The sequence below is a fragment of the Arthrobacter sp. CAN_A214 genome (assembly GCF_015751955.1).
Taxonomy (GTDB): Bacteria; Actinomycetota; Actinomycetes; order Actinomycetales; family Micrococcaceae; genus Arthrobacter_D.
The window spans coordinates 1-43,439 of the sequence record NZ_JADOUU010000021.1; the positions used below are offsets into that span (position 1 = coordinate 1).

Genomic DNA, 43,439 nt, shown 5'->3' on the forward strand with positions numbered 1-43,439 from the left:
ATGTCCCCCCTTTTTACCGGCCTCGATTTGGGAATCACGCTGATCGGGTCCGCAGTATTCCTCCCAGGCGACATCCTCAAGGCAGTGCTAGCCGCCTTAGTGGCCGCCGGAGTTCACCGCGCCTACCCGGTTCCGCCGGCCGGCATCCGGCGTGGCGAGAATGGGGCCTGAATGCCCCCGGCACCTGCCACCCTGGCTGACGGGTTCCCAGAACCGTGATTTCACTACGGAACGTCTCCCATGATTTCAATGGATTAGAGGTACTCCGCAATGTCAGCCTGGACCTGGCAGAGACGCGGATCGCCTTCATCGGCGCCAACGGCAGCGGCAAGTCCACCCTGGCCCGGACTTTCAACGGGCTACTCATTCCGCGCTGCGGAACGGTCCTCGTCGACGGTGTGGATACCCGAAAGGATGCCGTCCGGGTGCGCCGCCGGGTTGGATTCATCTTCTCTGACGCCAACCACCAAATCATCATGCCCACGGTTGCCGAGGATGTCGCGTTGGGGTTGCGTGGACAAAAACTCACCAAACCGCAGACATCCGAGCTGGTCGGCGAAGTTCTGGCCCGGTACGGGCTGGCCGGACATTCCGGCCACCCGGCTCACCTCCTATCAGGGGGGCAGAAGCAGATGCTTGCCCTGGCCTCCGTGCTGGTCACCAAACCGGACATCCTGATCTGTGATGAACCGACCACACTGCTGGACCTGCACAATATCGAGATTTTCCTCGATTCCATCCAGAACCTGCCTCAACAGGTCATCCTGTTGACGCACCACCTGGACATCATCGAAGATTTCGACCGGGTCATCGTCATGGACCAGGGCCGAATCCACTTCGACGGGCGCCCCCACCAGGCCGTATCCGCGTACCGGTACCTGATCGGCTGCCGGAACACGGACAGCACCCGCCAGTGATCGGCTTGTACATTGAAGGGTCTTCGGTGCTCCATCGGGCCCCTGCCGGCTTGAAATTCCTGCTGCTGTTCCTGACTCTTACGGGGGTTTTCCTCGTGGAAAACCTGTACGTGCTCGGAGCGTTCCTGCTAATCAGCATGCTGCTTTACCCCGCTGCCGAAATCCGGTCCTCTTTAGCCTGGACAGCGGTTAGGCCCGTCGTCCCGTTCATGGTGCTTACGGTCGCAGCCCAAATGATCTTCAATAGCCTGGAGCGCGGAGCAATGTTCGGCCTGCGCATGGTCATCGCCGTTTTGTTGGCGAGCCTGCTGACCTATACAACCCGCACCAGCGACATGCTCGACTTCTTCGGCAGAATGCTCGCTCCTCTGCGTCACGTAGGCATCAGTCCCTGGCGGGCCAGCCTGGTGCTGTCCCTGACAGTGCGGGCCGTTCCCCTTCTATCGGCCTCAATCACAACGGCACGCGAGGCTTTCCTAGCCCGCGGGCAAAAGTTCGCCAGCTATGAAATCGTCATACCGGTCATCGTGGGGCTGATCCGCTCCTCCGAAGCAATCGGAGATGCTATCTCCGCCCGGGGCCTGGAAACCGATGAAACCGACAACTAATCTTGGGCCGGAACCACGAAATACAAGTGCGCATGGTTCCTGCAGCCTTCATTGAAGCCGGCCAAGCACGAGGGGCACCGATCAGCAGCCCGGTAATCCCGAATGGTTAGCTCTGTTCTGCAAACTCCACACAAAACCGCCCGTTCCTGCCATCGGTCCTCAGGCCACACCACAACGGGATGATCCGCGCACTCTTCATGGCACCGGAAGCAGGGATAATAGAGTCCGCAGCAGTTGAACTTTATGGCGATGACGTCCTTGCTCGTCCGGTAATGGACACAGCGCGTCTGCGTATCAACGGTTTTTCCGTATACCTCCACAAACGTCCTTCCGGTCCTCATACGGCGCGTCCTGCTTCCCAACCCAAACTACAATCAGTCAGCCCGTGATCCCAAGGAACCGTTCGGCGAACCCAACGACCAGTAATCCTACTGGTGACTCAGCGCGGGCAGCCCCTATCCTCATCACCAGGTCCGGCCGCCGTCTCTCGCAACCCTTCGCTTGCAACACACTCCGACGAGGCACTTCCCCTCCCCCGCTACGTTGCGGGTTGGGCTGTCTTGCTACCAGGTGTTTCAACTGATCACTCGATTTCGTGATGCAGACGACAGTTGCGAGACGCCGTGTAGGAAGACAAATGCCATAACGACTCGACCAAATACTCCTGGATGTCGACTTTCAGTCAAGACACTGACCGGCGAATCAGGAAGTCTTTCGCCGTGGGCGTCTGAGGCAACACCCGAAGTTCAGTTTTCCATGAAGCTGCATCAGTCTTGCCACGAACGAACCCCAACACTTACTGTTGGGGGATGGGTGAGACAGTGAGTGACTTCAACGGAACGGTCCGTGTCGGCGGATTTGAACTCCACATCAAGGACGGGCACGGGCTGCTGCCCAAAGGTACGGTGCTTTCGAAGGCTGGAGCACCTCGGAAGGGACTCAGATCATCAGGCCGAAACATTCACGTCAAGGAAATACGTAACGCGGGCGCATACGGACCCGGCGCCGTTGCAGGCCGAGTTGTGGAAGCCCTTGGAAACAATGTAGCGGCTGGTCTGCTGGGTGTAGCCCAGGACCGGCCCGGCCGCTGGGTCAAAGGGACTGATCGGCCTTCCGAGGAAAACCGAGCGAAGCTTGCCGATCTCGACTCCCTCGTAGGCCAGCTTCTTGCAGTCTTTACACCGGCGCAGGCAGCGCTGTGGTTGGAAGGCCAGGACCCGTTCCTACAAGCGCGGCCAATCGATGTATTCCGATTCGAGGGACCGGCCCGCCTCATCGAAGCCATGAAGGCCTACGAACAGGGCGCATTCGCATAGATGGAGTTCTACCGTGTTCTTAACTGGAATCCGGCTGCCCGGACCCCGTCCGAGAACGGCCACCCCCTTTTCGTTTGGCCGGCGCAGGGTCACGGTCGGGTTGACGACCCGGCCGATGACTACCTTGTGCTTTATGTGGGCTCAGATCAGGACGGAGCTGTAGCCGAGGCTTTCGGACGCTTCCCCGTGTGGAGCCCTGCAATCCTGGAGGTTCCAGCCGCCGCTCCGACAGGAACAAAAAAAGCTCTCGTCAAATACACCGGAACACCGCATATCCTCGACATGGACGACCCGCGTGTACTAGCCGATCTTGGATTGCGACCAAGTCAAGTAATCAACCGCGACTACAAAACAACCCAGCAATGGGCGCGCAGCGTATTCGACACAGGAAAACACGACGGGCTGTCATGGTGGTCTTTCTACGGCGCCCAATGGTCATCGATCGGCCTCTGGAACTGGAGAAGTCTCTCAGTTGAAGGTGACCCGGAAGTCCTTACCCTTAGTCACCCGGCCGTCGAATTAGCCGCCGCAGAGATAGCCAGGACCATCACACCAAAATAGACGGCGACCCCCTCAAGGTGCTCAACCGCGCGGAGAGCCCCTCAACCGGCGCCTTCGCTACCTTGGCTGGCACGTCGCAAATACCACCGTCGACGGGATTACATAGGCGCTGTAATCGGTTCTTCCTGCACACTGGTGCCCCGCTGTTCATGACCGGTTCCTGCTTTTACCATTCGGCTTTAAGCAGGAACCGGGGATGAGGCTGATGCTGTCTTGCTGGTGGATTAGGCGGCGGCCCTGTCCCTTGAGCTGTACCCAGAGCACGTTGCGATCATCGGTTATAGCGTCAATATGTCCGGATATCCAGCTACCTCTGACAAACTCCACGATGACAGGATCACCTTTTTTCAATTCGTGCCAGTGCGGGTTGTGGGAGCTCAGCGGTACATCATCACTCTCACCGGCTGACCCGTCGTCCCGGTTTTCCGATTTGCGTAACATGACCTGCTCCTGCCTTGCCTCTCAGAACCACTAAACCAATCAAGATTGAGGGCCGCACCCATCAAAGGTGCGGCCCTCAAACTGCGTTCCGGTTCAGGAGCGTCGGCTGACACTCAAAATGTTTGTTCTCCGACGTTCTCAGGCATGCCTCAGACAATTCGATGGCATGCTGCGAAGCTTTCCCTTCAGGCCTGTGGGTTTAGCGCCCACCCGCGACAACGCGACAGTCCCCGGTAGTTGCAGGCGTTAATTTCAGATACCGAACCGTTCGAGGATCGTCTTGTCCATGATTCCGGCAAGCTGGTCCTGCTGACCGCTGGCACGATCCTTCAGACGTTGCAGATCCTTCGGATCAAGCCGTTTGAAGGAACGAGACAACGCGAGCAGCGACGTCCACAGGCCCTCTTTGCCACGCACAGCAGCCTGCAGGGCCTCGAGCTCGATCTGACCAGCCATACCACCGCTTGTGTGGAACGGATTCAGCGGACCAGCTTTACTGAGCTGCGCACCAACCCATGTCAAACCCATTTTGGCTTTGCCCGGAGTATAGCCAAGGCGTCGTATCAACGCGACGAGGTCGTCCCGGTCCGCTGCAATGTCACGGCGCAATTCATCGAACACCGACTGGTAGGAAGTGTCCTTCCAGGTACGTTCCACTGATTCGAAAAGTCGAACCCCCGATTCAGCGGCCAGCAGGTGATCGCCAAGATAAGCGGAGAGCTTCTCGTCGTCAATGGGCATATCTGCCTTTCCGTAGGCGCACTGCCGGTTCCGTCAGGACATGTTCGGCATAGCAGCGGGAGGGGTTGCGCCGCGTCGTCAACCTATCCCGCTGTCACTAACCTCGCGGGCCTCTACATCGACAGGGCCGAAAAGGATCGCTGCGTCGGCGAGGCTTTGTATCTGACCTCCTGTCGAATCCCGGTTCATGTCGGAACGAACGATCCAGACTTCGGGGATGTTTTTTCCCATCCGATGCTCAACGGTCAAATCCGGAAGAGCATCCTCCAGACGGGCATAGCAGTCCCGTGCTTCGCTCTCGTTGTCAAAAGTGAAAGCTACCCGGTGCGACAAATCAATCAGAGGCATATCCATAGCCTCCCATGGGACTTCACCTGGGCAACAGAACAAACTCCTCAACGAGGGTGGAGCTTTTCCATGCTCACTACCAGAACGTGGACAGTGCGCCCGCATCTTTCGTGGTGCCCACCGCTTGTAGTTCCAACGTCGGTGTCAGCTGCCAACGCCGGAAAAAGCACATGACTCCGGCAAGCTGGTTCTACTCTGCTTGGCCGCGGCCCCTGAGGCGTTGCAGATCTTCCGGGTTAAGGTGCTCAATCGAGCTGGATAGCTCGGTCAGTGATGTCCGCAAATCCTCCTTGCCGTGCACGGCAGGTTGCAGGGCTTCGAGTTCGAGCGGGCCGCCGTGGCCTCCTCCTTGATGGAAGAGATTCAGCGGACGGGCTTTACTCACTTGCACCCCGAGACCTGCGAGGCCAACTTGGCTTCATCCAAGGGCGTTACGCAACGTCATACTAGCGAAGCGTAATCGTTCCGGTCGGCTGCACTGTCCTATTCAGTCCAGCGAGCAGTCTGATGAACTAGGAGCTGTGAAGTGTGCTTTTTGCGTTTATTCCACCCATTCGAAGAGCTGCACTCCCCGGTTCTACGGCCAGCAAGCGATCACCCCGAATAAGCTGGACTGCCTACCGTCGTCGATGGTCATGGCTGTATCTTTTCGTAGCTCAAGCACCGCCGTTGCCGTCCTTGTCCGGGTTATCCTCTTCCGGCTCAAAGTTCGATAGCTCCTCTGTCGAACTGACGGCAATACCATCTTCGCTGTCGGGAATTGTGCCCTCGGGTCCAACCCCTTCTGCCTGTTCATCGTCCTTATGGTCGTCCTGCTTGCTCATCATTCGATCCTCCGAAATGGCTGATTACGGGCTTACACCTGATTTTAGGCTCCCTGCATGAACTCAGCTCTAAAAACTGAGAAACCCCGGTGGCCGTGGCTCCAGGGTCTCAGCTCAGATGGCCTCCAGTTTTTGGGTGCCCGGCCGATCCCAGCGACACAGTCTGGTGGCTCACGGCTCGCTACCACGGATTTTGCTAGTTGTTAACGCGTTCGGTGGATCAGCGGTAGGTCCTTTCCCGGCACTGCATATGCTGGCCTGGAACCGAAGCGAACAGGCGCTTGGCGATCGAAAGGCATTCACTTGGCACTAACTGATGTCACCGCAGATTTTCATTTCACCTTCGACGACGGCGCTACTGCTGAAGCTATGGCCGATAAAATCCCGACAGCGTTCACGTCCACGCTTACTCGCAAGACGATTGACGGAAGAAAAATTTGGACGGTTTCGGCCCACGTTACTCGCGACGGCAGTAGCGAGCAGCTCCAAGCGATCTCAGAGCTACTCGCGGTGTATGAGCCCCTTGACCGCAGCAAGGAAGACTAACGGAACCACCAAAAAAGGTCAGGAACTCGAAATCCGGAAGCGGCTCAGAACGAAGACTCCGAGCCGAGTAAGGAACGACAACCTCAGGGACATGACGCAGGCGTTATTCCCCGATCTGTGCCTTCGACCACATGTAAACACGGGATCGTGACTGCGGATCGTGACCCGTAAAGGAAGCAGTGTCAGCCCGGCACTAACGGACTCAGCTCAGGAAATTACCTGGATACGACACGTACCTGCTACAACACTGAAGGCAAAGCACGGATGTGAAATTCCGATCCCCTACACCGTGTGGACAGACCGGGCAGCCGGGAAGTCGATGCTCAAAAGCCTGACTCCGGGGCCAACGTTGAATATTCAGGAGGTCCCGGCAGCCGAGTACCAAGACGAATAACCAAGCGGCCGGGACCTCCTTGGAACTTACTGAAATCTAGTCTCCGACAATAGCTACCCGGACCAACGCTCAATCCCGCAACGCTGGCCAGGTCCGGCAGTTCCCTCCGGCAAACCCGCCTCAAACTCTTTCTCGCCACGCTTCAGCCCCGGTGGGCGATCTTGCCCCAACTGTCGGGTTCATAGCTAGTCGGATAGGCGGATTGCGGTTGCATCGATACCGTCGCCCATCCCCTGGCCGGGGCTGCAGTCTCCGGCACGGGCCACACGCATAGTCCGAAGCAGCTTCAACGGCAGGTAAATGGACCGGAAAATGATGGCCGGAACCTTCAAAGCCCACCCGTTGACGTGGTGAGCCCGGTAGGTACGCTCAAAGCGGTCAACATAGTATCGATAGCATCCGGGAGAATCCTCCAGACGGCGGGCAGAGACACCGGCCACCATGGTTGGTAGGTACGCGATTCTCAACCCGTTGTCACTCAGGTGCAGGGATAGGTCAATGTCCTCATGCATCTCATCGGATTCATCCCGGCATGTCTGGAATCTAATGTGTTCCCATGCGGACCTGCGGACCGCCATATTGGAGCCAAACAGGAACGGATACCGGCCCGAGGCCAGCTTCATCACCAGTTTCCGTGCGGCATCATCTGCCTTTAGCCCCAACCGGTGCAACGGCATATCGTAATAAATGACAGGACCGGTAACAGCGGCAATATCCGGATCCATGAAAGCCTGTTGGACCTGTTCCACCCAGTCTGGTTCCACCCGGGAATCCGCATCAATACGACCCAGCACCTCACCCACGGCCGCGCTGAAACCGAAGTCCCGTGTAGGCGTTATCCCCTGCTCCGCATCCTGCCTAAGCAGGACGATGCCGCTATGGGGGTGTTCTTGCTGCATCCGGCCCACCACGGCGCTGGTGCCGTCCGTGGAACCGTTATCCACCACGATGATCTGCTCCGCCGCGACCGTCTGATAAATTGCTGCCAGCAAGCAACGCTTGATCACGGTTTCTTCATTGAACGCCGGGATCACCAACGAAACACTCAGTAGACTAGCCTGGCCGTGGACGGACACTCCGCCCACGGTAACAGTCCTTCCGGCTGTCACCACCGGCACTCACCACCAACTTTTACGACCGGCTTACACCACAGCCTGGCTTGCACCACACCTACTCGATCTCAACTTCAGCCTCGATGCCGGCCTGGATCATCAAGGCCAACGTTGACACCCCTGGGGAAAGACTCAGTCCACGGACTCGGACTGAGTTCGGATGAACTGCCAGTCCTCATCACCGAGAAACGGCTCCTCCGAGGGCCCACCGGCCTTTGCAATACCGGCCCGGACCTCTTCCGGGATATCAGCCGAACCCTGATGTTCTCTCAGCCACTGCTTTGCCCCGGTATCAACGTCCGGCCACCACTGCTCAATCTGGTGTGCTTTCACACGTACTCTCCTCTTGATTGTTGATCAACGGCGGCCCTGTGCTGCCGTGACATGCATCCGTAAACCAATCCGCACCACACACTTTCCGTACCAAAAACTCCCGGAGTCTTCAGGTCACGGGCATAGCGGCCGAGGTGACCACGTTAGTCCGGCCAGTTTCCCGCGAGCGAGTTAGCTGTTTTTGGTTTTCACTGGGCTGTCCTCGATCTCATCAAGAGGCGATGAATCGTCGTCGCTTACCGATGTCTGTGGATCCGATGTGTCAGGTGCTGGCGCTTTCGGTGCAGCGCTTCCCTCTTCCGGAAGGTCGCTGTGGCCCTCAAGGGAGGACGTCACTTCCTCATCGGCTGATTCGTCGTGCCTTGGTCGTTCAACAGGCATATTCAAGGTGTTTCCCTTCGATTGCGGCTCAAATGCTCCCCCGGCTGATGGTCACGCCTCGGCTTTGTGCTAGGTCAGGCCAAGCCAACCCGGCGTGTCATCAGCTGCTGAGCAGGCCCGGGATGTTAGCCCAGATTGAAGACGCCGACGATGTAGCCGACGATGAAAAGCAGGAACAGCAGCACAACGACACCGATAACTCCGATCCAGAGGCCCGTTACACCCTTGGATGGGCCGTCGTTCTTCGCGTGTCCCTGCTGCCACGTGGTGCTTGCTTCGCCCGGCGGTGTTTCGCCCGGCGGAACTCCTCCACCTGGTTCCAGACCGGTGATGTTGTCTTCGGTCGGGTCAGGGTTTCCTGCGCTCAAGCTGTCCTCCACCAGTTAGTCAGACGTCACGAGGTAGTCCGGGGGCGTCATGCCACCCTACGCCGAAAAAGGTCAGCACACTGATGATTCGGGTTTTGTCGAGGGAAAACGATCTGGCTTGCGGGATCGGGCTATCGGGGTGATCGCGTAGCAGCCTGACGTAGCGTTGACGACATGAGCGGATCCTTCAACATCGACCAGGTCAACGACCACGACTACCGCATGCGGACGGATACTGAGGGACAGACGTTCGAATCGCTGTTCCGGATGAGCCCTGATCTCGTCGAAAAACTCGGGCTCCCCGACGCCGAGGAGAAAACCATTGTCGAAGCGACCGCACAGTTCCTGTCGCAGCATCAATCGGTCCGAGAGTTCCCACCGTTGATCGACCTCGAAAACATCCTGGCCACATATGACCAGTACCCACAGCAGCTCCGCGAGCTACTAGCGGCAGAACACTGATCGCGCCCGTGGAATCCGCCCACAGCTAGCAGCCGATATTCGGCTTGGATCAACGCCGGTACAGGCACTGGGTATCGACGCCGGGACGACCTGTTGCCTTGTCCAAGAGAAAGAGCACCCCATGACCTCGAAAAACCCTGACTCAACGGACGCATCCCCAACAGGTTCATCGCCCTTGGGCGCTCTTTCGGATGCGGGGGTGTCGGTATGGCTTGATGATCTTTCCCGTGAGTTGATGGGTGGCGGGCAGTTACAGGACCTTATCGACAATCATCACGTCGTGGGAATCACTTCCAACCCGACCATTTTCGCCAGTGCGCTTTCACGAGGAGACCTCTACCAGGAGCAGTTGCGCCGCCTCGCAAATGAGCACAGCAGTGTTGATGACGCCGTCTTCACGATCACAACCGATGATGTGCGCCAAGCCTGCACCATCCTGCAGCCCATCTACGAGCGATCCGCCGGACAGGACGGCCGGGTCTCTATCGAGATTCAACCCCGCCATGCCCGAGACACCACCGAAACGGTCGCCGAAGCCCGCCAGTTATGGGACACCGTCGGCCAGCCCAACGCCATGATCAAGATTCCCGCGACCAGGGAAGGCCTGGAGGCTATTACCACGACGATCGGTGCCGGCATCAGCGTCAACATCACCCTCATCTTCTCCGTCGAACGGTACGAAGAAGTCCTCGATGCGTACATGTCAGGACTCGAGCAGGCACGCGAGCAAGGACGAGACCTGTCCCAGATCCGCTCAGTAGCCTCGTTCTTCATCTCCCGCATCGACTCAGCTGTCGACGCGCGGCTCGATGACATCGGCACTGCTGCCGCGAAAGCACTCCAAGGCACCGCGGCCGTCGCCAACGCCCACCGAGCGTACGCAGCCTACGAAAAAGTGGTGGCCTCCACAAGGTGGCAGGAACTCGCAGGGGCCGGTGCACACCCCCAGCGACCCCTCTGGGCATCAACCGGCGTTAAAAGCAAAGCACTCGCTGACACCTTCTACGTCGAGCAACTCGTCGCCCCCGGAACCATCAACACAATGCCCGGCACGACACTCACCGCATTCGAGGACCACGGCACGATCCGCTCCGACACCATGCCCGATACCTACACCGAAGCCACACACACCCTCGAAAAACTCGAGGACCTCGGCGTTGACCTCGCAATAATCTCCATCGACCTCGAACGCGAAGGCCTCGAAAAATTCAGTGCCAGCTGGGACGAGCTCGGGACGACCGTACACGCAGAACTCGAAAAAGAAGCCTAACCCAACCCCAGCACCCACCAGCACCTCCCGATTCCATTTTCGCCCGCGCCCTGGAATTCTGAACAAGGCACCGGGACTACGGTGACACCCTGATCCAAGGTAAGGCCGCGGCCTAAAACCCCGAGTCAACAAAAGCCGGGACAGCCCCCGATACGGAACATCGACCTACAACTCGCATGTGATCGATAAGACGGCAACCGAATCACATGCCTCGCGAACGGTCGTCTACCGCACGTCGTCACCCTAGCGTTCGAGCCTGCCGCGGACGTCAGCGCAAGGAAGCGCCAGAGAGCGGATCGGCAAGAGCGAGGGTATTGGGTGCTTTTGCCTTGGTCAATCAGGGTGTTCGTACGGCTCTTGCGGCGCTGGAGCTGGGGCGAGCATTGTTGCCTGAGGTTAGGATGGGGATCTTTCAAGGTCCAGCTAGTCTCAGAGTAGATGTTGGGGTTCTGAAGCAGGGAGAAGAACGACTCCATCGCGGCATTGTCACCGCACGCGCCGTTCCTTCGGCACCCCCGAGCGAGCGGTTGGAATCAGTGCGGTTGGTCTCTTGTCAATGTAGATTGTGAGGTCTACCGTAATAGAACAGTGATTCGCCAGAGGTGCAGTTGGGGAATCAACGTAGGTCTCGCGTGTAGTTGGTACTGCGGTGGTGATACATCGGGTGTACTGGTTCATGGCAGGCCGTCACTGCCCTGTGGGATTTCCCCGCCTTCGGCCTCGACAGCGCATATCCTCTGTTGAGGTGGATTGTCGGTCCAGGGATCGCCAATGACGGCCCGCGAAACGAGAACTCTCCTGCAAAGAACTGCGCTCTCTAAGCACCAATGCGCCCCGCGAGGAAAACACCGTGATGCATTTAAGTGCGTCGTTTTGGGACCGCTATCTCACCGTCATAATCGTGTCTTCATCGCCTGTTCCGCCATATTGACTAGGCCAACTTGACCCCGTAACGAGGTGGGTGAGGAAGGGCCAAGCGCGGACCGGCCCGCTTTTTGTTCCGACACTTTGATTTGTGAAGACTTCCGTTCCTTGATGCCAGGCAGACCACCCTTTCCGAGAAGTTTTCCGGGTTGAGGTCCAACTGGCTTCAAACTGATCAGTCCCTTCTTAACTGGTCCAGGTTCGATGGCACCGGCAACTCACCGCGGCTCGGGGCGAGCAAGGCACAGGCGGTGATTATCTGACTTAAAGAGGGACGCAATGTCCGATATCTTCGAAACCCTGGAATCCCAGGTTCGCAGCTACTGCCGGGGCTGGGACACTGTCTTCGAACGTGCCACTGCCAGCACTCTGTACAGCGAGGACGGTAGGGAGTACTTAGACTTTTTCTCAGGTGCAGGCGCGCTGAACTACGGACACAATAATCCGGTCCTGCTTACTCCACTGATCGCGTATCTGCAGTCCGGGGCCATCGTCCATTCCCTTGACATGAAGACTCCGGCAAAGCGGCGATTTCTCGAGACCTTTCACAACCTCATTCTTCGACCCCGGCGGCTCAACTACAAAGTTATGTTCCCGGGCCCTACCGGAACGAACTCTGTAGAGGCGGCCCTGAAGTTGGCCCGCAAAACCACTGGTCGGCACCATATCCTCAGCTTCACTAATGCGTTTCATGGGATGACTCTCGGCTCTTTGTCGGTGACCGGTAACTCCATGAAACGCCAGGGAGCGGGAATCCCGCTGACCAACACCTCGAGCATGCCCTATGACGGTTACTTCAACGGCCGGACGGCGGACTTCTTGTGGCTTCGACAGGTGCTGGAGGACAGCGGATCCGGCGTAGACAAGCCAGCGGCGGTTATCGTGGAAACCGTTCAGGGCGAGGGCGGGCTCAAAGCGGCCCGTGATTCTTGGCTAAAAGGCCTTGCAGACCTCTGTCAGCAGCATGGCGTTTTGCTCATCGTCGACGATGTACAGACCGGGTGCGGGCGCACAGGGTCTTTCTTCAGTTTTGAAAACGCCGGCATTACGCCGGACATCGTTTGCCTGTCCAAGTCAATTTCTGGTTTCGGGTTGCCGCTGGCTTTGACGCTATTCAAGCCCGAACTGGATATTTGGAAACCCGGGGAACACAATGGCACCTTCCGCGGCCACAACCCCGCCTTCGTTACGGGAGCTGCCGCTCTGGAACATTACTGGCAGGACCGGGAGTTTGAGCAGCAGATCAGTCTGCGGACCACCCAACTGCGTGAAGGGCTCGGCCAGATAGCAGCCCATACCGAAGGGGCTCGGGTCAGAGGCCGCGGTCTCCTCGCTGGTATCTATTACCCCGACATTGAACTGGCGAAAAAAATCTCCTCTGAATCGTTCGTCCGGGGGCTACTGGTAGAGACTTCGGGCCCCGAGGGTGAAGTTATCAAAACCATGCCCGCGCTTACCATCAGTGCCGAGGATCTAGACAGGGGCCTCGAGCTGCTCGCTGAGGCCGTCAGCGCCGTCACCGGGGAATCGATTGCACACACGTCGACGGAGGACACATGGAGCCGGTGGCAGACGCAATAGTCGGTGGCGTCTCCTTGAGAGCTACCCGCTTGTCCGACGTCGACCTTCGGCTGGTCGGCCTACTGGACGAGGCCGAGCGACGTATGGCTGCCGGTTTTTCATCAGTTCAACGTGACCGATTCCTCAGCAGCCGGATACTGCTGCGGCTTCATGCTGCCAGGCTGGCAGGGGTCACCCGAGGTTCCCTGCGGGCAGATTACTATTGTCCCACCTGCACGACGCAAGGTAACAAGGTTCATGGAATTCCCCGCTATAAAGTGCCTCGGCAGGGATCAGGCATTCGGCTGAGCTTGAGTCGGGCAGAAGATTGGTGCCTCCTCGCAGGTAGTGCGGAATCTAATATCATCCGCCTGGGGATAGACGTTCAGGAAATGTCGTCGACCGATTTCGATGGGTTTGGGACCGTGGCGTTGACATCAGTTGAGCGGGATCTCGCTTGGCGTATGGCTCCGTCTATGAGGCTTGCGTTCATGGCTCAGCTCTGGGTGCGTAAGGAGGCAGTCCTCAAAGCGCTGGGCTGCGGGCTGATGATGGAGCCTTCGACTGTAGATGTGTCCGGCAGGGCTCCGGTAATCCGTGGGCAGGCGATGACCCCGGAAGACTGGCTTATTACAGATGTGCACCCCGCAGCAGTGGGGCTGCCGGGTAAGTACGTTGCAGCATTGGCATTGCTGCGGGCACCCACATCGAACGGCGTGATCAAGCGAGGCTCGAAGCCCCAAGATTCTCCCAAGGTCCACATCACACAATCATCAACAGGACCGAACGGACCACATACCGGCCGTCCGCCCTGTACGAATTGAGGCCGGCATGAATTCTATCCAAGGTGTCGACGAGATCTATCCGCGGACAGGTATGCGCGCCTCCGAATTGCCAGTCGGGGTTACTTCGTTCCTCGGAGTGTCACCATCCGATTTCGCGGTGATGAAGATACCCAGGGCAGCCCCACCCCGAAATCTCATTGTGCAGAAGTATGGCGGGTCATCGTTAGCAGACGCAGCGGGTATCCGGCGGTCGGCCCAGCGGATCGCTGAGACACAAGCGTCCGGATATCAGGTTTTAGCGGTGGTCTCCGCGATGGGGGATACCACCGATGAATTGTTGGATCTGGCTACCAGTGTTTCTCCAAGGCCGCGGGCTTGTGATCTTGACGCATTGCTGACGACGGGGGAACTCGTGTCCATGGCGTTGTTGGTTATCGCGCTGGCAGATTTAGGGGCAAATGCTCGAACCTTCACCGGTAGCCAGGCAGGTCTGATTACCGACAGTCTCCACGGCAAAGCGCGGATCACCGACGTTAAGCCGGACCGTATCCACGCCTGTCTGAAGCGGGGCGACATTGCCATCGTGGCTGGATTCCAGGGAAGAACACGGAAGAAAAAGGCGCTCACCACCCTGGGAAGGGGTGGTTCGGACCTTACTGCCGTCGCTCTAGCCGCCGCCTTACACGCAAGCGTCTGCGAGATTTATACCGATGTAGATGGGATCTACACCGCGGATCCGCGGGTTGTCCCAACTGCCCGCAAAATTGAGGTGCTCTCCAGTGAGGAGATGCTTGAATTCGCCGCCTCGGGAGCGAAGATACTGCATCTCCGCTGCGTTGAGTACGCCCGACGGTTCAACGTTCCCATTCATGTGCGCTCATCATTCATCCAGGCACCAGGCACTCTCGTTTTACCCTGCCTGGACGGACACCGCGCAACGTCGGCAAGAGAACGCGTCGTTGTTTCGGCGGTGACAAGCAACAATTCGGCAGCGACCATCACAGTCACCGATGTGCCCCTCAGCACCGAAGCTACGGCCCGGATCTTTGGGAGCCTCGCAAACTCCGGGTTCACCATCCGCATGATCACCCGATACACCCATCAGGCACACCACAGCACTTCGGACCTCGTATTCGCGCTTCCAGCAACCGATGCCCCCGCTGCTCTTGCGACGCTCACCGCAATACAGGAAGCGACCGGCTTCAGGGGAGTGAAGGTTCAGGACCACATGGGCCAGATCACGGTTTCCGGGCTCGGCATGCGCTCCTCCTCGGAGGTGCTTTGCGCCTTCTTCAGAGTGCTTTCCGATGCCGATATTCCGGTCCAGTTGATCGAGACGTCGGAACTGTCCATTTCGGCCGTCATTCCAGCCGATCGGCTCGAAGACGCAGTCCGAGGCCTCGAAGTGGGGTTCGGTCTCAACAAGACGCAGATACCACCATCTGGGGGACAAAAACGGAGCACGATCAGTGAGACGGGAGCGGCACATGGGCCCGCACACGCTTGAATCGGCAACGCGGGCAGGGGCCATCATCCGCCCTTCCCGGTCGGTGAAAAACCGATGGCGGGCAGGTTCGAAGCAACGCAATATCCTTCCCCCGTTTCTCACGCCGGAGCCTCGAGACTGCCACCTCCCTTCTGGTCGGGCTCGTGAGGAAGAGGGGAACTATGAACAGCACATCCAAAACTGATCCCGGGATGAACCGTCCCGTCCGGCTGCACGGCGCCGCGTCCTTCGGAGCGACCGGAGCCGGGCCCGTCTTGGCGGCGGAGGGCGTGGACCACGCTCTCCGCTGGCGGGCGGGCGAGCGGCTCAATCACCTGTTCGAGGGCCGCTGTGACAGCCTGCGGAGCCAGGGGCGGGGAACTCAGTCGGCCGTTGACGCGGGGGAAGTCACCCTCAGTTATGACGAGCTCGACGGGCGGGCGAACCAGCTCGCCCGACACCTGCTGACGTGCGGTGCCCGTCCCGGGGACCGGATTGCACTCCTGTTCGATCAGCCCTGGCAGGCCTATATCGGAATGCTGGCCGTGCTGAAGATTCACGCAGCATACGTCCCCCTCGACCCCGGTTTTCCGGGGGCCCGGCTGAAGTACATAGTGGAAGATGCTGACGCTGCCCTGGTCCTGTCCCTCACGCATCTGAAGGATCTGCTCCCTGAAGTCGCTGCTCCCGTAGTGTGCCTTGACCATGTGCGCGCACACATTGCGGCCGAGGACTCGTCCCGCCTTGCTGCCCTGCCCGAGGGCGGCATGCAGGACGAGCTGGCGTACATCATCTACACCTCCGGCACGACCGGGCGCCCCAAAGGGGTCGGAATTGAGCATGCCAGTATCTGTAACTTCGTCCGTGTTGCCGCGGAGGTTTACGGCTACAAACCGGAGGACCGCGTCTACCAAGGTATGACCATCGCCTTCGACTTCTCTGTAGAGGAAATATGGGTACCTTGGATGATTGGGGCCACCCTAGTTCCTAAGCCTGGTGGTTGCAGCCTCCTGGGAGCCGAGCTAACCGAATATCTGCAGGAACGGCGCATTACCGCCCTGTGCTGCGTTCCGACCCTGCTGGCCACCATCGATGAGGACCTGCCCGGTCTCCGGTTCCTGCTGGTTTCCGGGGAGGCCTGCCCCCGCGACCTAATCACCCGCTGGCACCGGCCTGGCCGCCGATTCCTTAACGTTTACGGTCCCACCGAAGCGACCGTCACCGCGACCGTGGCCATCGCCGACCCGGACCGGCCGGTAACGCTGGGGGTGCCCCTGCCTACCTATTCGGCCGTGATTCTTGACCCTGACGAAAACCGGGCTCTGGCGATCGGGGAAACTGGGGAGGTCGGGTTGGGCGGCGTCGGGCTGGCCCGCGGGTACATCAATCGGCAGGACCTAACTGAGCGGGCGTTTATCGCGGATTTCCTGCAGCTCGATAACAACCCGTCCGGCCGGATCTACCGCACCGGCGACTTGGGAAAAATCAATTACGACGGTGAAATCGAATACTTCGGCCGCATTGACACCCAGGTAAAGATCCGCGGCTATCGCATTGAGCTGACAGAAATTGAATCCGTTTTTTTGCAGGTGCCGGGCGTCGCTCAGGCGGTCGTGTCGACCTACGAACCCGAGCCCGGATTCGTAGAGTTGGCCGCCTATTACACGCTGCGCCATGATACCGCGGACCTCGATCCGCATGACATCTACAAAATGCTGAGGGTCCGACTCCCGGGCTACATGGTCCCGGCCTACTTCGAACAGCTCACATCTATTCCGATGATGGCCAGTGACAAGGCCGACCGGAAACGCCTGCCGCGGCCGGTGAACAGGCTCAGTCTGGCCAGTACCGGCACCTATACGGCTCCAGTGACGCCGGTGGAGGAATTGCTGGCAGCGGAACTGGGTGCGGTCCTTCGCCTGGAACGCGTTTCCACCGACGCACACTTCTTCAATGATCTTGGTGCGAACTCCCTGCTGATGGCGCACTTCTGCGCCCGGGTTCGGGGGCATACAGACCTCGTTCCGCCCGGGATGAAGGACATTTATTTGAATCCGTCGATTCAGCAACTCGCACTGCTGCTGACCGCGAATCAGCCAGAGATCGACGACGGAGCAGCACCGGCCGGGGAGGCCGTTCCGGCGGTGCGGAGGCCTGCCAGCACGGCACAGTACGTCATCTGCGGGGCGCTACAGCTGTTGATCTTTCTGGGCTACCTCACGTGGGTCTCGCTGCTGCTGGTCCTGGGCTATGAGTGGATCTCCGCGGGCAGCGACCTGGTGCAAATGTGGACCCGCTCCATAGGTTTCGGAGCCGCAACGTTCGTGGTGCTGTCGCTAGTGCCGGTCCTGTTGAAATGGATCCTGATCGGACGGTGGAAAGCCGGGCAGATCCAGATTTGGAGCATGGCCTATGTCCGGTTCTGGGCGGTTAGAACACTCATCCAGGCCAATCCTCTTGTGCTGTTTGCCGGTTCACCTCTTTACCTGCTGTATTTGCGGATGCTCGGTGCGAAAATCGGAAAGGGCGCAGCCATTTTCTCCCGCATGGTCCCGGTGTGCACCGACCTGCTCACTGTGGGAGATGGCACCGTCATCCACAAAAATTCCTTTTTTCTGTGCTGCCGCGCCCGCTCGGGAATAATCGAAACAGGTCCCGTGACCTTGGGCCGGAATGTGCTCATCTCCGAGAAAACAACATTGGATATCGGAACCTCGATGGGCGACGATGCCCAGCTCGGGCACGCCTCGTCCCTACAGACTTCGCAGTCAGTACCCGACGGACAGATATGGCACGGTTCTCCTGCAGCCCCCACTAGCACGAACTACCGGCGCGTGGATCCCACCAACTGCAGTACCCGCAGACGGGTTATATACAGCCTCCTCCAACTGGCAAACCGCCTCCTGCTGGTCTTTCCGGTCGGGCTGCTCGGCTTGTCCACCTTGCTGCCTGACTACCTGGAACTGGGCCATCTGAGGCCGGACAACCTGGGATTCTTCCTGGACACCATGCTGGTGACCTTGGTGCTGTTCATCGGCGGTTTCATCACCGGTTTAGTTATTATCCTGACCGTTCCGCGGCTGCTGAACATCATCCTGAAACCCGATACCGTCTATCCGCTTTACGGCGTGCACTATTCGTTCCAGCGCACGATGGCGAGGATTTCGAACATAAAGCTGTACAAGGACGTGTTCGGGGACAGTTCCTACATCGTGCACTATCTCTCGGCGCTCGGGTACGATCTGGGCAAGGTGGAACAGACCGGTTCGAACTTCGGCCCAGAGGTGGCCCACGAATCGCCCTATCTGTCCTCCGTCGGAACCGGGACCATGGTTTCCGACGGCCTGAACCTCATGAACGCCGACTTTTCCAGCACGTCTTTCCGACTGACGCGGGTCAGGATCGCTCCACGGAACTTCCTCGGCAACGACCTCACCTTCCCCATCGGGGCCCATGTGGGCGAAAACTGTCTACTAGCGACGAAAGTGATGATCCCCATCGACGGGCCCGTCCGGACCGGGGTGGGGCTGCTGGGCTCACCGCCCTTCGAAATTCCTCGGGCCGTCATGCGCGACACCCAGTTTGACGAGCTGAAAATCGAGGAAGCCAAAAACAGGCTCCTGCCCGCCAAGAACCGGCACAACATCGTCAGCATGGTCCTCTTCCTGTCCGTGCGCTGGTTCCTGCTGTTCGTCGGCACTCTGCTCGCCACTGTTGCGGCCGCCCTCCACGGCGTCCTCGGCGCCCTCGCAGTCGCCCTGGCGATGCTGTCGTTCCTGGTGTTCCGCGTCCTACTCTCCGTGCTGGTCGAACGCGCAGTAATGGGCTTCCGACACCTCACGCCACAGTACTGCTCCATCTACGACCCGTACTTCTGGCGCCATGAGCGGCTGTGGAAGCTGCTCGCAACGCCGCCGTTCAACGGCACCCCGTTCAAAGCCCCCATCTGGAGGATGCTCGGCGTAAAAGTGGGAAGGAGGCTTTACGACGCCGGGGTCAACATTTCAGAAAAGACCCTGGTGACCATCGGGGACGACTGTGCCTTTAATGAAGGCACCGCCATTCAGGGCCACTCCCTCGAGGACGGAACTTTCAAGTCGGACCACATCGTGCTGGGCAACCGTTGCTCCCTGAGTGTTGAGTCCTTTGTTAACTACGGGGTCACCATGGGCACCGGCGTTGTCCTCGAGGCTGATTCCCTCCTAATGAAGGGTGAGAACGTGCCGAATAACTCTGTCTACGGCGGCAACCCGGCAAGCGAAACGAGAAAGGCTGCCAGGACGGCACCGGTCCCGGCCGGCCCTCGGCACCGGGCAGCGAACAGACGGATCCCCGCCAGCTGGCGGCCCCATGGCGCCCACCAAATTCCCGCCCACGAGGCGCACCGGAAGCACGCCCACACGGCGCGCAGGAACTAATCAAATCAACGAACAGGACGACGTCAATGATACGCAGAGCGAGGCAATCGAAGTTCACGGAAACTTGCCCGGAATCTCCAAAGTGCTGCCGACATGGCTATGCAGTAGCTTTGTCGACCTGTTACTGGCGTTTTTGCGTAGCGGCGGTTATTGCCACGACGGTTTCTGCCTGTTTCCCGCAGGGCGATGCAGCATTGAGCCCCCCAGAAACTTCGCCGACGGCCGCTGAATCATCGCCGACGGCTTCGGGTGCTGCGGGTGACATCCTCCCTGACCTGGTGATGCTGCCGTTGCAGTCAATCCATGTCGGTTATGACCGAGGGGAGAAGGTGCTCCGCTTCACGGCCGATGTCCTGAATGACGGCGACGGACCGATGCAGGTGACCGGTACCCGGTCCAGTACAGAGGAACCGGATCTGCTGGTTTCTCAAGACATCCTGCAAGCAAATGGTAATTGGAGGTCGGTGGAAACCGACGCCATCATGCGGTACGAGACCGTCGACGGGCACGACCACTTCCACCTGCAGGAGTTCCAGCGCTATCAGATGCGACCGGAGGACAGTGACGAGTGGCGAGGCTCGCGCAAGGAAGGATGGTGCCTGCGTGATGACGGCAGCCTACGCGACAAGCCCTCCAGATACAGCGACGAGGACTACTACTGTGGCGAAGATGAGGACACCGAGCTCACTGAACTAATCCAAGGAATGACCGAAGGATGGGTGGACTCCTACGACTGGTACCTCGAGGGTCAATATATCGAGCTCAAGGACCTGATACTGCCCGGGAACTTCTGCCTCGAGGCAGAGGCTGATCCCAACCGTTCCCTTACCGAGAAAAACGACGATAACAACGTGACTTCAACCTTGGTGCACATCACCGAAACAGAGGCCTCCGTCGTCAGACAGGGCTGTTAGCGTTGGAACTGTCGGCAGCTCCGAATTACGCCTTCCTCTTATGCGCTAGATCCTGCGCGAGACGGTTACGCACCTTTTCCTGCGTCTGAGTGCCGGAGGCGCTCTGCAGCCCGAATCTGCTCATCAGCGCTTGAGGGGTGAATACTAAATAGATTCAGGTACCGCTGGGGCAACTTCACGTGCAACCGGTCCTCCGTTCCGAGAATCCGGAACACCGTCATTACTCGCACAACATCCGCAGGATGCATCGCCGTCCAGCCCGATGAGGGAATCGGCGTGATGGCATAGCCGGCCACGACGGCAACCAGATCATCAAGCGCCCACCACCCGTCCTTCTTCTGTCGTGAACCACTATCAATAGACAGGTACCCACGTACATCCTGTTCCGGCGTCGCTGTTGCCCTCCACCGTGCCGACACCGGTCCGCCCGTGGTACCCGCACCATCAAGCGTGTCGAGAGTCCGCAATCCGTACTGCACGTCCATGGCGGGGCCTTTCGTTGCGATGAGATCAAGAAAAATCCGAGCTGCCACAGGATCCTAGCCGCGGCTGCGGACAATTCCGCTGACCTTCTCACCGCCAAAGGGCCCTGCGACCTGGGTGGTACCCGGTTTCATCACAGCACCCCTTCCGCGCATGGTCGGTGACGTGGACTTGCCGGCGCCGTGGATGTTGGCATCGATCGCTCTGCACCAGTCCCCTCCCGAAGCTCAAGACCTGCCGCCGGCACCAAACATCTTCTGGACCAAGCTGACATAGTTGACCGTTATCGGCGTTAACTTGTGCGGGTTAGGAGTCAACCGAACCTTCAGCAGTCCCCACACCCCAACAGCCGCTTCACGACGTCTCTCACAAATGTCCCGACCGTCGCCTCCGACGCCGAACACCCCACAAAGGTGCCAATCGACGCGATCATCTTCGGCGGTCGCACCCGGGATCGGGAGCCCCTGATCCGCGTGATCACCGACCTCGCCGAAGCGGTATACGACGGCCTCACCCTGGGTGTGGAGGCGACGTTCGCTGCCGAAGGGCTCGACGGCCAACTGCGCTACGACCCCATGTCTATGCGCCCGTTCTTGTCCTACCCTGAAGGCAAATACGCGCAACACTGGCTCAATATCCTCGGCCAGCTCGCCCACCCGCCCGTCTTCGCGCACGTCAACTGGTTCCAACGCGACCCCGACGACGGCCACTACCTCTGGCCGGGATACCGCGAGAACCTCCGCGCACTCCTGTGGCTCATCGACTACCAGTCAGGAGTCGTCGCGGGGAACGCCACCCCGGTCGGTGCGATCCCCGCAACCAGTGAACTCAACCTCGCAGGGCTCAATCTCCCCGCGGGTGACCTTCAGCGGATCTTGAGTATCGACACCACCAGATGGCGAGACGAGATGCGTCACCGCGGTGAACACCTCGCTCAGTTCCCGGACCTTCCCGAAGCGATCCGCAGGGCCCACGAGCGAATCACGCAGAAACTCGCCCAGTAGTACTTCGCTAGGTCTGTTAATCCGCTGAAAGTGGAAAAGCCGGTATGTCCTGGCCGGTCTCTACAACCTCATATAGCGAGCTTTGCCTACCCGCCTACGGGTGTACTACGTTGCGTCAAAGTTATGTATTGGGGTGCTGGGACGCTAGAGTTAAGGGTATGCGAAGCATCAGGATTTCTCTGCCCTCGTTCTTCCGTCGCGGACGGGTCGTCGGCGTCGTCAGCGCGACGGCTCTGCTCGCGACGGCGTGCTCTGGCACAGTCGGAGCCGCCGATGGGGCGGGAGCGGATGAGAGGCCGGTCGTGCTGACCACGTTCACGGTGCTGGAGGACATCGCCGAGAACGTCGCCGGTGACCATCTCGCCGTGGAGTCGATCACGAAGGCCGGGGCGGAGATCCACGGCTACGAGCCCACGCCGGGCGACATCCGGAAGGCCTCCGAGGCTGACCTGGTCCTGGACAACGGACTGAATCTCGAGGCCTGGTTCGGCCAGTTCGTCGAGGAGGTCGACGCCCCGCACGTCGTCGTCAGCGAAGGCGTGGAGGTGGTCGACATCGCCGAGGACGCATACTCCGGCCTGCCCAACCCCCACGCGTGGATGTCCCCGCTCAACGTCCAGGTGTACGTGGATAACATGGCCGAGGCGTTCAGCGACCTCGATCCGGACCACGCTGCCGAGTACGAGGCCAACGCTGCGGCTTACAAGCAGGAGCTGCAGCAGGTGCAGGACCAGCTGGTGTCCGAACTGAGCGCGCTGCCCGAGAACGAACGCGCGCTCGTCACGTGCGAGGGAGCGTTCTCCTACCTCACCCGCGATGCCGGACTGAACGAGAAGTACATATGGGCGGTCAACGCCGAACAGCAGGCCACCCCTCAGCAGATCACCTCGGTCATCGAGTTCGTCAAGGACAACGAGGTCCCGGCGGTGTTCTGCGAATCCACCGTTTCGGACGCCCCGATGCAGCGCGTCGTGGAGGCCACCGACGCCGAGTTCGGTGGCACCCTCTACGTCGACTCCCTCTCCGAGGCCGACGGGCCGGTGCCGACCTACTTGGAGCTCATCCGCCACGACGCGGACACGATCGTCACCGCACTCACCGGGGCCGGGAAATGACGACCCCGGCGATCCATGTGGAGGACGTCACCGTCCACTATGGTCAGGTGCTGGCCCTGGACGGGGCGACCGTCGCCGTCGGGGCGGGCCGGGTGTGCGGGCTGATCGGGATGAATGGGTCGGGAAAGTCCACCTTGTTCAAGACCATCATGGGAGCAGTGACACCGGACAAGGGCACCGTGCGCGTCAACGGGAAACCGCCGACCACGGCCCGGAAGGCCGGGATTCTTGGCTACGTCCCCCAGAGCGAGGACGTGGACTGGTCCTTCCCGCTGTCGGTGCGCGACGTCGTGCTGACCGGCCGTTACGGGCACATGGGCTTCACCCGCCGGCCGCGCCCGGCCGACCACGACGCCGTGGAGCACGCCCTGGAGAAGGTGGAGCTCACCGAGTACGCCGACCGGCAGATCGGCCAGCTCTCGGGCGGCCAGAAGAAACGGGCGTTCGTCGCCCGCGGCATCGCCCAGGAAGCCACGATCCTGTTGCTCGACGAACCGTTCGCCGGCGTCGACAAGCGCTCCGAAGCCACGATCATCCGCCTGCTGCGCGAACTGGCCGCCGAGGGCGCCACGATCCTCGTGTCCACCCACGACCTGCAGACCCTGCCCGACCTGGCCGACGAGGCGATCCTATTCCTGCGCAAGGTCCTCCTCCACGGCCCGCCCGCTGACGTGCTGCAGCCCGAGAACCTCGCCATGGCCTTCGGGCTGAACGTCCTCGAGAGGAAATAGACGGACCATGGACTTCGCCCAACTCTTCCTGGAACCCCTCGGCTACGAGTTCATGACCCGGGCCCTGGCCGTCACCGTGATCGCCGCCCTGGTCTGCGCCCTGCTCTCCTGCTGGCTCGTGCTGATCGGCTGGTCCCTGATGGGCGACGCCGTCTCCCACGCCGTGCTCCCCGGCGTGGTCCTGGCCTACATCGTCGGCGCCCCCTTCGCCGTGGGCGCTGTCATCTTCGGGCTTCTGGCCGTCGCGCTCATCGGCATCGTCCGAAACACCAGCCGGGTCAAGGAGGACGCGGCGATGGGCATCGTGTTCACCACCCTCTTCGCCCTGGGACTGGTCCTGATCTCCGTCACCCCGAGCCAGACCGACCTCAACCACATCATCTTCGGCAACCTCCTGGGCGTCAGCCGCTCCGACCTCGTCCAGATCGTCATCCTCGCCGGAATCGTCCTGACAGCCCTCGTGCTCAAGCGACGCGACTTCACCCTCTACGCCTTCGACCCCACCCACGCCCATGCCATCGGACTGAACCCGAAATTCCTAGGAGGGGCGCTGCTGGGCCTGCTGGCCCTGACCGCCGTTGCCGCCCTGCAGATGGTGGGCGTCATCCTCGTGGTGGCGATGCTCATCATCCCCGGAGCCACCGCCTATCTGCTCACCAACCGGTTCTCGACCATGCTCGTGCTCGCCCCCACCATCTCGATCACCTGCTCCGTGGCGGGCCTGTACCTCAGCTACTACCTCGACACCGCCTCCGGCGGCATGATCGTCCTGGCTCAAGGAGCCGTCTTCGCCATGGTCTACCTCTTCAGCCCCCAGCACGGACTGGTCGGCACCCGGATCGCGACAGCACGACGGCGCCGCCAACTCACCCGAGTCTGATGCCGGGATCGTTGGCTTGAGGACAACCCCCGCAGACGCCGTGAGGTGGACGCCACCTCACGGGTAGACCGCAAGCGGAGTCGACGCCGGGCGTGGCTCTGGGTGAAAATCACCTGCCCAAGTGGCGGGACGCAGCTGCATTGCTGGGCGCGGAACGGATGATCCATTCCATCACCATCGCCACCGCGATCCGGCGCCTCCGGAGGCAGCACCGGCCAAGGTGGGCGCCTCCCGCGCACTGCCGCAACGCTCAGGAGGACACCCACACGGAGTTGGCCGCCGCTGCCCCGAGAGTGACCCGCTCGGTGGTGTCGACCACCCGCACGGCAACAGCCTCCGAATAGGGCTCTGCCGGCAGAACCTCCAGTTCCGTGTCGACCCCGACCCCCTGTTCGGCGAAGTACTGCAGCATCGCCGCATCCGAGTCGGAAATACGCCTCACCCTCACCCGGGTCCCCGCGGATGCCTTGGTCAGCACAACCGCATCGGGGTGCTGGATCACGCCCTCGGCCGAGGGGATCGGGTCGCCATGCGGATCCCGGACCGGAAAACCCAAGAGCGCGTCGATGCGCTCGATCATGAAATCGGACACCGAGTGCTCCAGATGCTCGGCCTCGTCGTGGACCTCGTCCCAGCCGTAGCCGAGCACCTGCACCAGGAACGACTCGATCAACCGGTGACGACGGACCATCGCCAGCGCCAGCGCGCGACCGGACGTCGTCAGTCCCACACTGCCGTAGCGCAGGTGCTCCGCCAGGCCCTGATCGGTGAGCTTACGCACCGCATCCGAAGCCGTGGAGAGCTTGACCCCCACCCCGTGGGCGATCATCGTCGTAGACACCGGGTCTTCACTCCACTCCTGGAGACCCCAGATCACCTTCAGATAGTTCTGCATGCTGGGCGAAAGATCCGTCAAGAACACCATGGAACCATGGTAGCGAACACAATAGTTGGGCACCCGCGAACATCTGCGTTCCCATCGCGCCCCTCCGTCTCACCACCAGCGGACGTCTCTACCTCGGGGAAGAAGAACCGCCCACAGGTTGTGGCGATCCACACAGCCGCGGCCCCGCCTCTTTCAGGAGCGCGGGGCCGCCGTGCCGGTGCTTTCCAGGGTGAGCGGGTCAGTCGCTCCACCAGGAGGTCCATCTGGTGATGGGGCGACGCTCGACAGCGATGGCCGCTCTGGTGGAGCGACAGACCCGATTCCTGAAAATAGCCTCCCTACCGCGCGGGTCCACTGCCCAAGACAGGTTCATGCCGATCCAGCGCGGCCTGAGAAACACGCAAGCGGAACCCTCCCCACAACACCGGCTCCGTGGAACATGGGCGCCCCGTTTCACGGTGCCATTCACGCGGGAAAAGCCGATCGGCACGGACCCCCGGTACCGGCCGTGTCGACGTCGGTAGGGTCAGTGGGGGCAGCAGAGGCATCCGGTGCCGCACCCGTCGTTGACACCCTCGTCGCCCTCGCCCACGAGCACCGCCACCGGCGAGCAACAGGCGTCCCCGCGCCAGGCCTCCAAACCCTCCTTGACAGCCACGGCAGCGATGACCAGGGCAGCCAGCGGGTCGGCCCAGGACCAACCCAGGATGCTGTTCAGGAGCAGGCCCGCCAGCAGCACCGCCGACATATAAGTGCACAGCAGTGTCTGCTTGGAATCAGCCACCGCAGACGCCGAGCCCAACTCCCGCCCGGTGCGACGTTCGAACCAAGACAACAACGGCATGATCACCAGGCTCACCGCCGCCAGCACGATGCCGACCAGGGAGTGCTCAGGCTCGGCGGCACCGAGCAGGGTCCGCAAAGCATCGACCGTGACAAAGGCGGCCAGGCCGAAGAAGGACAACGCGATCACCCGCATGGCGACCTTCTCCCGGCGATGCGGGTCAGCCGCGGTGAACTGCCAGGCCACCGCGGCAGCGGAGATCACCTCGACGATGGAGTCCAAGCCGAAACCGATCAGCGCGGCCGAGGAGGCGATGGTGCCCGCTGTCAGGGCGATGATCGCCTCGATCACGTTGTAAGTGATGGTTCCAGCCACGATCCAGCGCACCCGCCGGTGCAAGGTGACCTTGCGGGCGGCCGTGATCGGCTTGGGGTCGATGGAGATCGAGCTCATGTGCAGGTGCATCCTTCCGGGGAGCAGCAGTCCGGCTCCACGACCATCATCAGCTCCAGCAGGTCCCCCAGGGCCTCCCCCAGGCGGGGACCGGTCAACCGGTACCAGGTGCTGCGCCCCTGTCGGGTCGCCTCAACCAGCCCGCACCCGCGCAGACAGGCCAGCTGGTTGGACTTCACCTGCTTGGATACCCCCAACGTCTGGGCCAACTCCGAGGGCCGAGCCGGGGCGCTGCGCAGGGCCAACAGGATCTGGGTCCGGATGCCTTCGGAAAGGGCGTTACCCAAACGGGTCAGTGCCGCGGCATGAGCGAGGGTCACCGTGGTCATACCCCCAACGGTACACGAAAACATGTACCCTCCGAGCCTGCGAGCCGGCGAAGACTTTTGAGTGGCGTACGAGCTCGACGATTCTTCAGGTGGGATTAGGTCGTGAGCGCGGAGACGGGGCGTTTGATGACCTCCTCGGAGTCAGTGCCTGCAGTCGGATACTGGGTCTGGAGCTCCGGCCGCGGGCCCAGGCCGGAGCACCACCGCGGCCGAGCAAGACGGAGAGGAGGGCGCCGGCTCCGGCTTGACCCTCGGCACCTGACCACCCGAGCACCACGCGGGCGTCGACGACCCCCTGGACATCGGCGGGAGAAAGGCCGAACGGACGGTGCCAGCATAAACAACGGCTGATTCGACCTACCCGTCTTGACAGTTTGATGTACCGAACTTCATAGTTGGAGATATCTAAGTATTCGGGTTCGGTCTCTTACTGGCGTTGAAGATGCCGTCGGTGACAACGAGGCCCCGGCCCCGCCGATTATTGGAGTGAATAGATGGTTTCCTCTGCCCCTGGAGCGACGTCCGGCCGGAGCCCGGCCCGGAATGGTCGCGGTTCCCTTGCTGCCTCGCCTGCCGCAGGTCTGAGCAGGCAGGCTCAAGCGGCCCTGGCGGTGCTGCGGGTCCTGCTGGGCTCAGTGTTCCTCTGGGCTTTTTTGGACAAGACTTTCGGGTTCGGGCTGGCGACCCCGGCGGACAAGGCGTGAATCGCTGGTGGACAGCCGACCGCCGGCTACCTGGCCAATGTTGAAGGAGTCTTTGCGGAGGCGTTCGGATCCCTGGCCGGGCAGGTGTGGGTCGACTGGGCTTTCATGGCAGGTCTGATGCTCGTCGGCACCGCCCTGGTACTGGGTGTCGGACTGCGTGTCGCAGCGGCGGGCGGGACAGTACTGATGGGCCTGATCTGGGTTTCTGCGCTACCACTGAAACAACACCCTGTTGTCGACGAGCACGTGATCTACATCGCCGCACTGTGGGTACTGGCATTGACGGGGGCCGGACGGTTCTGGGGTCTGGGCAGACGGAATTGACCCCCCCCCCCGTTACCTTTTTCGTAGCCCGTTCCTGTTGCAGGATATGGGTGTGCTGGCCTGCTGGCCCCGGCGTGATTTCCGCCCCCAGTTACTCATGATCCGGGGGGTGTTGTCACCGGGGTTGGTAGGTGCCAGAGAGACCGCTGATAGAGGCAGGACGGACCGAAGGTCGTGCGTAACGTGGATGCCGGGCTCTGACACCGTGGACAGTCCAGCACTGGAATTTCAGGTGCTGCGACCAGGAGGAAAAAGGTGATTGGGAACCACGAAAACATTGATGTGTTCATCGGTCTGGACGTCGGCAAAGGCGAACATCACGCGGTTGCTCCGGACCGGTCCGGGAAGAAGCTCTTCGATAAAGCTCTGCCCAATGATGAGGCCCGCTTACGCGAAATTCTCGACGCTCTGAAACGACACGGCAGCCTGCTGCTGGTAGTTGACCAGCCGGCCACGATCGGGGCGCTCCCCGTCGCGGTGGCCCAATCCGCCGACGTCACAGTCGGCTACCTGCCCGGGTTGGCGATGCGTCGGATCGCTGACCTGCATCCGGGTGAGGCGAAGACCGATGCCCGGGACGCGTTCATCATCGCCGAAGCGGCCCGGACCATGCCCCACACGCTGCGATCGATCCAGGTCGCGGACGAACAGCTCGCTGAACTAACGATGCTTTGTGGCTTTGACGACGACCTGGCTAAACAAGCCACCGCCACGTCCAACCGGATCCGGGGGTTGTTGACGCAGATTCATCCTGCCCTGGAACGAGTCCTTGGCCCCCGCCTGGATCACCCTGCCGTGCTGGATTTGCTTCGTACTTGGCCTACCCCCGAAGCGTTACGCCACGCCGGTCTACGCCGGATCGGGAACCGACTGACAAAGCAAGCACCCAGAATGGGTGAACGCCTCGCAGCGGACATCATCAGCGCCCTGAATCAGCAAACAGTCACCGTCGTGGGGACGAACGCGGCAACCATCGTGTTACCTCAGTTGGCCAGGATGCTCGCTGACATCCACGAATCCCGGGACCTTGTCTTCGCCCGGGTCGAAGCCCTCGTGGAGACCCACCCTCTTCACCCGGTCCTGACATCGCTCCCGGCGGTCGGCGTCAGGACTGCGGCACGAATCCTCACCGAAATCGTCGGGAAAGACTTCGCATCCGCCGGACATCTGGCTTCCTACGCCGGCCTCGCCCCAGTGACCTGGCGGTCCGGAACATCCATCCGCGGGGACCACCCGTCACGCAAAGGAAACAAGATCCTCAAACGAGCCTTGTTCCTTTCCGCTTTCGCGGCCTTGAAAGACCCACCGTCCAGGGCCTACTACGACCGGAAACGGGCCGAAGGCAAACGCCATAACCAAGCGCTGATTGCACTGGCTCGCCACCGCTGCGACACCCTCTACGCCATGCTCAGAGATGGAACCTTATACGAACCGCGCCTAGCCACAGCCGCTTGACGAAAACCATAGAGGCACCCCCCCGGAACTGGATCTCGTCGTCCAGCAACTCAACAACCGGCCCAGGAAAACTCTGGACTGGGCCACCCCCGCCGGCCTCCTCAACACGCTCACACCCGCAGCCATCACCGGTAGCATTCGAACCCAAATCGAAGTCGTGTTGCGACGATGACTGGAATCCGCCAAGCTATTACGTGGTCATTCCCAGTAGGTCAGGAAGGACCTTCGGGCGAATCGGGCTACTGCACCGTGGCGTCCTTCTGGGTTGCGCCGTCTCGTCGGCCAGCGACTTGGCGCTGGAACTTATGTGATCGGCATGGGCCAGATTTTTGCGTAGTCACTGGTCGGTGTAGCCACTGGTGAGCGCACCTCACCGCACGCGTTGCCTGACGAGCTGCTGCTATCCCGCGTAGTGGGTGGTGGCAGGGATGCTGGTGATGGCTGCCACCATGGTCTCTGCGAGGATGCGCACTTTGATGTTGCGGGAGTTCGATGCGCTTTGCAGGAAGGTGAACGCCTCGTCCTGTGAGCACCGGTTCTGACTCATGATGATGCCCACGGCGAGATCTATGACTGTGCGCGAATCCATGGCGGAGCGCAGGTTTCCTGCCGTATTTTCCTGACGGGATCCGCGCATCTTCATTTGCAGTGCCACCGATGCCTGCACTGCAAACACTGTTGCGGCGCGTCGAGCGAACCCTCCGAGCAGGGCAGCGTCTCGGCTGTAGAAGAAGATGCAGCCTGTGCCTTCCTCGCCCACATCAAGTGGAACCCTCATGATCGCCGAGAACCCAAGGTCCGCTACTGCGCGATCGTACTCGGGTGATTCGGCATCAGCGGTGATGGCGAAAACCTTGACGCCCTGCGCATCGTTATCGAGGCGGGCGGAGAAGAACTCGGTCTTCCCGAGAAGCTCGACCAGTGCATCAAGGGCGGGGGTGCTGCTGACGCGGACGCGTGCCTGTCTGGCTCTTTCGATCACGACGCACGCCGGCACATTGTCCTGATCCCCTAACAGCGTGCCGGACAATGTGGCTAAACCCTGAAGGAACTGCTCGATACCCGCATCCTCGAGCATCAGCCGTTGAAGATCACGGCTATCACGGAACTCACTGTCGGTCGGGGGCACCTTAGAAGCCTACAGACAAGGAACGCGGTGCTCGTTCAGCTGGAGTCGCGAACACCAGGGCTCCTAACGGTTGCTTGTTCGTTGCGGTGAGCTGCGTGATGGGGGCTGTGAGGAAGAAGTTTAGTTTCCCTTCGGTGGCCGACTGCTTGACCGCCGAAGGGAATCCCACTCCCGTGCACGAGGCTCGTCGGTGTATCCGGCTGAGTCCGCGGCACGAGGCCGGGACATCAATGGGTTCTTCCAGTATGCGCGCCGCTGATCAGCATCACCGGCAAGAAGGTCGCGATAGACCCACACCTGCCAGTAAGAGACATCGGTCCTATACGAAGTTTTGGTGGAACTACCGCTTTGGGGTTGGATCTGACCCATGGCCCGGTTTCGCGGCTCTTTCCCCGCCACCTTCTTCGTTGGCGGCCAAGGCTGGGGCTGTGTCGCCTCCCGCCTCTTCCACTGCATCGATGTCGTCTGTGTCTGTGTCTGTGTCTGTGTCTGTGTCTGTGTCTGTGTCTGTGTCTGTGTCTGGAAGTATTCGCGGCCCGTTGATTTCGTCTTCAACCTGGCGGGCGAGCATCCGAAGTTTCCTTCCATCACGCATGGAGTATTCCCGCGGTTCCTGGTCGATCACACAGAGGGTGCCGATCGTCCAGCCCCCTGGCCCTCGCAGGGGATAGCCGGCGTAGAAGCGGATGTAGGGCTCCCCCACCACAAGCGGGTTGTTCTTGAACCGTTCATCCTCGAGCGCGTCGCGCACGATGAGCGGCCCGGCGTTGCGGATGGTCGCATTGCAGAACGTGATCTCCCTTGGCATGTTCTGCTGGACCGGCCCGATCACGAATTTGAGGAACTGTCGCCGGTCATCAATCAGCGCGACGATCGCCGAGCTGACCTGGAAGTAGTTCTTCGCTTCCTGGGCGATCCGGTCGAAGCGTTCCTCCTGGGCGGTATCCATCAGCTGGGACCGGGACACCGCTCCCAGACGTTCCTGCTCCTGCTCCTCCTCGGTGAACAGAAAAGCACCAGCGGCCCCGAGTGCCCGCCGAGAGTCGATCGACGAGGCGGCGGCCCTGTCGGCGTAGCAGTTCTCAATCCGAGCCTCGGCGCCGATTCCGGACAGGAGTTCGTTGGTGGCAGTGACCAGCACATTGCACTGCTCATCGTCCAGCACCAGCAACCCGCCCAGGTGCGCCTCGAGCTCGAATCGGGAGACCGCTCCACCCATGCCGTAGTAACTGACCCAAATGTCTTCGAGAGTCAGTCCTGTCGATGACAGGACCTCTCTCATCTGCTGGATGCGTGCTTGCGGATCCATTGCCAAACCTCCGTGTCGACAGCCCTCCCCCGCAGCCGTTGGAATGTCGCTGTATAGCCTGCCTCTATCGTCGCACCATTCATCAGCAGACTTACTAACACCACGTCGGCGGCCAAACCGGTTGACGACGCCCGAAACCGGATCCTGGGAACACCCTGCTGACAGGGGCACCAGCACTTCAAGCAGAGGGGGCAACCAAAGAAATTAAGAAGACATTAGGCCCGGTCGCTTACACGAAGCCTTTGCGGAGGTACGCGTACACGGGGTTTCACGACTGATCCCGAACTGTCGCGCGAGTGCTGCCTTCGGGACGCCAGCAGCGGCCTTCTCGCGCAACTCGCCTGCGCGAGCCGCGTCCAGGGACGGAGTGCGACCACGGTACACGCCACGTTTCTTGGCAAGGGCAATGCCCTCGCGCTGCCGCTCCCGAATCAAAGACCACTCAAACTCAGCAAACACACCCATGACGTTCAAAAGGAGGGTGGCCATGGCGTTGTCGTCGCCGGTGAAGCTCAGCTGTTCCTTGACGAACTCCACGCGGACCTTTTTGCCTGTCAGGCGACGCACGATGTGGCGGAGATCTTCGAGGTTCCGGGCGAGACGATCCATTGAATGCACGAGCACCGTGTCCCCGTCGCGGACGAATCCGATCATCGCTTCGAGCTCCGGCCGGTTCTGATCCTTGCCCGAGGCCTTATCGACGTAGACCTTATCGACCTGGACGCCGTCGAGCTGGCGCACCGTGTTCTGATCAAGGGTGCTGACTCGGATATACCCGACTCGCTGGCCCGTCATCGTCCTCTTTCCACCGATCTGTCAGGTTGAAGTCGAAGAGTAATGCCATGAGGCGTCCAACAAGTATGAATGTGAACCTATCTAGGCACTCTGCTGCTTAAACTCCTGACGTCAGTTATGGGTGTACCCCAACGCCACACCTTTCCTACCCCGTGTACGCAAACTCGGTGCCCTGCAAGGTCCAGTCGGGCGTGCTCGACGATCCCTACACGGCGTCCACGATTTCGCTCCTGCGCGGGCAAACGACGAGCACTAAGGCGCAGATCGACCATGTCGTCGCCCTCTCCAACGCCTGGCAGAAGGGCGCCCAGCAGCTCACCCCCGACCAGCGCGTCGCATTCGCGAGCGATCCGCTCAACCTGCAGTCCACCGACGGACCCACGAACCAGCAGAAGGGTGCCGGCGACGCCGCCACCGGGCTCCCGCCGAATACTTCCCAGTGCTGCGAGTACGTAGCGCGGCAGGTCTCGGTCGAGGCGACCTACACCCTGTGGGTCGAGCGCCGGTACATCGGGCGGGTGCAGCTCAGCGAGATCACGAATGGTTTGGGTAGACCCTCAGGTTTTTGTTCTGGTTTGCCCGGCTGCCTCGGTTATGCCTTTCGAAGCAGCGCCTTCGGGCTCATCTCCAGACGCCGCGACGTCAGGAATGAGCCCTAAGCCATTATGTAGTCCGTGACAGCGGCGTCGACCGCGTCGGGAGCGAAAACCGTACGCATTACCAAGGTCGCAAGGCCCTGAACGGCGGACTGGTCCCCTGGATGGCCAGCCTCGATGATCAAGCCGTCGGCAATGCGCTCCACGACATCCTCCATCACCCTCGCTCTCACTACACGAATGAAGCCTGGAAGGGAACCGATTTTCCCTCCGATGACGATCCTGTTCGGGTTGATCGTGGTGATCGTCGCGGCAAGGGCACGGCCCAGCACTCCTCCAGCGTCTGCAAGAATCCGTGACAGTCCAGGATCGTCTGCACCAGCAGCCTCGCGAACGTCGTCCAAGTCATCGAATGCCTCATGCGCGAGCCGATCGAGGATCGCCCTACCTGAACTGTGGGCGGCCAGGCATCCGCGTCGTCCGCAGCGGCAGAGAGGGCCGTCATCAGTCATACGGATGTGTCCGATATCACCGGCAGCCCCGTGGGCGCCGCGCAAAATGGATCCTTCGACCACGATGCCACAGCCGATACCCGTTGCTACCTTGACGTAGACGATCGTTTCAGTGTCACTGCGTCGTTCTCCGAGGGCTGCCGCCCGCGCATCGTTTTCGATGACCAACGGCTCCGTCCACACGTCAGATATGGCTTTGACCACCGCGTCCGGTGACCAACCGGGGAGGGTGGTGGCATGACTGACGTGCCCGGTGATGGCTTCCACGGGCGCCGGCAAGCTGACACCGATCCCAATTAGGACCTCTCCGTCAACCTGCGCGACGAGGGCCTTTCCTGCTTGGATTAAGGGCGTGAGCACGGCACTCGAAGGTCCGCTGATGTCGTGGCTTAAAGCGAGTGACCGCAGTGGGGATCCGTGCGTGTCGGTGACGGTCACCGTTGCGTGCGTCTGGCCGAGAGCCAGCGCGAGAATCACGCGGCCCTGGTCGTCGAAGCGGATCTTGCGGGAGCGGCGTCCTCCTGTTGCCTCGAGCGGCTCGGCTTCGTAGATGAAGCCGCACCTGAGGAGTGTGTCGAGGCGTTCATAGAGGGTCGCGCGGGACATCCCTGTAGCGGAAAGGAGCTGCTGGCGAGAGAGGCCACCTCTGGCGCGGATGAGTTCCAGGAGATGCCCGTGAGAAGTCGCTCCACCCGCGCTGGCGGGCATCCGTTCAACTGTCATGTCGTCCTCCCGCTCCGCTCGATTACGCTAGTTCCTTTCGCAGGTTACTTCAGGAGAACGGATCGAGTCGCCTGCCCTATGAGATACAGAACGCCGAATACCGGCTCCCTAGGGAGGATAGAGACTTCGGTAATTCCATGGAGTGCAAGGTTCGCTGTGAAGGCTTCCTGCAGCGTCGGCCGGTTCACGCCGAGTCCTCCGCCCAACACCACGGGTCCTGGGAGATGGAGGCGGGTGGCCACTTGGAGAGTCTGCTCCGCAAGGTCTTCTCCGGCCTGTTTGATTAGTCTCTGGCTCGCCGCGTGCCCCGAATCCGCACAGTCAAAGACAGCCCATGCTTTGTCTGCCCAGTAGGTCCTGTCGGTGTCACCGTGGAAGAGCCTGATCAGTTCCTCGGGCGAACCGAGGTCGCATCTGGCCAGCAGTGCCGTAGTAAGGCCATCAGAAGGTAGACCAAGGTTTGCGCGACGCAAACTGTGCCTGACCGCCTCACGACCCAACCAGTATCCGCTTCCCTCGTCGCCAAGAAGGTAACCCCAGCCTCCAGCCCGGGCTTCTGTGCCGTCTGCTGTGATACCCCATGCTGCTGAACCGGTACCTGCAATGACCGCAATTCCGGTTTCCATGCCGCCACCCGCAAGAATCAGACGCGTGTCATGCACGATCGTTACTGTAGCGTCCGGGGCATAGGGAGCGATGAGTCGTCGGAGTTCTTCCTGGTCCTTGTCCGTGTCTGCACCACCGGCACCGACGTAAATGTGTCCGGCTTTATCCGCTCCGAGTGCGGTGAGCAGGCCGGCCAAATTCGAGGCCGCTACGTGAACGCTGACATTCTGGATGTTCGCGCTAGCCGCGACCCTGTCGTCGGTGACGGTGCTGTTGACGATTCTGATGCCGCGAGTTTTTGACCCGCCGATGTCCAGGCCGATGACAATGTGACCGGGGCCAGAAGAGGGTGATGAGTTGTTCATGCCCTGCACCTTTCCTGCACAAGCTCAATCGGCAACGGGAGTTCCTTCACCGCCGAGCCACTCCAGCGCGGCGGCTGCTGTCCACGCCTGTGCCAGGCTGCCCAGTGGTTCACCCGTAAAGGGCTCGTAGTATTCGCCGAAGGTCAGGTCGGACAGCTGGCGCAAGGATTCCGAGCGCAATGTCCGGTATAGCCCTAATTGGCCGTCGCGGGCGCAAGCCCATCCCAGGAGCAAATTTAGGAACGGCCAGACAGGGCCACGCCAGTAGGTGCGAGGCCGGAAGGCCGGGCTGGACGGCGAAGTCGAGGGCGGCAGGGCGAAGAGCAGTTGCGGGTGACCCAACCATTCCGGGCCCTGCAAGATGCTCCGCTGTCGAGCGAGGACGTCGGGGCGCCCACCGGCAATCAGGGGCGCAAAACCGGAAACGGTGTCCGTGGCGATCCATCGTCCAGCCAGCACGTCATAGTCCCGTGCCAATCCGCTTACCGGGTCCACGGTGGAATCGACGCCGTTTCGGAACCGATCCGACATGTGCCGGAGTTCGGTGGCATCACCGGACCGTCCCAACTCATCGGCGAGACCTGCGAGGACATCGCTGGCCGCGGACATGATGCCGGAGAAGAAGACGTCACGGACGCGGAAATCCACGACCTCCTGCACCGCGTCGTCGTCGTATCCCACCGAGGCCATCTGTTGCACGAGCCAGAGGTACTTCGTGTATTCGGCGTCGTCCGGGCGTTCGCTGACGTCCGCAACGTGCAGCGTGTCCCTGCGGGTGAAGGGTTCGACGCGCCCGGGGCGGATACCCGCGTAGGGGCCGTCCCACCGGGGCGAGTTATCGAATCCCGATTCCCACCCGTGGTGAATTTCGATGAGTCCTACTCCGTCGGGGTCTCGCACTGCGGCGAGCCACCGATGCCAGGCGAACCACCCGTCGAAGGACTCCGCCAAGAATGCTTCCGCGGCTTCCTGATCTGCACCGCCGTTTTCGCGGGCTCGATCGAGGATGTGCCGCACGGCAATCGCGTGGACCGGGGGCTGACAAATTCCGCTGCTCTTGGTTCCGTCCGGCAGTGCCGCTGCGCCCGCGGTTCCCCAGCGGTCGAAGCCGGGGAAGTAGCCGGTGTCATCATCGGTGAAGACGATGTGCGGAATCATCCCGGTGGTCCACTGGGCTGCCAGTAGGGTCCTCAGTTCGGTGATAGCCCGTGGAACGTCGAACCTCGCCAGACCGATGGCGACGAACGCGGCATCCCAGCTCCACATATGAGGGTAGAGATTTGGTGCAGCGGTCGTCATGGTGCCGAGGTCGTTGAGGCGGAGGACCTCGATCGCCGAGGTGCGTAGCTGCTCGGTGCTGATTGTGTCGGAGCTCATCGGGCAACCAGAGCCATTGCGGTTTCGCGGTCGTAGAAGCGCATGCTGGCAGAAGTGAAGGTGAGCCAGATGGTCTGGTGCGGGGCAGTGCGGAAGGTGGGCGGCGCCTGGACCTTGATGGTCTGGCCCTCCACCTCAACTGTTAGCAGGATCGAGGAACCCATCGGCTCGACCACCAGCACCGTCCCCGGGACATCGCCGGAGGAACGCCGGGTGTCCACCGCAACGTTTTCCGCCCGCACTCCGAGGACGACCTCGGTGCTCGAGAAGGACCGCAGGAGGGAAGGCGCGCGGAGCCGCTGATCACCCACCACCAGCACATCGCCTTCGTCGGAGACCTTCGCGTTGATGAAGTTCATCGGCGGGGAACCGATGAAACCACCCACGAAACGGTCAGCCGGTGCGTCATAGACATCGAGGGGATCGCCGAGCTGCGCGATCCTTCCCTTCTTCATAACGGCCACGCGGTCGCCCAGGGAGAGGGCCTCACTCTGATCGTGGGTGACGTACACCGTCGTCGTCCCGAGGTCCTTGACGATTTTCTTCAATTCTGACCGGAAGTTGAGGCGCAGTAGGGCATCGAGGTTCGACAGGGGTTCATCCATCAGCAGGACGTCGGCGTCCATCACGATGGCACGGGCGACGGCGACACGCTGGCGCTGGCCGCCGGAGAGCTGGGCGGGAAGCCGGTCGAGGTAGGGGCCGAGCTGTAACAGGTCGGCGGCCCACATGACCTTGCGGTCGATCTCCTCCTTGGTCTTCTTGGCCATCGCGAGTCCGAATCCGATGTTGTACCGGACCTTGCGGTGCGGGAAGACGGCGTACGACTGGAAAACCATGGACATGTTCCGCTTGTTGGGGGGTAGATACGTTACATCTCTGCCGCCCACGGCAACAGATCCGGCGTCGGGCAGTTCGAGACCGGCGAGCATGCGCAGGAGAGTTGTCTTGCCGCAGCCCGAGGGGCCAAGCAGGACGGTGAAGTCGCCGTCCTTAATGTCGAGCGACACGTCATCGGTTGCCCGTTCGGTACCGCCGGGATAGGTCTTGACGAGGTGGGAAATGGCAATGTCCGCCATAATCGGCTCCTTCGAAAGGGGTGGAGAAAGATGGGAGGGGTGCTGCCGGGCCTAGCGAATCGTCGAGCCCCACATGTTGGTCAGGTAGCGGCGCATGAACGCGATGAAAATGATCGACGGAATGACCAGTGCGAAACCACCGGCAAACCGGTACGCCAAGGGTGAGTCCGAGAGGGACGTGAGGACCTGCGCCGGCAAGGTGCGGTGGTCGAGGGTGAGGATCGACGCGCCGAGCACCTCGTTCCAGGACATGACGAAGGTGAAGATGGAGGCCGCCGCAAGACCGGGCAGAGCCATCGGCAGTACCACCTTGAGAAAGGCGCCCGCTGGTGTGCAACCGAAAACACGGGCAGCCTCCTCCACGTCGATGGGGACGCTGAGGAAGACGCTTGCTGAGATGAGGACCGTCGTGGGCAGCGCCAGTGCCGTATGCAGCAGGATCACGGCATACGTCGTGTCGTACAGGTCGACTGTCAAAAAAAGCCTGGCCAGAGGAACCGACAGAACCACGATGGGCAGTGCCCGGGTGAACAGCAGGAACAACTGGTACGGCTCCTTGCCCTTGAAAGCGAACCGGGCCAGGGCATAGCCCGCCGGAATCCCAATCAGAGCTGAAATGAAGAGCGTCCCGAGGCCGACAATCATGGAGTTGCCGAAGGCTCCGATGATCCCGGTTGAACCGAGGAACGCCCTCAGCGTCTCCAAGGAAAGACTCGTGGGCAGCAGGCTCAGCGGAAATTCGTTGAGTGATTCCCGTGTGGAGAGTGCGGCCAAGGAGATCAGGTAGATGGGGATCAGCATGAAGAGGGAGATCAGGATGCAGGCCGCCTGAAGCAGCGCCCGGTTCCGCTGTTGCCGTTTGAGCGGCGCCTGGTCGACCACAGGTTGCGCGGGGGTCGTGTCGACAATGCGTGTCGTCGTCATCGGGTGCCTTCCTGCCCTTTGTCGCGGAGAGCCCGCAGGTAAAAAATGGAAATCAGCATCGACGCCACGAGGATCACCAGGGCGAGGGCTGCGGCCACGTTGGGGTTCTGCAGAGCCGTGTACCAGCGGTAGGTTTCCCCGACAACCAGTGGGAAGTTCTGTCCCGTCAGAGCTTGCGCCACGGCGAAGGTCTGGAACGCGAGGATCGTCCGCAGGATCAGGGCTACCTGGAGGCTCGGTTTGAGCAAGGGGAGAGTGACGTGGCGTAAACGCTGCCAGAACCCTGCCCCGAAGACCTGAGCGGCTTCGTCATAGTCCTTGGGAATTCCCTGGAGTCCGGACACGACGATCACGAGCACTAGCGATGTCGACCGCCACACCTCGGCGACGAGGACGCAGAAGAACAGGGTGGACGGGTTGTCATAAGCAAGCCAGGGAATGGTATCGAGGCCGAGGGAGGCCAGCACGGAGTTGAAGTAGCCGCGGTCGTTGAAGATCGACAGCCACACAAGGCCCGCAGCAAGGTCACTGAGTGCCAGGGGTATGGCCCAAATGAAGAAATGAACCTTATCCAGGCGTGGATTGGACCGAAGGAGCAGTGCCATGGTGATGGCGAAGGCGAACTGGAGCGGAATCATCACCGCAATCAGCAGGAGTGTGTTCCGGACAGCGGGCCAGAAGTAGGGATCCTCGACCATCCGGGTGACGAATTCGAGGGTGAATCCGCCGTCGCTGCGGAAAGCTTGGAGCACTCCCTGGATCACGGGCCAGCCGAGGAGAAGAGCCATGAAGACGATCGACGGTGCGATCAGCAGCACCGCGGGCGGGATGCGGCGGGGACGGGCGGGTATGTCCAGCTGAGCCGGAGCCGGGGGTAGATCGACGGTCATTACGCTACCTCGCACTTGTCGCCGGATGAGACGGGGTCGGGGGCCCAGCACGGGACGCTGAGTTCTTTCAGGATGGTGTTCAACTGTGTGGCCTGGTCATCCAGCGTGGATTGAACGGCGGAACCGTTAAGGCAGATCTCCTGGAAGCAGTTCTTGAAGATTTGGGACACCTCGCCCTCCTTGGGGCCGAGGCCTACCGGGGGAAGGGCCAGGAGTGCATCGGCGGACCGTTGCTGGAGCCGCACGGCGGCGGCCTCGAGGGCAATCGCGCCCGCGAGGTCTGTCGGAAGCTCCGTCTGAATCACGGGGAAGAAGGCATTGCTGCGCAGCGTCTCGATCTGGGTCGTAGGTTCGGCCAGCCCACGAATCGCCTGTTCTGCCCGCTCACGCTCCAACCCGTTCTTCGGGAGCGCGAGCCCCGCAACGATCAGCATGTAGCCGCGACCCTTGGGCCCGCGCGGGGAGGGAACCATCAGCCACTCGTCCGGGTTGTCGGCGGGTGCGCCGATGAGGCGGGCGACGTGGTCCCAGGCGACCAGGACCTCTCCGCGGGCCAGGGGTTCCTGCATGGCGTCGAAGTTGGTGGATGCCGGGGCCATGGCGTCCCACAGGTCCTTCATGTATTCCCACGCCGTCGCGGCGTCCTCATTGCGGAAGGTTGTGATCTGGCCACCGGTGAAGCTCGGTAACAGGAACCCCTGGTAGAAGCGGTGGTGGAGCCCCTTCGGCCCGGCAGGCATTCCGAAGACAGGACGTCCTGCGCCCTTCTTGGCGGCCTGCGCCCACTTCAGGAAATCCTCGTAGGTGAGGTCGTTGACATCGACACCGCTGGGAAGCCACTCCAGGGCCTTCTTGTTGATCGCCACGACGTAGGTCGCCTGCATCCAGGGGACGTACTTCGAGGTGGTGCCACCGACCTTCGTCAGTTCGAGAATGTCCTGGCTGAAGCCGCTTCCCGAGAGATCCCTCAGGATCTGATCGACATCCTCGAGGGAATCGGCGAGAGGGGCGAGTTCGCCGTGGAGCCCACCCAGGAGCGCAGTCCGCACGCTGCCGGCGTCGGTCTGGGTCTGCACGGTCGAGGCGAAAACCCCCGGGTCAACCGAGTTGTACGCAACAGGAACACTGAGGCTCTTTTTGAGAACGTCCTCGTAACGCTGCTTTTCCTCGACGGGGGTGAATTGGGTTGAAAGGAATCCGACAGTTCCCTTCCCTGCTGCAGTGCCGCTGGTGTCGAAACCGGCGCACGCCGAGAGAAATGGGACTGACAGCGCCGTCCCGAGGCCGGCGAGGAGCAAACTGCGTCGCGAAGGGCCAGAACCGGCCAGTGGCAGTGTGTTCATGGAGCTACTCCAATCTGCTGTGCGTCTCTGCACAAACTTTCGTCTAATAGTTGGACAGAAGTTGGCATGTGTCAAGAGCGCTTTGCGTCAGTGGGATGAGCGCAGAGACATCTGATTCCAGTTGAGTCCCTGATAATGGTGTAGCGCGGTTGTCAGGTTCGTCGTGGTGATGGACATGGACGCGGCCACCGCGTGATCCTTCGAGTGACCTCTCACAACCAAACTCGAAGAAGGACACCCGATGACCGCTGATCATATTGTTGACCCTGCTGATTTGCTTGGCGGGGCTGATGGGCGTTTCTTCATGCTGCTCTCACTAATCGCAGCTAAGGTCCATGCCATGAGCCTGTTCACCGCCGAGCATTCCTACGCTCCTGAAACTCCACGAGCCCAGACGACAGACCTGCTCCGATTGAGGGACACCTTGATCGCGGTGGTGCTCGAAGCACGCACCGCGTGCGAGGCTGGCCCGAATAGGGTGCATCTGCAGGTGTTCCTCAGTGCGGCCGTAAAGGACGTCGAAGACGTCGACGAGCAGCTTTACTCCCTATGCGGCGTTACCAACTAGCCGTCGGTCGACAGCGCGAAGCGTTGTTCTCGCTTCGAGAACAAGCGGCACTCCCTGTCGGCCCGGGTTCTCGTCAGGGTGCGTCATTGGTGCCGATGCTCAGGTAGCGGTACACGGTCGCGCGGCTGGCGCCGATGATCTTCCCGATGTCAGCCGGCGCAAGCCCCTGGACCTTGAGGTCCCGGGCTCGCTTGACCTTCGCATGGTCGGCGGTGATTTCCCTCCGCCCAGCCTTCCGCCCGTGCTCGGCAGCTACGGCCATGCCCGCCCTGGTCCGCTCGGCCAACTGGTCGCGCTCGAGCTGGGCGAAGGCGGACATGACCGTCAGCATCGCCCTGCCCATGGGTCCGGTGGTGCTGATGCCTTCGGTGACGCTGCGGAAGTGCACACCCCGGTGTTCGAGATCATCGATGAGGGCTAGTAGGTTGCGGGTGTTGCGTCCCAACCGGTCGAGCTTCCAGACCACCACCTCGTCCCCCTTCCTTAGGTGGTCGAGGAGCTTGTCCAGCTCGGGTCGACTCGCCCTTGTCCCGCTCACCCCGTGGTCGGTGAAGATCCGCGTGCACCCTGCCGCTCGAAGTGCCGCGTGTTGCAGGTCCGCGTTCTGCTCCAGCGTGCTGACCCTGGCATACCCGATACTTCCCAACCCGACTCCTCATATACCCATCAAAGGCCTTCTTCTCCTTTGTTGAGAATACTCCGCGTGAGACACATTGCTGGGACACAACACGGTTTCCCACTCCCCCGCCAATCCTGGAGTTCACCGACGTTCACTGACCCACCGTCAGACCTCGCTCTCGGTCCGGTCAAAGGATCCTTTGACTGGACGTCCATCGAGTAGCCCGACCCGGACCACTATCCCGATCCGCACTCTCTGCTTGGGCTCAAGACACCACAATTCGGCAGTCCGCCTAGTCCGATCGACTAAACCTGGACCGTCGCACACAACCGCAGCAAAGTTTGGAATACAACTCCCAGCACCCCCGTCTAGGTGTATTGACCACAGAGGTTAGTGACGTTCGGCGTGGTGGGGTGACATGAAGAAGACCTCCGGGTGGAGTGGGGCTTGTCTAGAGTCCAATTCCACGCACGGAGGTCTTCAATGTCCCACCCTAACGCTCTTCTGACCCCCAAGGGCAGGCTGCGGTTGGCGCAGTGTGTGGTCGATAATGGGTGGCCATTGCGCCGTGCTGCGGAGCGGTTCCAGGTGTCCGTGCCAACCGCAGCGCGCTGGGTGACTATGGCAGCTTTGTTCGTACCCACCAGGGCAAGGTGAAATCCACCGGTCGTCGCAACACTCAGGTGCTGATGGTGGTTTCAAAGAGCTTAGCGAAGAGGTTCGCGGGGGTGTCCCAGCCGAGGGTTC

43 protein-coding genes and 2 pseudogenes are annotated in these 43,439 nt (G+C 61.0%); 23 read left to right on the forward strand and 22 right to left on the reverse strand.

What is annotated here, in order from left to right:
• Positions 1 to 215: 215 nt before the first annotated feature.
• Both IWX65_RS14125 and IWX65_RS14130 read left to right on the forward strand, forming a co-directional pair.
• Complete coding sequence (locus IWX65_RS14125) at positions 216 to 917, forward strand: energy-coupling factor ABC transporter ATP-binding protein (protein WP_196883791.1); 702 nt, start codon at positions 216 to 218, stop codon at positions 915 to 917.
• Complete coding sequence (locus tag IWX65_RS14130) at positions 914 to 1,525, forward strand: energy-coupling factor transporter transmembrane component T family protein (RefSeq protein ID WP_196883792.1); 612 nt, start codon at positions 914 to 916, stop codon at positions 1,523 to 1,525. Before IWX65_RS14125 ends, IWX65_RS14130 begins: the two co-directional genes overlap by 4 nt.
• Here IWX65_RS14130 and IWX65_RS14135 read toward each other — a convergent pair.
• Positions 1,522 to 1,866: a CHY zinc finger protein gene (locus tag IWX65_RS14135; RefSeq protein WP_196883793.1), complete on the reverse strand. Its 345-nt coding sequence runs from the start codon at positions 1,864 to 1,866 to the stop codon at positions 1,522 to 1,524. The two genes, IWX65_RS14130 and IWX65_RS14135, sit on opposite strands and share 4 nt — an antisense overlap.
• Positions 1,867 to 2,346: 480 nt before the next feature.
• Here IWX65_RS14135 and IWX65_RS14140 point away from each other — a divergent pair, with 480 nt between their 5' ends.
• Positions 2,347 to 2,841 (forward strand): hypothetical protein, encoded by a 495-nt coding sequence (locus IWX65_RS14140; RefSeq protein ID WP_196883794.1) that lies wholly within the window; start codon positions 2,347 to 2,349, stop codon positions 2,839 to 2,841.
• Positions 2,842 to 3,402, forward strand: a complete 561-nt coding sequence (locus tag IWX65_RS14145; RefSeq protein WP_196883795.1) for an RES domain-containing protein — start codon at positions 2,842 to 2,844, stop codon at positions 3,400 to 3,402.
• Positions 3,403 to 3,549: 147 nt separating this feature from the next.
• Here the strand turns inward: IWX65_RS14145 and IWX65_RS14150 are convergent, their stop codons facing one another.
• The 4 genes from IWX65_RS14150 to IWX65_RS14165 form a co-directional block, all read right to left on the reverse strand.
• Positions 3,550 to 3,843, reverse strand: coding sequence for a hypothetical protein (locus IWX65_RS14150; RefSeq protein WP_196883796.1), 294 nt, complete (start codon positions 3,841 to 3,843; stop codon positions 3,550 to 3,552).
• A gap of 252 nt (positions 3,844 to 4,095) precedes the next feature.
• Positions 4,096 to 4,584 carry a hypothetical protein gene (locus IWX65_RS14155; RefSeq protein WP_196883797.1) on the reverse strand — a complete coding sequence of 163 codons (489 nt, stop codon included), beginning with the start codon at positions 4,582 to 4,584 and terminating at the stop codon, positions 4,096 to 4,098.
• A gap of 78 nt (positions 4,585 to 4,662) precedes the next feature.
• Positions 4,663 to 4,932 carry a hypothetical protein gene (locus tag IWX65_RS14160; protein ID WP_196883798.1) on the reverse strand — a complete coding sequence of 90 codons (270 nt, stop codon included), beginning with the start codon at positions 4,930 to 4,932 and terminating at the stop codon, positions 4,663 to 4,665.
• Positions 4,933 to 5,588: 656 nt separating this feature from the next.
• On the reverse strand, positions 5,589 to 5,756 hold the full coding sequence (locus IWX65_RS14165; protein WP_196883799.1) for a hypothetical protein: 168 nt from the start codon (positions 5,754 to 5,756) through the stop codon (positions 5,589 to 5,591).
• Between the two features lie 303 nt (positions 5,757 to 6,059).
• On the opposite strand from IWX65_RS14165, the gene IWX65_RS14170 reads away from it, so the two are divergent.
• A complete protein-coding gene (locus IWX65_RS14170) occupies positions 6,060 to 6,302 on the forward strand; it encodes a hypothetical protein (RefSeq protein WP_196883801.1) in 243 nt (80 codons plus the stop codon).
• A gap of 579 nt (positions 6,303 to 6,881) precedes the next feature.
• Here the strand turns inward: IWX65_RS14170 and IWX65_RS14175 are convergent.
• The 3 genes from IWX65_RS14175 to IWX65_RS14185 form a co-directional block, all read right to left on the reverse strand.
• Complete coding sequence (locus IWX65_RS14175; RefSeq protein ID WP_196883803.1) at positions 6,882 to 7,781, reverse strand: glycosyltransferase; 900 nt, start codon at positions 7,779 to 7,781, stop codon at positions 6,882 to 6,884.
• Between the two features lie 159 nt (positions 7,782 to 7,940).
• Complete coding sequence (locus tag IWX65_RS14180; protein WP_196883805.1) at positions 7,941 to 8,141, reverse strand: hypothetical protein; 201 nt, start codon at positions 8,139 to 8,141, stop codon at positions 7,941 to 7,943.
• Positions 8,142 to 8,647: 506 nt separating this feature from the next.
• Entirely contained in the window at positions 8,648 to 8,890 is a 243-nt protein-coding gene (locus tag IWX65_RS14185) for a DUF6480 family protein (protein WP_196883807.1), read from the reverse strand.
• A 174-nt stretch (positions 8,891 to 9,064) separates the two neighbouring features.
• Between IWX65_RS14185 and IWX65_RS14190 the strand changes: the two genes are divergently transcribed.
• From IWX65_RS14190 to IWX65_RS14240, 11 genes are all read left to right on the forward strand, one after another.
• Complete coding sequence (locus tag IWX65_RS14190; RefSeq protein ID WP_196883808.1) at positions 9,065 to 9,352, forward strand: hypothetical protein; 288 nt, start codon at positions 9,065 to 9,067, stop codon at positions 9,350 to 9,352.
• A gap of 121 nt (positions 9,353 to 9,473) precedes the next feature.
• A complete protein-coding gene (tal, locus tag IWX65_RS14195; protein WP_196883809.1) occupies positions 9,474 to 10,622 on the forward strand; it encodes a transaldolase in 1,149 nt (382 codons plus the stop codon).
• Positions 10,623 to 11,825: 1,203 nt separating this feature from the next.
• Positions 11,826 to 13,127, forward strand: coding sequence for a diaminobutyrate--2-oxoglutarate transaminase (ectB, locus tag IWX65_RS14200; RefSeq protein ID WP_196883810.1), 1,302 nt, complete (start codon positions 11,826 to 11,828; stop codon positions 13,125 to 13,127).
• A gap of 83 nt (positions 13,128 to 13,210) precedes the next feature.
• Positions 13,211 to 13,930 (forward strand): 4'-phosphopantetheinyl transferase family protein, encoded by a 720-nt coding sequence (locus IWX65_RS18080; protein WP_442859200.1) that lies wholly within the window; start codon positions 13,211 to 13,213, stop codon positions 13,928 to 13,930.
• A 7-nt stretch (positions 13,931 to 13,937) separates the two neighbouring features.
• Positions 13,938 to 15,398 (forward strand): aspartate kinase, encoded by a 1,461-nt coding sequence (locus tag IWX65_RS14210; RefSeq protein WP_334683870.1) that lies wholly within the window; start codon positions 13,938 to 13,940, stop codon positions 15,396 to 15,398.
• 161 nt (positions 15,399 to 15,559) lie between these two features.
• Positions 15,560 to 19,795, forward strand: coding sequence for a Pls/PosA family non-ribosomal peptide synthetase (locus IWX65_RS14215; RefSeq protein ID WP_196883812.1), 4,236 nt, complete (start codon positions 15,560 to 15,562; stop codon positions 19,793 to 19,795).
• Between the two features lie 26 nt (positions 19,796 to 19,821).
• Positions 19,822 to 20,709 (forward strand): lysyl oxidase family protein, encoded by an 888-nt coding sequence (locus IWX65_RS14220; protein WP_196883813.1) that lies wholly within the window; start codon positions 19,822 to 19,824, stop codon positions 20,707 to 20,709.
• 782 nt (positions 20,710 to 21,491) lie between these two features.
• Positions 21,492 to 22,196 carry a phosphoenolpyruvate carboxykinase domain-containing protein gene (locus IWX65_RS14225; protein ID WP_196883814.1) on the forward strand — a complete coding sequence of 235 codons (705 nt, stop codon included), beginning with the start codon at positions 21,492 to 21,494 and terminating at the stop codon, positions 22,194 to 22,196.
• 158 nt (positions 22,197 to 22,354) lie between these two features.
• On the forward strand, positions 22,355 to 23,311 hold the full coding sequence (locus IWX65_RS14230; protein ID WP_196883816.1) for a metal ABC transporter solute-binding protein, Zn/Mn family: 957 nt from the start codon (positions 22,355 to 22,357) through the stop codon (positions 23,309 to 23,311).
• Positions 23,308 to 24,042 (forward strand): metal ABC transporter ATP-binding protein, encoded by a 735-nt coding sequence (locus IWX65_RS14235; RefSeq protein WP_196883818.1) that lies wholly within the window; start codon positions 23,308 to 23,310, stop codon positions 24,040 to 24,042. Before IWX65_RS14230 ends, IWX65_RS14235 begins: the two co-directional genes overlap by 4 nt.
• A 7-nt stretch (positions 24,043 to 24,049) precedes the next feature.
• The gene (locus IWX65_RS14240; RefSeq protein ID WP_334683871.1) at positions 24,050 to 24,922 is read left to right on the forward strand and encodes a metal ABC transporter permease; all 873 of its coding nucleotides are present in this window, start codon (positions 24,050 to 24,052) and stop codon (positions 24,920 to 24,922) included.
• A 250-nt stretch (positions 24,923 to 25,172) separates the two neighbouring features.
• Here the strand turns inward: IWX65_RS14240 and IWX65_RS14245 are convergent, their stop codons facing one another.
• The 3 genes from IWX65_RS14245 to IWX65_RS14255 all read right to left on the reverse strand — a co-directional run bounded on the left by IWX65_RS14245 (position 25,173) and on the right by IWX65_RS14255 (position 27,374).
• Entirely contained in the window at positions 25,173 to 25,847 is a 675-nt protein-coding gene (locus IWX65_RS14245) for a metal-dependent transcriptional regulator (RefSeq protein WP_196883820.1), read from the reverse strand.
• 487 nt (positions 25,848 to 26,334) lie between these two features.
• On the reverse strand, positions 26,335 to 27,045 hold the full coding sequence (locus IWX65_RS14250) for a cation transporter (RefSeq protein WP_196883822.1): 711 nt from the start codon (positions 27,043 to 27,045) through the stop codon (positions 26,335 to 26,337).
• The gene (locus IWX65_RS14255; protein WP_196883824.1) at positions 27,042 to 27,374 is read right to left on the reverse strand and encodes an ArsR/SmtB family transcription factor; all 333 of its coding nucleotides are present in this window, start codon (positions 27,372 to 27,374) and stop codon (positions 27,042 to 27,044) included. Before IWX65_RS14255 ends, IWX65_RS14250 begins: the two co-directional genes overlap by 4 nt.
• Positions 27,375 to 27,868: 494 nt before the next feature.
• On the opposite strand from IWX65_RS14255, the gene IWX65_RS14260 reads away from it, so the two are divergent.
• The 3 genes and pseudogenes from IWX65_RS14260 (at position 27,869) to IWX65_RS14270 (ending at position 29,857) form a co-directional block, all read left to right on the forward strand.
• Positions 27,869 to 28,078, forward strand: coding sequence for a hypothetical protein (locus IWX65_RS14260; protein ID WP_196883826.1), 210 nt, complete (start codon positions 27,869 to 27,871; stop codon positions 28,076 to 28,078).
• A 117-nt stretch (positions 28,079 to 28,195) separates the two neighbouring features.
• Positions 28,196 to 28,402: a hypothetical protein gene (locus tag IWX65_RS14265; RefSeq protein WP_196883828.1), complete on the forward strand. Its 207-nt coding sequence runs from the start codon at positions 28,196 to 28,198 to the stop codon at positions 28,400 to 28,402.
• Between the two features lie 187 nt (positions 28,403 to 28,589).
• Positions 28,590 to 29,857 (forward strand): annotated as a pseudogene (locus tag IWX65_RS14270) (IS110 family transposase).
• A 400-nt stretch (positions 29,858 to 30,257) separates the two neighbouring features.
• On the opposite strand, the gene IWX65_RS14275 reads toward IWX65_RS14270, so the two are convergent.
• The 3 genes from IWX65_RS14275 to IWX65_RS14285 form a co-directional block, all read right to left on the reverse strand.
• The gene (locus IWX65_RS14275; protein WP_196883831.1) at positions 30,258 to 30,986 is read right to left on the reverse strand and encodes an ANTAR domain-containing protein; all 729 of its coding nucleotides are present in this window, start codon (positions 30,984 to 30,986) and stop codon (positions 30,258 to 30,260) included.
• A 340-nt stretch (positions 30,987 to 31,326) separates the two neighbouring features.
• Positions 31,327 to 32,295, reverse strand: a complete 969-nt coding sequence (locus tag IWX65_RS14280; protein WP_196883833.1) for a GAF domain-containing protein — start codon at positions 32,293 to 32,295, stop codon at positions 31,327 to 31,329.
• A gap of 204 nt (positions 32,296 to 32,499) precedes the next feature.
• A complete protein-coding gene (locus tag IWX65_RS14285; RefSeq protein WP_196883835.1) occupies positions 32,500 to 33,090 on the reverse strand; it encodes a recombinase family protein in 591 nt (196 codons plus the stop codon).
• Between the two features lie 167 nt (positions 33,091 to 33,257).
• On the opposite strand from IWX65_RS14285, the gene IWX65_RS14290 reads away from it, so the two are divergent.
• Positions 33,258 to 33,749 (forward strand): HNH endonuclease family protein, encoded by a 492-nt coding sequence (locus tag IWX65_RS14290; RefSeq protein WP_334683872.1) that lies wholly within the window; start codon positions 33,258 to 33,260, stop codon positions 33,747 to 33,749.
• On the opposite strand, the gene IWX65_RS14295 is transcribed toward IWX65_RS14290, so the two are convergent.
• Genes IWX65_RS14295 through IWX65_RS14325 form a run of 7 tightly spaced genes read right to left on the reverse strand, consistent with a single transcriptional unit; the run spans position 33,746 to position 41,505 of the window.
• Positions 33,746 to 34,921, reverse strand: a complete 1,176-nt coding sequence (locus IWX65_RS14295) for an ROK family protein (RefSeq protein WP_196883840.1) — start codon at positions 34,919 to 34,921, stop codon at positions 33,746 to 33,748. The two genes, IWX65_RS14290 and IWX65_RS14295, sit on opposite strands and share 4 nt — an antisense overlap.
• 44 nt (positions 34,922 to 34,965) lie before the next feature.
• Positions 34,966 to 35,892 carry an N-acetylglucosamine kinase gene (locus tag IWX65_RS14300; RefSeq protein ID WP_196883842.1) on the reverse strand — a complete coding sequence of 309 codons (927 nt, stop codon included), beginning with the start codon at positions 35,890 to 35,892 and terminating at the stop codon, positions 34,966 to 34,968.
• Between the two features lie 24 nt (positions 35,893 to 35,916).
• Positions 35,917 to 37,269 (reverse strand): glucosylglycerate hydrolase, encoded by a 1,353-nt coding sequence (gene ggh / locus IWX65_RS14305; RefSeq protein ID WP_196883844.1) that lies wholly within the window; start codon positions 37,267 to 37,269, stop codon positions 35,917 to 35,919.
• Complete coding sequence (locus tag IWX65_RS14310; RefSeq protein WP_196883847.1) at positions 37,266 to 38,348, reverse strand: ABC transporter ATP-binding protein; 1,083 nt, start codon at positions 38,346 to 38,348, stop codon at positions 37,266 to 37,268. The genes ggh and IWX65_RS14310 overlap by 4 nt, the downstream gene beginning before the upstream one ends.
• Before the next feature lie 51 nt (positions 38,349 to 38,399).
• A complete protein-coding gene (locus IWX65_RS14315) occupies positions 38,400 to 39,272 on the reverse strand; it encodes a carbohydrate ABC transporter permease (protein ID WP_196883849.1) in 873 nt (290 codons plus the stop codon).
• A complete protein-coding gene (locus IWX65_RS14320; RefSeq protein WP_196883851.1) occupies positions 39,269 to 40,162 on the reverse strand; it encodes a carbohydrate ABC transporter permease in 894 nt (297 codons plus the stop codon). The genes IWX65_RS14315 and IWX65_RS14320 overlap by 4 nt, the downstream gene beginning before the upstream one ends.
• A complete protein-coding gene (locus IWX65_RS14325; RefSeq protein ID WP_196883853.1) occupies positions 40,162 to 41,505 on the reverse strand; it encodes an ABC transporter substrate-binding protein in 1,344 nt (447 codons plus the stop codon). The genes IWX65_RS14320 and IWX65_RS14325 overlap by 1 nt, the downstream gene beginning before the upstream one ends.
• 241 nt (positions 41,506 to 41,746) lie before the next feature.
• On the opposite strand from IWX65_RS14325, the gene IWX65_RS14330 reads away from it, so the two are divergent.
• A complete protein-coding gene (locus IWX65_RS14330; RefSeq protein WP_196883855.1) occupies positions 41,747 to 42,073 on the forward strand; it encodes a hypothetical protein in 327 nt (108 codons plus the stop codon).
• A gap of 73 nt (positions 42,074 to 42,146) precedes the next feature.
• Here IWX65_RS14330 and IWX65_RS14335 read toward each other — a convergent pair whose 3' ends face one another.
• Complete coding sequence (locus IWX65_RS14335; RefSeq protein WP_196883857.1) at positions 42,147 to 42,719, reverse strand: recombinase family protein; 573 nt, start codon at positions 42,717 to 42,719, stop codon at positions 42,147 to 42,149.
• Positions 42,720 to 43,175: 456 nt separating this feature from the next.
• Between IWX65_RS14335 and IWX65_RS14340 the strand changes: the two are divergent.
• Positions 43,176 to 43,307 (forward strand): annotated as a pseudogene (locus tag IWX65_RS14340) (IS481 family transposase); the annotation flags it as partial.
• Positions 43,247 to 43,439 (forward strand): hypothetical protein (locus tag IWX65_RS17870; RefSeq protein ID WP_334683874.1); only part of this gene is annotated, 193 nt, incomplete at its 3' end. The pseudogene IWX65_RS14340 and the gene IWX65_RS17870, both read left to right, overlap by 61 nt.

What these genes read in the sequence shown, in the direction of transcription:
- IWX65_RS14215 (WP_196883812.1), top strand. Translation starts at nt 15,560, where the DNA reads ATGAACAGCACATCCAAAACTGATCCCGGGATGAACCGTCCCGTCCGG.
- IWX65_RS14280 (WP_196883833.1), bottom strand. Translation starts at nt 32,295, where the DNA reads ATGGATCCGCAAGCACGCATCCAGCAGATGAGAGAGGTCCTGTCATCG.
- IWX65_RS14265 (WP_196883828.1), top strand. Translation starts at nt 28,196, where the DNA reads ATGCTCGTCGGCACCGCCCTGGTACTGGGTGTCGGACTGCGTGTCGCA.
- IWX65_RS18080 (WP_442859200.1), top strand. Translation starts at nt 13,211, where the DNA reads ATGGCTGCCGGTTTTTCATCAGTTCAACGTGACCGATTCCTCAGCAGC.
- ggh (WP_196883844.1), bottom strand. Translation starts at nt 37,269, where the DNA reads ATGAGCTCCGACACAATCAGCACCGAGCAGCTACGCACCTCGGCGATC.
- ectB (WP_196883810.1), top strand. Translation starts at nt 11,826, where the DNA reads ATGTCCGATATCTTCGAAACCCTGGAATCCCAGGTTCGCAGCTACTGC.
- IWX65_RS14240 (WP_334683871.1), top strand. Translation starts at nt 24,050, where the DNA reads ATGGACTTCGCCCAACTCTTCCTGGAACCCCTCGGCTACGAGTTCATG.
- IWX65_RS14315 (WP_196883849.1), bottom strand. Translation starts at nt 39,272, where the DNA reads ATGACGACGACACGCATTGTCGACACGACCCCCGCGCAACCTGTGGTC.
- IWX65_RS14220 (WP_196883813.1), top strand. Translation starts at nt 19,822, where the DNA reads ATGATACGCAGAGCGAGGCAATCGAAGTTCACGGAAACTTGCCCGGAA.
- IWX65_RS14325 (WP_196883853.1), bottom strand. Translation starts at nt 41,505, where the DNA reads ATGAACACACTGCCACTGGCCGGTTCTGGCCCTTCGCGACGCAGTTTG.
- tal (WP_196883809.1), top strand. Translation starts at nt 9,474, where the DNA reads ATGACCTCGAAAAACCCTGACTCAACGGACGCATCCCCAACAGGTTCA.
- IWX65_RS14230 (WP_196883816.1), top strand. Translation starts at nt 22,355, where the DNA reads ATGCGAAGCATCAGGATTTCTCTGCCCTCGTTCTTCCGTCGCGGACGG.
- IWX65_RS14235 (WP_196883818.1), top strand. Translation starts at nt 23,308, where the DNA reads ATGACGACCCCGGCGATCCATGTGGAGGACGTCACCGTCCACTATGGT.
- IWX65_RS14190 (WP_196883808.1), top strand. Translation starts at nt 9,065, where the DNA reads ATGAGCGGATCCTTCAACATCGACCAGGTCAACGACCACGACTACCGC.
- IWX65_RS14150 (WP_196883796.1), bottom strand. Translation starts at nt 3,843, where the DNA reads ATGTTACGCAAATCGGAAAACCGGGACGACGGGTCAGCCGGTGAGAGT.
- IWX65_RS14255 (WP_196883824.1), bottom strand. Translation starts at nt 27,374, where the DNA reads ATGACCACGGTGACCCTCGCTCATGCCGCGGCACTGACCCGTTTGGGT.
- IWX65_RS14295 (WP_196883840.1), bottom strand. Translation starts at nt 34,921, where the DNA reads ATGACAGTTGAACGGATGCCCGCCAGCGCGGGTGGAGCGACTTCTCAC.
- IWX65_RS14300 (WP_196883842.1), bottom strand. Translation starts at nt 35,892, where the DNA reads ATGAACAACTCATCACCCTCTTCTGGCCCCGGTCACATTGTCATCGGC.
- IWX65_RS14330 (WP_196883855.1), top strand. Translation starts at nt 41,747, where the DNA reads ATGACCGCTGATCATATTGTTGACCCTGCTGATTTGCTTGGCGGGGCT.
- IWX65_RS14145 (WP_196883795.1), top strand. Translation starts at nt 2,842, where the DNA reads ATGGAGTTCTACCGTGTTCTTAACTGGAATCCGGCTGCCCGGACCCCG.
- IWX65_RS14165 (WP_196883799.1), bottom strand. Translation starts at nt 5,756, where the DNA reads ATGAGCAAGCAGGACGACCATAAGGACGATGAACAGGCAGAAGGGGTT.
- IWX65_RS14310 (WP_196883847.1), bottom strand. Translation starts at nt 38,348, where the DNA reads ATGGCGGACATTGCCATTTCCCACCTCGTCAAGACCTATCCCGGCGGT.
- IWX65_RS14245 (WP_196883820.1), bottom strand. Translation starts at nt 25,847, where the DNA reads ATGGTGTTCTTGACGGATCTTTCGCCCAGCATGCAGAACTATCTGAAG.
- IWX65_RS14260 (WP_196883826.1), top strand. Translation starts at nt 27,869, where the DNA reads ATGGTTTCCTCTGCCCCTGGAGCGACGTCCGGCCGGAGCCCGGCCCGG.
- IWX65_RS14135 (WP_196883793.1), bottom strand. Translation starts at nt 1,866, where the DNA reads ATGAGGACCGGAAGGACGTTTGTGGAGGTATACGGAAAAACCGTTGAT.
- IWX65_RS14320 (WP_196883851.1), bottom strand. Translation starts at nt 40,162, where the DNA reads ATGACCGTCGATCTACCCCCGGCTCCGGCTCAGCTGGACATACCCGCC.
- IWX65_RS14285 (WP_196883835.1), bottom strand. Translation starts at nt 33,090, where the DNA reads ATGACGGGCCAGCGAGTCGGGTATATCCGAGTCAGCACCCTTGATCAG.
- IWX65_RS14250 (WP_196883822.1), bottom strand. Translation starts at nt 27,045, where the DNA reads ATGAGCTCGATCTCCATCGACCCCAAGCCGATCACGGCCGCCCGCAAG.
- IWX65_RS14160 (WP_196883798.1), bottom strand. Translation starts at nt 4,932, where the DNA reads ATGCCTCTGATTGATTTGTCGCACCGGGTAGCTTTCACTTTTGACAAC.
- IWX65_RS14155 (WP_196883797.1), bottom strand. Translation starts at nt 4,584, where the DNA reads ATGCCCATTGACGACGAGAAGCTCTCCGCTTATCTTGGCGATCACCTG.
- IWX65_RS14210 (WP_334683870.1), top strand. Translation starts at nt 13,938, where the DNA reads ATGAATTCTATCCAAGGTGTCGACGAGATCTATCCGCGGACAGGTATG.